A 57,671-nucleotide genomic window follows, 5' to 3' on the forward strand; every position below is an offset into this window, starting at 1 on the left:
GTCATTTGTTTAAACCCTTCAGGATCGTTTTTAATTGAGATGTGTGAATGACACTCATGGCTGAACAGATCAATAGTTTTTTTGGAGAGGTCGGCTCCGATGATGTGTTGAACTTTCATAGCTTTGCTTTTAGAAGTAAACAAATCAAGGTTGCCAAGCCTAAGACCTTTAATTAGTCTTTTAGGACTTAGAATTCTAACTAGGCCTTGACAACCGTGGAGAGGAGAGTGAGGACTAATACGCAAATAAGACCCTCGGTCTATTCCTTTGCAAAGTTCACCTCACTTTCCTTCCACAAAATTCTTAATCTTTCTTCTCTCTGCTATTCTATTATGTCTATGAACTAATATTAACCTAAAGGATCCTTTGCGAACATCTTTGCACTCTTTGCGTTACTGAGTATCGCAAAGTGCGCAGAGAGAGAAGCCACGCAAAGAATACGCAAAGGGATACTGATTAACCACAAATCCATAAACCTTTAACTGTCTCATCTTCTGTTTTTTTCAACTTATTAAGGAGTCAACTTTGTAAATTTACTTTAGACTTATCCCTCTTTATACTGCTAAATAAAGATCTTATGAGATCAATTCTGAATTGCCTGCTTCCATTCCTTGTACTAACTGTTTTGCCTGGTACAGGCATAGCCCAGGAAAATCATAATGCTCAACAGGATGAAAGAAAATGGTGGAAGGAAGCCGTCGTATACCAGGTCTATCCGAGGAGTTTTAAGGATAGTGATGGCGATGGGATAGGTGATCTGAAGGGCATCATTTCAAAGCTTGATTATATCAAAAGTCTTGGAGTGAATACGGTGTGGCTGAATCCTATTTATAGTTCTCCCAATGATGATAATGGATACGATGTAAGTGATTACCGCAACATCATGAAAGACTTTGGAACAATGGCAGACTTTGATGCCCTGCTGAAAGGAATGCATGACAGGGGTATAAAACTGGTAATGGACCTTGTGGTGAATCACAGCAGTGATGAACATGAATGGTTTAAACAAAGCCGGAGTTCCAGGAGCAATCCTTACCGTAATTATTACCATTGGTGGAATGCGGAAAACGGAAAGCCTCCCTACCGGTATAGCCTGTTCGATATCAACCATGATGCATGGATGTATGATTCGCTGACCAACGCCTATTACCTGCATTATTTTTCCAGGAAGCAGCCTGACCTTAACTGGGAAAACCCTAAACTGCGCAGCGAGGTATATAATATTATGAAGTTTTGGGCAGACAAGGGTATTGATGGTTTCCGCCTGGATGCTTTCCAGTTTGCAGCCAAGGACACAACATTCCCTGCATTTCCCAAAGGATTTGAAAAGAATTTCATTCTCTATTATGCCATGCAGGGCAACCTTCATGGCTACCTGCAGGAGATGCACCAAGAGGTATTAAGCAAGTATGATGTAATGAGTGTGGCAGAGGGCGCAGGTAATTCATTCGAAGATGCGCATAACCTTGTGGATGCTGATCGCCATGAATTGAATATGGCCTATGCCTTTGAAGGCGTCGACATAGCTAAGCCGCAAGGCTATAGCCTCCTGCATTTCAAAGAAGTCTTCAGCCGGTGGGATAGTGCCTTTGCCAATGCAGGGTGGCTGTCCATTTTCCTGGCCAACCATGACCAGGCAAGACTTGTAAGCCGCTTTGGTAATGATGATCCAAAATTCAGGGAAGGTTCTGCCAAAATGCTGGCAACTTTTATAATGACCATGAGAGGGACACCTTATTATTACAATGGTGATGAACTGGGGATGACCAATGCAAACTTTTCTTCCATAAATGATTACCGGGATATGCCTGTATTAAACGAGTACAAGCACCAGGAGAATATTGGTGGTGATATGGAAAAGTTTATGAAGTTCACAAAAGCTACCAGCCGTGATAACAGCCGTACTCCGTTTCAGTGGGATAATACAAAGAATGCAGGGTTTAGTGTAGGAACGCCCTGGATAAAAGTGAATCCGAATTATACCAGCATCAATGCAGCAGCACAGGAAAAAGATCCCAATAGCTGCCTGAACTATTTTAGAAGCTTATTGAAACTGCGCGCTGCAAATATTCCTGTGCTCGTATATGGGAAATATACCTTGCTGGATAAAAACAATCCGCATGTTTATGCTTATGTAAGAGAAAACTCAGGAGAAAAATTACTGGTACTACTAAACTTTTCTGCATCCAATGCCCAGGCTGTTCTTCCGCGGATGACAGGGAGACCAGAATTATTATTGTCAAACTATAAGCAGCCCCCACAGTTTGACAAGACTTATTCAAAGATTACTTTGAAAGCTTACGAGGCTGCTGTTTTCAAATTATAATGCTTTCGGATATTAAGTTGTATGCAACCTAACTGGTAACCATTGGCAGGTTTGGTTATTGCAATGGGAATACATGAATACAGTAATGCTTTTGCAAGCATGCATATTTAATGATCAACCTGCCAGTATATGCAACAGTTAAACCGGGAGAGAAATAAGCTGGTAACATCAATTGATAAATTACTGGATGGCCCAATGATCTTCCTTGGGTTTGTCTGGCTCATCTTGCTGGTAATAGAATTGGTTTGGGGATTGAATAAGTCAATGGAGTACCTCAGCCTTACTATATGGGTAGTATTTATTATTGACTTTGCTATAAAATTTTTCCTGGCTACGTCTAAAATTCATTTTCTTAAGCGTAATTGGCTAACCGCCATTTCTCTACTGATCCCGGCCTTAAGAATTTTTCGCATTTTCAGGATAGTCAGGTTATTAAGAGGTTTGCGGGGCATTCGGCTGGTGCGGATAGTTTCTTCGCTCAACAGGGGCATGAAGAGCCTGGGTGCTACCATGAAGAGAAGGGCCTTTGGCTATGTGGTGATACTTTCTATTGTGGTCACTTTTGCTGGTGCTGCAGGTATGTATGGAATGGAACATCCTAACCCGGGTTTTGAGAACTATGGTATGGCGCTGTGGTGGACAGCCATGCGGGTCATCACTGCGGGTAGTGATTTCTGGCCTGCCACGCCGGAGGGAAGAGGCCTGGCATTCCTGCTTTCACTTTTTGGTTATGCTATTTTTGGATATGTAACTGCAACACTTGCCACCTTTTTTATTGGAAGGGATGCTGAAGAAAAAGACACACCCATAGTTGGTGTGAAAGACATCAATCAATTAAGAAATGATATTGCCGAACTAACCAGTGTGGTCAGGGAACTGCAAAAAAAGTCATAGCAGGTATTGTTGTTTACCGTTAGTATAAACATCAATGCCAACACCTGCTATTAGCGTATATTATTGGTTTTTCTATGACATTTTTCTGCACTCCTGTGCGCACATCTTACATGCTTCAGCACATTCTTTACAATGTTCTGTATGGTGCTTACTACATTCTGCTGCACATTTGTCGCAAAGGTCCGCGCATATATTACACATATCTTTTGCTTTCTCACTGCCGAGGCTCATTAATTGTGCTGCTGCATAACAGGCAGCTGCACATTCCATATCCAATTGAATGCAACCTGCCATCATTTTTACATCTTGCTCCTGTGTGCAGGATGAAGCGCAATGGTTGCAGATAGCTGCACACCGCAGGCATGCTTCAATACAGGTCTTGTAAGTATGATATCCCTTCATTTCATTCGGTTTAAGTCTACTTAAGTAACAATAATCTTACCATTAGGTTTGCTCTGCCTGCTTTTATTTTCTGTATAATTGAAATGCGTTAATCTTGTGGATTGGTGAAAGCAACTGGTACAATACAATTGATAGTTGATGAGGTCAGGCACAGCGGAAAGGGGGTCAGGTTATTTTATTTCACTAATGAAAGCAGCAAGGCCATCCATTATAAAGCAGGGCAATACCTTACATTAATTTTGAGTGAGGATCAGTCAGAAATCCGAAGATCTTATTCATTGTGCTCCACGCCAGGTGTCGACCAGCGGTTATGCATTGGCGTGAAAAGAATAGATAATGGTACATTTTCACGTTACCTGTATGATGAAGTGAAGGCTGGGAACAATTTACTGACTGTTGGGCCAGGTGGTGTATTTGTATTGCCTGGTGATATCAAAAACTTCAAGCAAATATATTTTTTTGCGGCTGGTAGTGGCATCGTGCCTGTTTATTCATTACTGAAAGCCTGCCTCTATCAACATGCAGAACTCCAGGTAATACTTATTTATAGTAATAGCGCCCCTGAAACTGCCATGTTCCTGGAAGAATTACAACAATTGCAAAATGAGTTTCCGGGTCGATTGTTGATCGAGTTCCTGTTCAGCAACTCTCAAAACCTGCTGAAGGCAAGGCTTCACCCTGACCTGCTAAGAGGTATTGTACATGGTCATTCCAAAGAAAATGAATCCGCTTCTCTTTATTATATATGTGGACCGGAAGCGTACATGCGCCTGTGCATTTTTACTCTGCGAGCAATGGGTGTACCTGCTGCCCTCATAAAAAAGGAAATATTTCATACATATAAGACTGTACCGAAAATTGATCCACCGGATAAGGCAACACATGAAGTAACAATATTTGCAGGCCCTGTAATGCATAAGATCAGGGCGGAATACCCCTTTAGTATTTTGCAGTCGGCCCGCAAGGCTGGATTGTCATTGCCTTATAGTTGCGATGCCGGCCGTTGTGGTAATTGCCTGGCTAAATGCACAAGCGGAAAGGTGTGGATGTCTTATAATGAAGTATTGACAGACAGGGAATTAGCAGAAGGATATATCCTTACCTGTACCGGGCATGCTGTTGAGGGTGATGTTACCATCGTAATTTAGGGTTGGATACCAGGTGCCAGTGGCTCTATAAGATCCCACAGGTTGCCATACAGATCTTCAAATACCAACACCTTCCCATAAGGTTCTGTAAGAGGTCCCCTATGAATCTTTATATTTTGTTTCACCAGGTTCTCAAAATCCCTTTGCAAATTGTCTGTGTGCAGGAACAGGAAGACCCTACCGCCCGTTTGATTTCCGACCCTGCTTCTTTGTTCTTCATTGGCAGCCCTGGCAAGCAACAGCCTGCAGCCTGTTGAACCATTGGGTTGTACCACCACCCATCTTTTTGTTTCAGTTAGTGGCGTGTCTTCAACAAGGATAAAGTTTAGTTTCCGCGTGAAAAATTCAATGGCTTCATCATAATCATGTACCAGCAAAGAGAGTTGGGCAATTGATTGTTGCATAATATGAAGATACCGGGATAATTAACATAATAGGGGATGGGGCATCTATATAGCAGATCAGCTTACAACCAATTGTTGTTGGAGATGCCTTGCTGCCTCATTAAAAAAATTGGGAAGCAGGTGTGCATAGGTATACATTATCTTCTCAGGATCATTTAGTTGTTCAACCATGTTTTGCCATTTTTCAAAACCATAGTTTTCTACTACCGTTTTCTTTTTTTCTTCTGTTTGCAGGTACATGCTCATGCCTTCTGCATCAGCCTCGGGATGAAACTGGGTACCCACCATATACTCATTGAAGCGAACACCCATGATGGCCTGGGCATAGGGTACATGAGGGCGATATTTTTCAATGCAAAGTATTTCAGCCCCGATCATTTTAAGTTTATTGAAATCGGGTAGGGTAACCTGCCAGTCACGGCTATCAACAACGTAGAAAGGATCATTTAAACCTGCGAAAACGGGGTCCTTCTGGCCTTCCAGGGTAACATGTACCGGAAAAACTCCGAAGGCTGTTGACTTCCTTTTACTGATATCCCCAATGCCATAGTAGCGACTTACCAACTGGAAGGAATGACAAATAAAGAATACGAACTTTTTATTAGGATTAGCAGGATTGTTGTTCCATTGCTCTACTTGTTCCAGCCAGGTGAAATACCCTGTATCCCATGCCTGGCCTTCGCTTTCCATAGGGCTGCCAGGCCCACCACTTGAGATATACATATCATAGGAAAGATCGGGGAACTCCTGGTTCAGGCGCACTTCAAACTCATCAAAAACCACATTGCTGTTACTATATACTGCCCATTGTTTAATGATTTCTCTTAAACACCTCATCCCCTGGTTTGGATGCCCTTCATATAAATCCAAAATAGCGATCCTTATTGTGCTTCCTTTTTTCATGGGCGGCAAACTTAGTCATTTGAGTCTAAAGGAAGTGCAAATCCTTTGCCACAGGGCTTATCAACAAGTCAGCTTAAAAAACAAAGGTCTTTACCCATTTGGGGGAAAAGACCTTCTAAATTGATGAGAAACAAGAAACTATTTAATATAGCTTTTATGAAGTGCGTCATACATTTTGCCTGCAACGAAATTATTGCCAGCTGCATTTAAATGCACTCCATCAGTGGTAAGTATGCCTCTATCCTTGTTTTCGGGATTGTTGGTTTTAAGGTAGTCCATAAAATCTTTCCTTAAGTCTACCAGGGTGCAATTATTCTTTGCAGCAAGGTTCCTGATGATGGACGCGTACCTGTTCAGATCACCATCCATCTCATTGCTGCAATCTGATCTTTCACCAATAGCCGCCGGAGTAGTAAGTAATACGGTAATATTTCTTTCTTTGAACTTCCTGATGAGTGCTTCATAGAACTTTTCGAACTTATCAGGATCTGTCCCTGTTTGTGCCAGCTTTTTATGCCATACATCATTTACACCTACCCATATCACAACAGCATCTGGTTTCTTAGACAGTACATCATCTTCAAGCCTTAGGTACAGGTCATATACTTTGTTGCCTCCTATGCCTGCTCCAATTAATTCATAATTCTTATCCAGGTTCTTATCTTTGAACAGCTGCCCCAACCTGGTGATATAACCCTCGGGTTGCACACCCATTTCAGTGATTGAATCACCAAAGAACACGATCTTCTTTTTTGTTTGCATAGTAAAGCTGCAGATAATAATAGTAAGAGTAATTAAAAAAGCGAACTTCATTTTCATAGTATCTAATTTTTAGAATATACAGTTTCTCCACCAACCAGGGTGGCTAATACAGTAGTTGATAATACATCTTTGGCATTCACTCGCATAAGGTCTCTATCAAGAATGATAAGATCTGCCCATTTGCCTTTTTCCAATGAACCTTTTTCTTTTTCTTCAAAATTGGATCTTGCTGCCCAGATGGTCATGCCCTTAATGGCCTGCTGGCGTGTCAATGCATTTTCCATTTGAAAGCCTCCTTTGGGAAACTGGTTTGCATCTATACGAAATACAGCTGCATAAAATGTTTTAAAAGGAGAGATGTCCTCCACAGGGAAATCTGTTCCCAATGGGATCCAACCGTTCTCATTTAACAATTGCCTGAAGGCGTAAGCTCCTTTTACGCGGTCTGCACCCAATCGGTCTGCTGCCCAATACATATCTGAAGTGGCATGAGTGGGCTGAACGGAAGGAATGATATTGTATTGACCAAATAAATGAAAATCGGAAGGGTTTATTACCTGGGCATGTTCAATACGCCAGCGACGGTCATTCTTTCCTTTAAGATATTTTGCGTAAATATTCAATATTGTCCTGTTACCTGAATCGCCAATGGCATGTGTGCACATTTGAAACCCGTTCCGGGCAATGATATTGGCCACAGAATCAAAATGTTGCTGGCTGCTCAAAAGAAATCCTGACCAACCTGGTTTATCGCTATAAGGTTTTAATAAAGCGGCGCCCCTGGAACCTAATGCTCCATCGGCATATACTTTAAAAGCTCTTACGTTCAGTCTATCAGTCTTGATCTTACCATTTTTAAACAGGAAGTTGTAGTTTTTAGTATCATCACTGAGCATGGCGAAAATGCGCATCTTCAATTCCCTGCTCTTTTGAAGACTGTCAATTAAAAGTGCCAGCCCATAATCAATACCGCAATCATCAACTGTGGTAAGGCCTACAGCAAAACAATTTTGCTGGGCAGACAATAATGCTTGTTTTACATGCGCTAAGGAAGGAGTGGGGATCCTGGATGCTACCAGGTCTACAGCATTGTCAACCAGTATACCAGTTAATGCACCATTCTCCATTTCCACCTGTCCGCCAGAAAGCGTTTGGCCCGGTTGTATACCGGCCATGTCCAAAGCTTTTTTATTAACAATAGCGGCGTGGCCATCCACCCTGCTTAAAATAACAGGTCTATCCGGAAATAAAATATCCAGCTTTTCCTTTGTTGGAAATTCTTTTATGCTCCAGTCGTTCTGGTCCCAGCCACGGCCTATCAGCCAGCCTTCAGTATGTTCCTGCGCAAAAGCCTGCACTTTATTCAATATTTCTTCCCAGCTGGTCGTACCTACAAGGTTTGCCGTTTGTAGTCCCAGCCCATAGTTAAAAAAATGGGCATGGGCATCTATGAACCCTGGATAAATAAATTTCCCCTCCGCATCTTTTCTTTGTGTTGCATTGTATTTCTTCAATAGTTGGGCGGTTGCACCTGTTTCAACGATCTTGCCTTTATCAATAGCAATGGCAGATTGTATTGAAAAGTTTTTATCTACGGTATAAATAGTGGCATTGTAAATGAGCAGGTCTACTTTTTTCTTCTGTGCGAAGGATATGTTTATGGCAAAAACAGTAAGTATGAGCAGGCTATATTTCATACGCTAAAATACGGTGGTTTAGGGCGATCTACTTTGATGTCACATTCAACAATAACTACCTCCAGTTATTCAAGGAATTTTTGGGGATGTTTTTTATTGTGAGGTGTATTATCCTGGAAAGCTTTAGCAGCTTCTAAAATAGAAGCTTCATCATATAATTTCCCGATAAGGGTAATACTTAAAGGGAGCTCTTGTTTATTAAAACCCATGGGCATGCAAACTACAGGATTGCCGGTAAGATTGGTAATGGACAACTGGTTGCCTGCAAACGTAGGCACAATCACTACATCATATGGCTGCATGAATTCCTGGAACCTGGAGCAGAGGGTGGAACGATACCTGTTGGCATTGATGTATTCCACAGCAGGTATCAGTCGTGCCGACCTAAAGGAGTTGGGCCAGAAATCCTTATCCTGCCTTTCAATAAGTTCGTCCCTGTTACTGCGGGTTAATTCATCAAAGGCAGCTGCTGATTCTGCATTTAATATAATGCTTACCAGGTTAGCGGGATAAATGGTAGAATCAGGAAAGTTGACAGCCTGCACTTTAACGCCCATATTTTTATAAGCCTCCAACACCTTCCATTCAGGTGCATCCTTTGGCAACTTCTTAAAGTAGTTTTCTGCATAGGCTACTTTTAATTTTCTTATATCTCTTGAAGGATTGTAATTAAAAGCATGATCGATGGCACTTGCATCTTTCCCATCTGTGCCTTTCATATAGTAATAGACAATGGCATCATCTTCCGCGCTTCTGCAAATAGGCCCTGCCTTGTCAAGGCTCCAGCAGAGCACCATGGCGCCACTTCTGCTAACGGTGCCAAATGTAGGCCGAAGACCTGTAGCGCCGCAACGGGTGGAAGGAGATACAATTGAACCGAGTGTTTCAGTGCCGATGGTAAATGGTAACAATCCTGCTGCCACAGATGCTGCTGAACCTGCAGAGGAACCGCTTGATCCTTGCGCGAGGTTCCAAGGGTTTTTGGTTTCTCCGCCAAACCATTTGTTATTATAGGCAAGGGCACCTAATGATAGCTTGGCACAGAGAACCGCACCGGCTTCTTTCAGTTTTGTATATACATAGGAGTCTTCATCAATCACCTGGTCTTTATAAGGTGTCGTTCCCCAGGTAGTTTTGTAACCTTTCACTGCAAAGAGGTCCTTGATGCCATAGGGTATACCATGAAGCGGGCCCCTGTATTTGCCGCTTTGTATCTCCGCATCTGCCTGCCTTGCCTGTTGCAGGGCAAGTTCCTCTGTAAGCGTGATCACACTTTGTAGCGTGTCTCCCCATTTTTTCAGTCGGCTTATAAAGAATTTAGTGAGTTCCACGGAACTTATTTTCCTGGTTTTGATCAGTGATGCCAATTGAGTGACAGAATAAAAGGCAAGGTCGTTTCTGTTAGCAGGAAGAGCGACATTGGCAGGAATATTCCAGTTGACTTTCTGTTGGTTCATGGGCACTTTAACACCAGCAGGTGCAGGTTTGAATGCGAAAGGAAATGGAAGATCGTTTTTGGGCATGTCTTTATGCATAGCTGCATAAATGCTCTTGTAATAGACAATATTCTCCAGCATTGAATCTGCTTCAGCAGCAGTGAACTCCAGGTCGTATAAAGAACTTGTCTTTTGTAATATCAGGATCGAATCAGCTTTGTTTTGTGCTAAAGAATGAAGACTGCAAAAAAGAATAATAAATGCCGCGATATTTTTCATGTTCTGTTTTAAGGGAATTAAAGTAAGGCAAAAAAAGCTATCTTTTGTGTCAAAAATGTTCCAATGAGCAGATCGATTTTCATTTTTACAACACTTATGTTTTTAGCTGCCTGTGATATGAAGGTAAAGGTTGATGATGGCAGTGAAAAAAAGATCACAGTAGATAAATATTTCAATTACGGAGATACAGGAGTGTTAGCCGCCGGTATCCATATGATACCTGTTACTACACCGGTAGGAAATTTTAAAGTATGGACCAAACGCATAGGCAATAATTCCCGAATTAAGATCCTGTTATTACACGGAGGCCCTGCCATGACACATGAATATATGGAGTGCTTTGAAAGCTTCTTTCCTAAAGAGGGTTTTGAATTTTATGAATACGATCAATTAGGATCATACTATTCCGACCAGCCTACAGACAGCAGTTTATGGACCATACCGAGGTTTGTTGAAGAAGTGGAGCAGGTGCGAAAGGCAATAGGAGCGGATCAAAAGAATTTTTATGTATTGGGCAATTCATGGGGAGGCATATTGGCTATGGAGTATGCTTTAAAATACCAGTCCAATATGAAAGGGCTTATCGTTTCGAATATGGTGGCCAGCGCCCCTGAGTATGGAAAGTATGCTGAAAAAGTATTGGCTGCACAAATGAATCCTGGAGTATTGAGGGAGATACGGGACCTGGAAAAAAGAAAGGACTTTGACAATCCCCGCTATATGGAATTATTGCTGCCCAACTTTTACCATGAACATTTATGCCGGCTTAAAGAATGGCCAGATCCTGTTCAGCGCTCATTTAAGCATGTAAACCCCGTGATCTATACTATGATGCAGGGCCCATCAGAATTTGGTATAAGCGGCAGGTTGGCTCAATGGGATATTAAGTCTCAATTACAAAATATTAGTGTGCCTACCTTGATGATCGGAGCAAAATATGATACCATGGATCCAAAGGCCATGGAAGAACAAAGTAAGCTGGTTAAGAACGGTAGCTATCTGTATTGTCCCAATGGCAGTCATTTGGCTATGTGGGATGATCAGAAGGTATATATGGATGGGGTGATCAAATGGATCAAAAAGATAGACACTGGTAATTAAACTTCGGGTATGTGTATATGCTGTGACACAGCCGCCAGGATCTCCTTCATCAGGGGACTTAATTCATTAGACGAGGCATGTTGAAAAATAAAGTGGTTGGCGGAAGTGGAAATGATCTTATTGCCTGGAAGCTCCTGTAATAATTCCTCGTCAAAATTTAAAGTGTATTCAGTAAAGAATGGCGTTGTTCTGACAGTTACAATTGCATTGCGCATTGTGTTATTAAAACTAAAGTATATATTAAATACCCTGGCCATACCCGATTTGCCGAGATTGATGGAAGAGAAAATCAGTTACTTTGAAAGAGTAGTTATACACGTCCGGTCATATCTAAGTTACAAAAAGGTATTAGCATTTAAAATTTTATTCCAATAATTATTCAATATATCATAGCCCATACAGGAATTGTGAGTTGATGTATTCTGTCACTCTCACAAGGCTTTTTGTTTGTTCATAAATCGATAACTGCCTGTCCGCACCAGTGCCATTCTCAAGCATCTTATGCACATAGGAAAGTTTCTCACGGGAGCCCAGGTGGTCTACAACATCATCTACGAAGTCCAGCAATTCATAAATAAGTACACGTGTATTGATCTCTTCTTCTTTTCCAAAATCAATCAGGTAACCATCAATACCATACCTGCTTGCTCTCCATTTATTTTCATTGATCAGCGCCCTGGAATATTGAATAAAATTCATATTCTGGGAGCGGAGCTTATAGATCTTGGCACAAATAGCCTGGAAGAGGGCAGCAATGGCTATGGTCTCATTGACTGTCATAGGTACATCACATATCCGGAATTCCACTGTGTTGAAAAAAGGGTGAACCCTCAGATCCCACCAGATCTTTTTTGCATTGTCAATACAGTTGGTCTTCATCAGCAGCTTGACATAATTATCATAAGCTTCAATGCTTTCAAAAGGTTCAGGAATTCCTGTTCGGGGAAATTTATCAAAGACCTTGGTGCGAAAGGATTTATAGCCTGTCAACCTTCCTTCCCAGAAAGGAGAGTTGGTGCTCAGGGCATAGATATGCGGAAGGAAGTAGCGGGTGGAATTGGCAATGTGATTGGCCATTTCCCTTGTTTCCATGCCCACATGTACGTGTAGGCCAAATATCAGGTTGCTTCGTGCTGCTTCCTGCAATTCGTTTACAATTTCATTATACCTGATATGGTCAGTGATCAACTGGCTTTCCCAGTGACTAAAAGGATGTGTTCCTGAGGCACCTATCTGGTAGCCAAGGTTACCTGCTATTTCAGCTATTGTTTTTCGGAGTGTGGACACATCCTGGAAAGCCTCATCTACATCCCTGCAAATGTCAGTGCCTACTTCCACCACTGCCTGGTGCATTTCAGCCTTTACCTTGTCCTTAATGATCTTTTGTCCTTCATGAACAATCTTTTGCTCATGACTTTTTAATTCTTTGGTAACCGGGTCCAGTACCATGTATTCTTCCTCTACGCCAAGGGTGAAGTTCTTATAGTTGAGTAACATTCAATTAGTTCGTTTAGATGATCAGTTTTAGCTCCTGGAAAAGTATATTATTCTTAGTCAAATAAATTATATCAAGGGCACACCAGTAGCGCTCCTTTTGATATATTCTCCCCAGGTCAGGTTGCTTTGACCTTCTTTTTGTGCAACAGCTCTTTCAATAGCATAGTTAGCTGCTGTTTCTACCACCCACTCAAAGTTTTCTTCACCTACACCCGCCCTTTCTGCATCTGGTGCCGGGTTGCCAAAATCAATGGCGTAGGGAACACCATCTTTAACTGCCAGTTCCACTGTATTGAAATCGTAACCCAGGTAATGATTGATGCGCAACACGATATCTTCCATTAGCCTCAGTCTTTCAGGAGAAGGTGAAAATTCAGCCTGGTAGCGCAGGTGGTGAGGATTACGGGGCTCGTAAGGCATGATCCTGACATGCTTCCCGCCTATACAATAGCAGCGGTAGTATTCTTCAAATACAATTTCTTCCTGCAGCAGCATCACCAACTGTTCAGTCTCGCCATGCTTTTGATAAAACTCCTCTTTGTCATGCAGCTTGTATACGCTTTTCCATCCACCACCAGCATAGGGCTTCATATAAGCAGGAAAACCTACATAAGCGAATATCTCATCCCAGGCCAGGGGATACGCCAGGTTGGAAAAAGATTCGGGTTTGGTATCTGTTGGAAGATCGTAGGAGGGAAGGATCACGGTTTTAGGAACAGGTACTCCAATTTGCGTCATGAGGGAGTTATTGAAGTATTTATCATCTGCACTCCACCAGAAAGGGTTATTGATCACGGCAGTACCTGTTAGAGCCTCATTTTTTAAAATAGCCCGGTAGAAAGGTACATCCTGTGATATCCTGTCAATGATAACCGCGTAACCTGAATTTAATCCCTGGGCAGATTTGTCTATGCGTACCGGTTCAGCTACAATATTCTCAATTCCTTTGCTGTTCACTCTCTCAATAAATGCCATTGGAAAGCTGCGTTCCTGGCCAAACAGTATACCTATCTTTTTCATAAATGGTTGTTGGTGTTAAGGATCCAAAAAATTTAAAATACAATTTAATTCACTATAGTAAAAAAGAAAGTTGGGAACTGAATAGTTTATTCCACTAGTTTTTGTAAAACGCTATTTTTGAACGGATGCTAACAGAGGAATTATCTAATATATTGATTGAGCAACGTGCTATAGGTTCACAATACCTGAAACGTTATGTAATAATAGACCTTTACCTGCCTAAAAATATTTCCAATCCTGCCGAAATGAGCCTGCTGCTTATTAATGATGGCCAGGACCTGGAAGAAATGAAGTTCGCAGCTTTATATAACAGCCTTCTTGAATCAGACCAGGTGCAGCCCTTATTTTGTGTAGGCATCCACGCAGGGAAGCACCGTAAAATGGAATATGGTACTGCTGATATTCCTGACTTTGAAGGGAGGGGGGCAACCGCAAATGCCTACCAGCAATTTATCCTGGAGGAGCTAATCCCATTTATTCATATGGAATACGCCATTGAAAGTTTCAGGCAAAAAGGTTTTTGCGGTTTTTCGCTTGGGGGACTTTCCGCTATTGACATAGTATGGCACCATCCAGATGTATTTTCTGTTGCCGGTATATTTTCAGGTTCTTTATGGTGGCGCTCTACTGCTCTTGATGATAATTATAATGATGATACTGACCGTATCATGCATTTTAAGATCAGGGAGGGAGAATATTATCCCGGGCTGCGTTTTTATTTTACAACAGGTTCGCAGGACGAAACTGCCGACAGGAATAATAACGGTATAATAGATTCAATAGATGATACACTGGCTTTGATAGATGAATTACAAAAACATGGATACAATACGGAATATGATATCCGGTATCTTAACTATGAAGATGGTAAACATGATGTAGCTACCTGGGGAAAAGCAATGCCTGCATTCCTGTTATGGGGATGGAGTAAGGTGTAAACTAAAAAAAATAAAGTCCTGTTTTTCAACAGGACTTTATTTTTTATGAAGGCTTTATTATTAGAAGTTGACCCTCAAACCAATTTGGCTTATCCATCTTGCACTTAATCCAGGGATAGAGCTTGTGCTCAGACCCCATGGATCTCCTTTTTGAGGACTAAACCTGTATTGAGGAGTTAGATCAGTTGCAGATTTATAACCCGCAAACTGGATCAATGAATACTGGTCGAAATTTAAGAAGTATGTTCTTCCCCAATTCCTGTTCAGCATATTGGTAAAATTGGAAACATTATAACTTAATTGAACTGTATAAGTTTTGCTTCCCACTTTCAAGTTGAAATCCTGTTGCAATTGCAGATCTAAAATATGAGTGAACGGAAGCCTGTCTGCATTGCGCTCAGCAAACTGTCCCCTGTTCTTACTCAGGTATTTATTACCCTGGATATAAGATTCCAGCATTTGTTTTTGCTGATCTGCAGTATAGGTAACACCACCTGTAGTATTGTTCAGGAAGGTCATTGTCTGAACTTCTGAAGCAGTCGGGATATAAATCAGGTCTCCAAAAGCGGAAGGGCCATTATCGCCGATCATACTGTTAGAGTAGATGTAGCTGAATGGCGCACCTTGCTGGCCATTATAAACCAGGCTAACCGTGGTAGCTAGTTTATTGTTAGCGTAGCTGAACTTCTTGGAAATATATGCACTGATGCGATGTCCCAGGTCAAAGTCAGATGTGGAACGAACCACAAAGTTTCTACCATTTACTGTTTCCATAGTATTCCACTGGGAATTATTTTGGGAACTGGTAGTTTCATTGTTTACCACAGAATTTCCATATACATAATTGGCATTAAATGCCCATCCCTTACGGAAGGCCTTATCAATGCTGAAAGTAAAGTTGTAGGAATAACCTTTTTCTCCAGGATTGTTATACAACAGGTAGATACCAGTGTATGGGTTCTTGCCATTAGAACGTAATGGAATAGGTGTTGGGTTCCTGCTGAAAGAATAAACGTTTCTTGAACCTGGTCCTGCAGACTTCATGGTAGGAGGCATGATGTTCACATTCTGGTAATAGATCTCCTGCAGGTTTTTAGTATAAAGTCCTTCCACAGTGAATGTCCATCCATCTCCAAACCTTTTGTCAACGCCAAGGGATGTACGGAAGATCTGCGGAAGTTTGAAATCCTTCGAGATGATATCGATCTGTCCTTTTGCATTGTCAAGACTTATACCGAAATCTGAAGAATTGTATTGTCCATATGGATCAGGACGGAAAAAGTTTCCCGGAATGGATGCAATTTGAGTTGCGGTCGGATCAATACCACCGAGGCTGACACCATTATTATTATACACACCACCAGGCCATACCAATGGCATGCGCCCTGTGAATATGCCTAAACCACCACGTACGGTTATATTTTCATCAGGCAGGCGGTAAGTAAATCCTGCTCTTGGTGAAATTGACCAGGGTACATTACTGATCTGGCCAGAGCGGGCACCTTTAAGATCATAGTATTGAGAGATCTTTCCTAATGCTGAATCGTTCAGGAAATTGTCTGTAAGAGGATCGGTTAAGAATTTTGTCTTGTCTAAACGAATGCCAAAATTCAATGTCAACTGGTCATTTACTCTTAATTCGTCATTTACAAAGAAGGCAAGGTTCAGGTATTTGAACTTGGCTGCAGATGCAGTGGAGTTCTCATCTTTGTTGTCCAGCAAAGAGAAAGTTCTTTGGTAACGCGTAGGATCATTTCCGGCCATAAAGTCACTCAGTGAGGCATAAGTATATGTACCGAAGTTATCACGTATGAAAACGTTCTTGGCATCACTATACAGGTTGTCGGTACCAATATTGAACTGGTGTCTGCCAACTGTAAACTTGAAAGCATCATAGAACGTCCAGTTCTTTTGTGCTAAGAGGTTACCTGTAGAAAAGTTTTCCGTTCCAAATACATACCTGCCTGAACCATCGTTAACGGTGACCCTTGGAAATGGCTTTCCTATAGGGTTACGATTATCTATAACATTGGTATAGGTAACCAATGCACGGTTGGAAGAACCATTTTTCAGGTTGCTTTTCAACTCACCGGTAGCGGTATGTGAAGTGGTTGGGAATACATAACCATTATTATAAAAATTAATAGCAGTGGTGCTGCTGGCTGATGTATTATAACGTTCCCCGTCATTATACCTATAGCTTAAAGAAACCTTATTGCTTGAATTGGCATTCCAGTCAAGTTTGGCTGTAACACGGTTGGCATTCACTTTTTCGGGGTTGTCCAGGTAAGATCCTGGATCATAGCCATAGGTTGAACCCAGGAAGTTGATCAGCTTATTGATCGAGTCAACATTGCCATTACCCCTGTAAGTTGTAATGTCAAATGGTTGAGGCCTGATCTCTTTTTGAGTTTCACCTAAAAGGAAGAAGAATAACTTGTTTTTGATGATCGGACCACCGATCCTGAAACCATAAAGCTGGTTTTTGAAGTTCGCCAGTTTCGTTCTTTGCTCTTTTGGAACATCGCCCGGTGTTTTACCTGCCAGGTCCTGGTTCCTATAGTAGCCCCATGCAGATCCCTGGAAAGTGTTTGTTCCGGAACGTGTAGTGGCATTGATACCACCACCGGTAAATCCACCAATGGAAGCGTCATAAGGAGAAACCACCACCTGCATCTGGTCAATGGCATCAATAGAAATAGGATTGATATTAGCCTGGCCGCCATTTGTTCCTGAAGCCGCCAAACCGAAAACATCATTATTAATGGCACCATCTATATAAAAGGCATTGAAACGGTTGTTTTGACCAGCTATGGAAATACCAGCTCCGTCAGTTGTTACTTTGGCCTGTGGAGTATATTTCAAATAATCGTTCAGGTTGCGGTTTACTGTAGGTATGCCGCTGATTTTATCTCTTCCAATGGAAGTTTCAGTTCCCCCTCTGCCGCTGCTGGCTGCTCTCCTGGCTGCAATTACAACCTCAGTAAGATTACCTGTATTGTCTGCCAAAGCAACATTGAAGTTGGATTTTTGTCCAAGGGAAAGGTAAACATCATCTCTTTTTTCATCTGAAAACCCTACAAATGAAAAAGTAATTGTATATGGGCCTCCAGGCTGCATATTACTGATATTAAATACACCGCCGGTACGGGAAATAACACGATACACTGTTCCGGTAGGATTATGAACAGCAGTAATGGTGGCACCTACCAAAGGTTCGTTATTGGAACCCTTTACAATACCTCCGATACTACTATTAGTTTCCTGTGCAAATGTAAAATGCCCCATGGCTAGGGCACATACAAGCAGAGTCAAGATTCTCTTTAGCATATTAATTATTTGTTTTCGGGTGCAAAGAAAGGGAATTAACGAACAATAGTTATTGACAAATATTAACAATTTGTTACCCCAATAAGAGCCTCCAACCCGCTAAAATGCTGCATTTCCTTAAAATGACAAAACTCTGTTTATTAGCCCTGCATAGTTGCTACTTTTGTAAAAAAATCACATGCTGAACACGATAGAAAGCGCCATTGAAGATCTGAAAGGGGGGAAACTGGTTATTGTGGTGGATGATGAGGACAGGGAAAATGAAGGGGATTTTATCACGGCTTCCAGGAATGTAACTCCGGAAGTTATCAATTTCATGAGCAAATATGGAAGAGGGTTAATATGCGTTCCCATGCTTGAAGACCGCTGTAACGAGCTGGGACTTGAGTTAATGGTCAATAACAATACGGCCCTGCATGAAACTGCTTTTACAGTATCTGTCGATCTGCTAGGTCATGGCTGTACAACGGGTATTTCAGCCCACGACAGGGCTAAAACTGTTCAAGCTCTTATAGATCCGGCTACAAAGCCTGAAGATTTGGGCAAGCCTGGTCATATTTTTCCTTTGAGGGCAAAGAAAGGTGGTGTATTGAGAAGGGCAGGGCATACGGAGGCCACGGTTGACCTGGCAAGGCTGGCAGGATTTGAGCCATCCGGTGTATTGGTGGAGATCATGAATGATGATGGTTCCATGGCGCGTTTGCCTGAATTAATGGAAATAGCTAAAAAGTTTGACTTTAAGATCATCTCCATAAAAGACCTGATAGAATATCGCATCAAGCGGGATTCATTGATAGACGAGATAGTGCGGGTAGATATGCCCACACAATATGGCCATTTTAAACTGGTAGCCTTCCAGGAAAAGAACAGCAGTAATGAACACCTGGCATTGATCAAAGGATCCTGGCAGCCTGAAGAACCTGTAATGGTGCGTATGCACTCCTCCTGTTTTACAGGTGATATCCTTGCATCCCTGCGCTGCGATTGTGGTGAACAGCTTCACCAGGCCATGCAAATGGTGGAGGCTGAAGGCAAGGGAGCTATCATATATATGAACCAGGAAGGACGGGGCATTGGCCTGCTCAACAAACTGAAAGCTTACCGGCTGCAGGAACAAGGCATGGATACCGTGGAAGCTAATTTGCACCTGGGTTTTCAAACCGATCAGCGGGATTATGGTGTTGGTGCCCAGATTCTAAGGCACCTTGGAATTACCAAGCTTAGGTTGATATCCAATAACCCTAAAAAAAGAGTAGGGTTGATTGGTTATGGCCTGGAGATCGTAGAAAACCTGCCTATTAAAGTGGAACCGAACCCGCATAACCAGAAATACCTGCAGACAAAAAAAGATAAGATGGGGCATGAGATACTGTAATAACTGAACAAGTTAGTGAACGCCCCTGGAAATTATTGTTGTTGGGTGGAATCCTTTACCAGGTTATCATTTTAGGGCGGATTATTAGCGCTTTTTAATTTGCCCCTGCTTTTTTTCTTTTTCTTATTGGCGTTAAACACATCTCCAACCGTGTCAAATTCTTTTCCATAAGAGAGGCTGGCTCCATAGCGGCGTGTTTGCAGGTTTCCTGCCGTTGAAGTTGCAGTAAGAAAGTCTGCATTCTCCCGGTAAAAGAAAGTGGCCCTTACAGAACCTGATTTATTCAGAAGCAATTCAATTGTAACATCAGGGAACAATCGAATACTTTGCTGGAAGTCCGATTGAATAGGTACATCAAATGTACCCCCAACAGTAAAGTTCAGGCGGCCTTCAAAAAGTGATTTTCCAACGGTAACGTTTACATCTCCCTGGTTAATGCGTAGTAAGCCCCTCTGGTCAGGATTGATCAGATTCCTGTTATACAGGGAACCAGTAAAGTTCAATGTCAGTTTGTTTTGCTGCAGCACTTTACCCAGTAATTCATTGATACGGCGATTGACCTCTCCAAACAATAATCCCGAAATGGTACTAGATATGGCTTCTCCAAAAGGATTGGCATTGGCACGCTGGTCTTCAAATGGAGCAAAGCTGTTGAAAACGATCAGGTAGGTAACCTGTTTATTGAGTTCATTTGGGTTCTTTTCAATCTGTTGAATACCAAATGCAACCCCGGGATCACGGTAGATCAGGCTATTACTGGGGAACTCCAGCTTAAAATTGAAATTGGGTTGGAACAATTCTCCCGATAGGTTAGCAACTACGTTTACATCATCTCTAAATCCGGCCAGGCTCTTAGTTTGGCTACTAGATAATGAAAGAATGGTATTTGCCAGGGGCGCAAAGCTTACATTTTCGGCTGTATAAACAGCGTCAAGATTTATAGTTGCTTTATATGGATCTCCGCTCCACTCTATATAATTGTTAGCGCCTTTGCGCAATACAAATGGTTTTTTGAAAAAGGACTGAAACGTAAAAAGGTAATTCCCTTCATCGATGTTATAACGACCATTAATGGTCAATGGGTCTGTAGTACCAGAGTGAATGGTAAGAATGCCGGATCCCTTGCCTTTAATAATATCACCGGTCAGTTCATCCAATATTACTTCCATATTCACCATGGGATTGGCAGTTAGGGTAATATCATATTTCAGGTTGGAAGCAGAACCACTCAGGGCAGAAGGATTCATCTCGGTACCATATTTCTTTTCCACCATAAAGGCTGCCTGGCTGCTATGCCGTGAATTGGAAGGGGGAAGGGTAATGAATGAACTGTCAGTTTCAGAGGCTTTAACTTCTATGATCATCTGCATATCCTTCTGGGGGCCTACCAATACAAAGTTGCCTGAACCCATTGCCCTTCCATAGAATAGCTGGTTGTCATTGTAAGTAGTATTCAGCAATTCCATCTGCCTGGATTGCGTCTGCACCACCAGGTCAAAATACAGGTCACTAAAGGAATGGTGTGTAATATTTCCTTTGAGCACTGCCACATTGCCAAAACGGTCCCGTAACTTGATCCCATTCAAATCAATCTCGTTCTTTTTCAACTCTATCTCGGTATCATCAACTTTATACGTGACCTGTGTGAAGTTCACCTTGAAGCTGGCATCCTTCAGGCGGGCCTTAGCCAGGTAATCACGGTCGCTCCCCTCACCAACAATATCTACATCCCCCGTAATAAATCCCTGCAGGTCTGAAAATAGTAATCCAATAAAACGCTCGAGGTATTTTAACTGGAAGTTCCTGGGGTGAAGGGATATCCTATCCCTGAACGTATTGGCTGAATCTTTAAAATCCATTGCCAGGTCAAAATCAATATGATGGTCAGGGTCAATATTATTTCCCTTACCTGTCAGCATTCCTGTTTTGTTATTGTATAAGGCGGCTGCCTGGACCTGCCCAATAGAATCATTGTCAAATCGCAGTTCATCTGTATGAATGTTTGCCATTACATTGAACTTATTCTGCGGGTCTTCTACCACAATATCTCCATGTAATAATCCTTCCAACCTGTTATGAGGAGTGATAAAGGGAGAGATATCACCCAGGTTCAGGTTGCGCAGGCTGATGTGCAGATCATTCCAGTTTCCGATGGCTGAAGGCTGTGTACCTATCTGCACCTCCTGGTTGGATTCTTTTAATAGCAACTGTCCCTGTACAATAGTGTTCCTTCTGAAATTCAATTCACCCCCCTGTTCGATGGACCAGTTCTTTCCATTCAGTACAAATGAAGAGGGTTTAAACAGAACCGACAACCCATCACTGAAGGTTTTTATCTGTGCTGAAATATCTGCCTGGTTGATGGTCTGGTTGGCCAAGGTATTGACAGTTACTTCCGACACATCATTTTGTGCTTCGATAGTGAACCTTGTTTGGGGGAACATTAAGGTTTCACTAACCACTGCATTGTTTACCTGGCCTGTCAATGTCAGCTTTTGGAAGTTACCCGTTCCTTTCAATTGCACATCCGAGAAATTGAATTGGCGGTAAGCAAAAAAAGGAATGTCAGCATCTACATCCATTGTGTTGGCTGCTGTGTTCAAAGCTCCGGTTATATGACTGTTATTAAAGCCTGTCAGGCTTGTATCGATCAATTGTATGTAATCTTCCACAACACCTGTGGTAATATCAAATGTGAACGCCTGTGGTTTGATATTTTTTGGAGCCTTTATATAAGAGGGATAGTAACGGCTTAGGAAAACCGTGAAAGCAGCAGGGAGGCTGTTCAGATCAAAGTTGCCGGAAATGACTGCATCAAACTCATTGGAATTTAATCTGAGAGTTTTCACTCCATCGTTAAAATGGGAAGAAACAACCAGGGAATCAAAACTTAGCCTTTTACTATTATTCAATAGCGTGGCATTGGTGATCCTGGCATTTCCCAGTAAATTGGATAGGGAATTACCCTGCAGTTTCAGGTCAAATGCGCCACTAAGCTGCACATCCTGTTTGGATAGGTTTAATGCTTTTAAATTGATGTTGGTAATATTTGCCTTTGCGTCAAAAAGAGGAGTCTTACCGGACAGATCAATCAGGCCATCCAGGCTTAGATCGGCATTTGGATCCTTGATCACAAAATTCCCATTGAATTTGCGGTTGCTTAATACACCCTTTGCTATGATATTGTTATAGGTATACCCTCCGAATCCAAAGCGGCGAATATTGCCATCAACCTTCATGTCGAGGGTGTTCCAGTCAAAACCTGAACCATTAACTGTTCCATTAAAATCAACTATGCCTAGCTGGGAGCTGTTTAAAAACCGGCCCAGTTCAAATCCACTGGTAGCGATCTTTCCAGAATACACAGGATCTCCTTTGTGAGGAAATTTCATGTTCAGGTCAGTCGTCAGTGTTCCAAGCGCAGTATTGAGAGTGCCATAGGTGACGAAATTATTGATGAAACCTGTGTAGGAACCTGAAAAGCGCAGGTAGCCCAATGCACGCAGGTTAGGGGAGGTGATATTCCTTAAAGCAGGAATAAAATTAACTGCATCAGCATAGGTGGTTCTCAGGTCACTGGCCTCCACATTGATCAGTGTTTCATTAATATTAGGCAAGCCTACCAGGCTAATATTGCCATTGATATAGGTTTTATCTCCTGCCCACAATTCAAGGTCACGGCCATTCAGGGCGTCTACTGATCCTTGAACTTTTCCATTGATTCGTATAACGCGGTTCCAGTCTTTTACATCCGGTGCAAAAAAAGCGATATCATCACTGGCCAGGGATGCCTTGCTAAAATTGGCTTCCATGATCACATCATGCACAAAATTCTTCATCCCTTTTTTGAAGTTCATGGAAAAATAATTTCCAAGCACGCTCTTATTGGTTCGCAGGTCCAGGTTCTCAAAAACCATGGCTCCGGGCTCAAAGCGGGTATCTGCCTTTAATCTTCTTACAATAAGGCCGCTGCGTTCCCTTGCTGAAATGTCGACCCTTCCTCTTATAGTATCATTGGCCCAGCCTACATTTTTAAAACTCCCTGTAATGGTGCTGAAATCCATATGCTCTCCATCAAAAACACCTGGAGGCGCCAGCTTGCTTTCATTGTCAGATCTGAACCTGCCATTGGTAATGTTCACATTACTCAATAATAAAGTCCATTCAGGAGGAGAAGAACTCTTTTTACTGATAGTGTCTTTGTTGGGAGGCTTAAGCCCTTTATAGGAAAAGGTGGAAAAGTAAGGATCTACCAGGTCCAGTTTCGAAATATCGAGTGTTTTTCCTGTAAGTGAGATCTGCCTGGCATCCATGTCCAAAGACTTCACTTTGATCACCATATCATTTCCTGTCCATGCATCTTTCTGAACAAAAGAGACATTATCCAATTCCACTTTTTTCAGGTCAAATTGGATGCCTGAACTTTTTTTAGTACTGGTATCGGATGAAGCAAAATATTTTCCCAGGAAGTTGTAGTTCCAAACCGAGTCTTTCCTGTTGAAGTTCACTATAGCATTGGAAAGGCCAATGTATTGCAATTCTGCCTTATCCTTAAAAAAGAACCAGTCGGTAATAAGAACCTTAACCGTTCCGGCATACATCAGGGTGTCCTTGTTCTGGTCTTGTATGAAAACTCCCTGGAGGTCCATTTTGTCAAAAAAATGGAAACGAACATGGTTAATGCTGATATGTGTCTTTAGGTCGCGGGAAAGCTTTCGGGTAACCTGCCGGGTAAGCCAGTTTTGTCCCCAATCAGTTTGCAACAGGCCAATGACAAGGACCATCACTAATAAAATAGCGAGCAGGACCCGGCTGAATATTTTGGCAAACTTTCTCAGGGAAGAATTTTTAATAAGTGTAAAAGTAGCTAATCAGTAAGTTAAGACCAATTTGAACGCTTTTGGTTGTACCAAATAAATGTGAAATGATGATGAATGGCACTAATGAATATTTATTTATGACCTGTATCAGCAAATTTTTATGGACAGTAAATGAACTTCGTCCGTGCGCGGATGAAACCGGCTGACTGCCTTTTAACTTATATATGAATAATTCAATCGGCCTATCTTCGCAGCGCAAATAATTTTTCTCACACATAAATTTAAATCATCAATGAAAGTTACAGTTGTAGGCGCTGGAGCTGTTGGAGCTACCACGGCCGATAACATTGCCCGTAGAGAACTGTGTGAAGAGCTGGTGTTACTGGATATTAAGGAAGGTCTTGCCGAAGGAAAAGCTCTTGATATGACACAAACTGCTGCCTTGCTTGGTTTTGATACCAAGATCACCGGCAGCACCAGCGACTACTCAAAAACAAAAGGTTCTGATGTAGTTGTTATCACATCTGGCCTTCCACGCAAGCCAGGCATGACCCGTGAAGAGTTGATCGGTACCAATGCCAATATTGTAAAAGGTGTAACACAAAATATCTTACAATACTCACCAGATGCTATCATCGTTGTTATCAGCAATCCAATGGATACGATGACCTACCTGACCTTACAGTCTAGTGGTGTTGCTAAAAACAAGATCATAGGTATGGGTGGCATATTGGATAGTGCACGTTTTAAGTGTTATTTAAGCATGGCCCTGAATTGTTCTCCCAATGACCTGAATGCTATTGTAATCGGCGGTCATGGAGATACAACCATGATCCCACTGATCCGCTATGCTACCTGGAATAGCGTACCTGTAACTGAGTTTTTAAGTGCAGAGCAACAACAAAAAATAGTTGCAGATACCATGGTTGGTGGTGCTACACTTACCAAGCTGATCGGTACTTCTGCCTGGTATGCTCCAGGAGCTGCAGGTGCTGCATTGGTGGAAAGCATTGTAAGGGATGAGAAAAAGTTATTCTCCTGCTGCGTATCACTGGATGGTGAATATGGGCAAAAAGATATCTGTCTGGGTGTGCCTGTTGTTTTAGGCAAGAATGGATGGGAGAAGATCGTGGATTATAAATTGAATGGCGATGAGCAGGCTGCTTTTAATAAGAGCGCCGACGCTGTACGCAATATGAATGATGTATTGAAGATGCTTTAAATACCAATTCACAACCATTGGACCGTCACCAAAGAAATTTGGTGACGGTCTTTTTTTGCCCTGGCTGACATACAATTTTGTAACTGATTTCTCACGTTATTTTTTTAATAAACGATAAGCTTTTGATGATAGACCTTATTGTCTTCTGAAATGATCCTGATGATATACATACCTGCTTTTAATTGCAAAGCAGGAAGGGGTTCGATCATATTTTCCACCCACACTTCTTTGATCATTCGTCCATTCATGTCATATACCATTACGGTGTACTTGCCGGGTTCACCTGTTACCATCTTTATGGGCTGCATGGCCCTTGCAGGATTAGGGTAGATCAACACAGGATTCCCGGGCAGGTAATACACATTATCTACCGGACTTGTGATGGATTGCCCATTCGCCAGTTGAATGACCACCTGGTAGAAATTAGCTCCCTGGATCAGCAGGCTGTCTGTAAAATTCATTGTTAATGAAGTGGGAGCAGTAATTGTATGGATAGTCTGGAAGCCTGTGGGGGTTTTTTGCTGAAATAAAATGGCAGTGACATTATACAATGAACCCACTTCGACTGACAGGTATGCATGGCTGTTGTCAACCAGGTAAGTGTAAAAGGTGCGCAGGTAGCAATCCACACCTTGTGTGGTATAATTAAGCGTATAGCTGCGCAAGCCTCTTTTATTTCCCACAACAGGAGCCACGGCATAAAAAAGTGAAGGGTGAGCCGATTTATGAAATATTAACGATGTATCGGTGGTGAATTGTATCGGTTCCAAATATTTGTTTCCTAATGTATATACTTCATATTGCGAAACCGGAAGTTTATTCCAGGATAATAAAAAGGAATCAGGGCAATTAAAACCAACCTTTAATGTCAGTGGCCTGGAGATGACAAAACTATCAGTGATGAAACTGTGGTTGGTGGAAGGCATCACGAACATTAATTGTGCCTCTGACATAGTATCAGGAGCAGTCCATTTGTAATATTGCTGGCTGGCTGGAACAGTGGCAATAGGTTGCCATGAAATGCCGTCAGTTGTGTATTCAATGGCTCCTGTTTCTGTGCTGTTGCTTTGCCACCTGATGGTAGCTACATTGCCAGCATTTATAGCTACAGACCTGGTGGGGTAGGTCCATATAAAAGAGTTAACTGAATCTGCCTGCCAGGCAATAGCAAAATCCTGGCTTGCAGTCTTGAGTGAAGTCCCGGTTACTTCTAGGTTATAAAGTCCTGGTTGTGGATCATCAATGGTAATTTGTTCCACCACGTTGAGTGTATCTCTTTTCCTGGTAGCGGGCAGCAACAATGCGTTTTTATCTGCAGCACTATTCAGCACCCATGGTTCCCATTGAATTGAGTTATCCTGGTAGGTAAGTTTCAGGTCAAGGTCATTTACAAGCGCTTTAATCGCATTGGCTTCTGCTGCAGTATCGCTCCATGCAAGTGTGAGTTTTACCTGCTTTGTATTTGCCGGAATATTGATTTGAAAAGAGCGCTTTTCTCCCTGCGCTACTTTCCCTTGCACATATGCATTTTGAGTTATGGTGCGCAGGGCATTGTATGCATTCAGGCTGCCATAGCCGGAACTGAAATCGGGACCTTTAGCGCCGATATCATCAGCACTATTTAAAAGAACGGCTTTTACCAGGGCTGCTGCAGGAAGGGAATCGTGATGTGCTAATTTATAGGCCTGTTGTATCAATGCTGCGGTACCAGATGTTAAAGCAGCTGCGCCTGAACTTCCATCTTCACCATAGGCAACGAGTTCGGGCTTTATCCTGCCATCATAGGCAGGGCCTTTTGAACTTAATGGCATTACATTGTTGAAAGAATCCGTTGATCCCACCGTGATGATGTTTTTTGCCATTTTAAAACTCCCGGTAAGATTGGCAAAGCCTTCTATGCCCCAAAAGGCACCAGTGGTGGATGCAGCATTGCCTGAGTTGCCGGCAGAAAATACATGCAATAAAGCAGGGTTTTTATTTACGCTAATGTCATAAGCCCTGGTATCTGCACCATAATAGTTTTCAATGCCAGTGCCATATGAATGATTTTGTATTGAAATATTATACAGTTTATATACTTCATCATTATCAGGTAATAAGCTGGCAAAACTGGAAGAAGTAAGGTTAGCTGCAGGTGCAGCTCCAATGGCATATAAAGAAGAATTGGCGCCACCCGCCACGATGGTAGCCATGATTGAAGCGTGCGATGTCTGGGTGGGCGCACCTACACCGCTATTAAAATAACGGCCTTTCCAATCTATATCAAGCGAATCCAATTGCTGTTCTTTTATAGAAATATTAATGTTATTTCCATTGATGGCAGGATATTGATCATGAGCCAGCAGTATTTTATTCAGCGAAAGATCAAAAGCACCTGTGGTCAGTTCTTCTTTTGGCTTTCTCAGCAAATCTGCAAATTCAACCTTGTTAACTTCAAGAAAGGTTTTTAATCGATCCGTTGGGAGACGAAGAATGATTGTTCCGGAAGAAGGATGTAAGCCAAGAATACGTCCATTGGTATTGGTTCTTTTCAACACCTCACTACTTTTAATTGTACAAATTATATCTATACTATCACCCTGATTTGCAGATAGGGCTTGCGTGAGTGAAGGTGAAAGTTTAGAGATTAAACTTTCCCTTACCTGGGCATCAGACCAGAGAGAAATAATGAGGGAAACAATAATTAATACAGGCTTTTTCATATGTGCATCACAATATTACTGCCTTGGGGGTATTAAATTGATTTATAATCGGTTAGTGTTTATACTTAGTATGATTTCTATTTTAAACTAAACTGCAACAAGGTTGCCTTAATTTATTTTAACAGTTTTTAACAATTTGTAATTTAAGCCATCGATTGCTTTTACACACACTAAACCTTGAACATATGAAAAAGATGCTCATTCCTCTTGTAGCGGTCATTGTTATTGCCTGCTCTATAGTAGCCTGTAAGAAGGAAGCCAAACAAACCTCTCAAAACGAAGAAGTTTCCCAGGATGCATTATCAAAGATCAAGGCGCTGGGTTTTGGTACATCTGATGTTAGAAAAGTAGCAGAAGGTTACCTCGTAGAAGGTGATATTGTTTTAACCAATGAAAATTTGGATAATGTACCACCAATGGGAATTTTAAGGGTGGGTGAATCAGAACAGTATAGAACTACCAATTTAGTTACAAAACTTCCCAGGACAATTACTGTTACAACTACCGGACTGACACAACCATATATTGATGGTACCATTCAAACGGTGACCAGGTATAACAACTTAAATCTCCAGATCAAGTTTCAATATATCAGTTCCGGTACTGCCGATATAACAATTGTAGGCTTTAACCAGGGACCATCAGGTGGTTACATCACTTTGGGCTCTTCCGGCTTTCCAACAAAAAGAGGAAATCCATACGGACAGGTTAAAATGAATACCAATCAGTATGCATATGGAACTAATCCAGATCCTACCTATGTAGGTTCGGTTATACAACACGAAATAGGTCATTGTATAGGTTTCCGTCACACTGATTATATGGACAGAAGCTATAGCTGCGGTGGTGCTACTTCCAATGAAGGTGCCAGTAATGTAGGAGCTGTGCATATTCCAGGAACCCCAACAGGTCCTGATGCCAATTCATGGATGCTTGCCTGCTCCAATGGAAAGGATAGAACTTTTAATGCCAATGATAAAACAGCCCTGAACTATTTATATTAATTCTAATTTTTTCTTCACAATTAAACCAATCAAAAACACACACATGAAAAAAATCGTGATGCCCTTTGCAGTAGTTTGTATTACTGCCATGACATTTGTTGCGTGTAAGAAAGACGCCAAAACATCTGCAGAAACTGATGCCGTGCCTCAATCTGTACTGGCCAAGATCCAAAGCCAGGGTTTTAGTACGGATGCCGTAAAGAAAGTGGATAATGGTTACCTGGTGGAAGGTGATATTATTTTAACGGATGAAAACCTGAACAGTAAATCCACTTCTCCAACTTTATTGATCGCACAGGAAGAACAGTACCGGACTACAAATCTTGTCACGAGATTACCACGTACAGTAACAGTTTCAGTTACGAATTTACCTACAGTTTATGTCCTGGCTACTCAGGAAGCTATAGGCCGTTACAATGCTTTGCCCAATAAGCGATTAACATTCCAGTATATATCATCTGGTACTGGAGATATAGACATTTATGGATTTAATGAAGGTCCCTCAGGAGGTTATATAACTTTAGGAAGTTCAGGATTCCCTACTGCTGCAGGAGATCCCTTTAACCAAATTAAGATGAATCAGAATCAATATGCTTATGGCAGCAATCCAGACCAACACTATGTAGCTTCAGTTATACAGCATGAAATGGGCCATTGCATTGGGTTCCGTCATACTGATTATATGAATCGTGCCTATAGCTGTGGAGGCAGAAGATCAAATGAGGGTAGTGCAGGTGTAGGTGCAATTTTGATTCCTGGAACTCCATCTACTGCTAATGCAGAATCATTTATGTTAGCCTGTTCAAATGGCGGTAACCGCACTTTTAACGCGAATGATTTGATCGCAATGGATTATTTGTATTAAAAATTCAGTAATTTACCGTTTTACAATACGCACATGGGAAAAATAAACCGTCCGTACCCCGGACGGTTTTTTATTTGGATATCCTGAAGCACTGCCTTTTTAATTTGCCGGTGAAGTCAAATGGCGTAGTCGCTTTGGTAATGTCCCTGATAGAAGATGCATTAATACTTTTTTCTTCCAGTTGAAACCTTGTAAAATTGGTACTGAAAAACAAAATGCCTCCCTGGTTTAAAATACGCATGCAATTATTGATCAGTTCCACATGGTCTCTTTGAATATCAAGGAAGTCTTCCATTCGTTTACTGTTACTGAAAGTGGGAGGGTCCATCACTACAAGGTCAAAGCTTTTTGCAGGGAGTATTTTTAAATATTGTTTCACATCTGCATGAACAATCCCGTGCTTTTCATAGCCAGGGAAATTCAATTCCATGTTTCTTTTGGTCCATTCCAGGTAGGTTTTGGAAAGATCAACAGAAACCACAGAGGATGCATTACCTGCTGCTGCGTAAACTGAAAAGGAACCTGTATAACAAAACAGGTTCAATACCTTTTTCCCTGCAGATAATTCCTGCACCATACCCCTGGTGATTCGATGGTCAAGGAAAAGCCCTGTATCCAGGTAGTCACTCAGGTTGACTATAAAATTCAGTCCTCCCTCTTTGACTACGAATTCTGTCTTCCGGGTATCTACTTTCTGGTATTGGCCTAAACGGCTTTCTTTTCTTTGCCTGAGTTTCAGAAATATATCATCTGCCGAAACCTGTACTATTGCGGATATAATGTCTTTGCATTGTTCCCACCAGTGCTCATGTTCTTCTTCTGATAGCTCGTGCCTTCTTTTATATTCAGAAACATATACATGGTCTTCGTAGATCTCGATCAGTAATGGAAATTCAGGCAGGTCGTGATCATACACCCTGTAGCAGCCGATACCCTGCCGCTTTGCCTGTTTGCTTAGGTGCCGATAAACTTTTTCCAGCCGGTTTTTAAACATTAAATATTTGCCAAAAGGTTGTTGCATTGCTAAATATTTTAGAACTTCGATGCCCTCCAATTCCCAAAAATACTCTAAGGCGATGTATGCGATAGTAGATATTGAAACAACAGGTGGTTATGCGGCGGCAAACGGCATTATTGAGATCTCTATAAAGATCTTTGATGGCGCTGTTATTACGGAGGAATTTGAAACGCTTATCAACCCGGACCAGGTCATTCCTAAATATATCCAGGCTTTTACAGGCATTACCAATGAAATGGTGCAGGATGCTCCAAGGTTTGAAGAGGTAGCGGAAAGAGTATTTACTTGCTTGCAGGGAAATATTTTTGTGGCGCATAATGTCAATTTTGATTATTCTTTCATTAAAAGCCATCTTGATTTCTATGGCTATACTTTCACAGCTAAGAAATTATGTACTGTAAGACTTGCCCGGCAGATATTTCCCGGGTTTCCATCATACAGCCTGGGAAATCTTTGTCATTCACTTGGGATTGAATTGGTGAACCGACATAGGGCCGGGGGTGATGCTTCAGCAACTGTGGTATTGTTTCAAAAATTGCTGGCTAATGACATTAAGGACCATATAAAGACAAGCCTGGGGCGCGATTCCAAAGAGCAGGTATTACCACCCAATGTGCCTAAGTCTGATTTTGATATCCTGCCAAAGACGCCCGGCGTTTATTATTTCCATGATCAGAAGGGAAAAGTAATTTATGTAGGTAAAGCCAAAAACATTCGCACAAGGGTCAACAGCCATTTTAGCAATAATTCTGATAGCAGGCAAAAGCAGAACTTTTTGCGAAACACCTATTCGATAAGTTTTCAATCTACAGCTACAGAATTGATGGCAGCCATCCTGGAATCTACAGAAATAAAAAGATTGTGGCCTGTTTTCAATACTTCTCAAAAAAGACAGGAAGAAGTGTATGGCATATTTGTTTATGAAGATCAGAATGGATATATGCGCCTTGCCATTGAAAAACGGCGTAAGAATGCAAACCCCGTGTGTACTTTCCATTTCAAGGTGGATGGTCATGGTGTGTTAAGAAAACTGATGAAAGAGTTTTCACTCTGCCCGAAATTGTGCTTTATGCAAACTTCTAATGACCAATGTGTGGGAATTGTGGAAGATCATTGTTTTGGTGCTTGCGAGAAAACTGAACCTTTTGATGCATACAATCAAAGAGTATTAAAAGCCATAGCGTCCTTGACGCAACGACCATCGTATGTGGTGCTTGATAAGGGATTATCTGACCAGGAATTATCCTGCATTATGGTGGTGCAGGGAAGCTTTTTTGGAATGGGTTATTTGCCTAAGAATATCACAGATATAAACCGGAAGGTAATAGAAGAATATATCCAGCCCTATAAAGAAAATAGTTTTATACGTAACCTTCTTAATTCCTTCTATTCCAACAACCCTGATAATGTACGATTACTAACTGACCATTCCTGATTTCATTACTCATGTGGATTTGACGCAGATCAATAAATGCAGATTACCTAAAGTTATCAACGGGTATATGGCCTGTTTTACCGGGTATTAACAATGTTTTTCCCACACGGAAAATATTTTCGCGCCTTAAACAATCATTCTATGTCAAACACCATTTTTTCACGCCTGAAGGCGACTTTAGGTATTTCACTATTTGCAGTTATTCTACTGACACAATCCTGCAAGAAGGCAGACGTTCAAAAAGATGAACCTACTGTAAGTGCGGAACGTATTGAAACACTAAGATCTTCTGTAGCTGCTTCCACAGGTGCTCCATTGAGCGCTGTGCAATACAACGCCGCAAACAAAAGCTTCATTGTAGCAAGTGATGCAATGATATCATTGGAAGATGCATTGAAACGTTTTCCTGAGACCACAGATGTTAAACCATCTTCGGCCGGTTCTGATCAACGTGTGTACACCTATACGGTTTCCCGCACCAATGCTTCAAATATTGCATTCTATGTGGATGGAACTGTTCCTTCAGCCTGGATATCAGCACTGGACCAGGCCATCGCTAACTGGAACAGTACCAACAGCCTTGTATTTATGAAGCGTGAGACCTCAGGAACTACCACAACCGCAACTGGTGGAAATGGTAAAGGCAAGAAGGGAGGTACCACTACGACTACTACCACAACCCCTACCTATAATGTGCTGGTAACAACAACCTATGATGCCAACACCAGCATGATTGCGCAGGCCTATTATCCTGAGTATACCGGCACGGCAGGTAAGCAGGTAACTATCAATACATATTATAATTCATTAAGTACAGCTCAAAAGATCTTTGCTATGACACACGAGTTGGGTCATACAATTGGATTGACACATACTGACCAGACTTATGGTAACCTCATACCGGGTACACCTGAAGTGGATGCCAATTCAGTAATGAATTCTTTTGTATTGTCATGGGTAGGATTTACACCCTATGACATCACAGCAGTGACCACAGTTTATCCTAAATAATTATCCCTTGAAAAATCAAAAGCTACCTGGCGCCAGGTAGCTTTTTTTATATCCATTCAAATGTTTCGGCTACGGGCATTTTACTGAATACTTCAGTGACCTGTACGGGTGGAGACATTAACTTACGTTCTGAAACATTCATCCATGCTCCATCTACAGTGAGTACGGCGCAAAGAGTCTCACCGTTTTTTAAAACCTGGTGCTGAATGCTCCACCTGGAATAGTCTTTACGTGATCGAATCAACTTAAGATTCATAGTAACAACATCACCCAGCTTGATCTCTTTTCTGAAAATGCATTCTTCTCTGAATAGAATAGGACCAAATTGCAGTTGTTGCATCACTTCGGCTGTAAGCCCATATTCATTCAAAAATTCCACCCTGCAGAAAGCTCCCCAATCATAATATACTGAATGGCGTAAATGAAAATTTGGGTCAAGGTCTGACCAGCGTATCTGAATCTCCCTGTTAAACTCGCTCATGAATTACATATTTTTTTTCAATGAATAAAATCCAATTGCAGCAAATAAACAAAGCATAAGATTGAAAATCCATAATATGCTGAATCCTGCCTTTGAAGCAATTTGTGAGGCGATAGTAGGTGCAAGAACCATGGCAAACGAAAATGTCATGGTATATAAGGCTGCATATTGGCCCCTGGTACGGGCACTGCTGCGATTGACCCAAAAGTTATTCATAAAAGGAAAGAGCAACATCTCTCCAAATGTGACTATGATCATACCAGTCAATGTTATGGAAATAGCATAGGAAATATTAAGAAGGACGAAAGACACACCAATCAGTATGGCACCCAAGGTCATGTATAAAACTGCATTGCGCCTGTTTTCCAATTTATAAACCAACACCATTTCTACAAGTGCTATAATTAAGCCATTCATGGCCAGGATCCATCCTATCTGTGCTTCATTTAAATGTAATTGCTCTTTATAATACACAGGGAGAATACTGAAAAGCTGGAAAAAGCAGATCCCTACAAGAAAAATGCAGAACATTCCTTTAAGGAATATCTTATCCTTATAAGCGCTATTAACAGGAGTGTTATCATGAGAATGATCTTTATGTGAATGACTATTTCTTATAGGAAGAAATACGAAGTATAAAAGAATTGAAGCGAGTATACAGGTTATACCATCGGCCCAGAATAGAAGAGAATAGTTGATAGAAGCCAGTATGCCTCCAATTGCAGGTCCAACAGCCCAACCAAGGTTGATGGCAAGCCTGTTGAGGGAGTAACACCTGGTGCGGTTAGATTCATTGCTGTAGGCTGCAATGGCGGCAGAATTAGCAGGTCTGAAAGCCTCTCCTATACTAGCCATGATAAAAATGAAAATGGCAAACTGGACCAATGTCTTCATTTGACCCAACCCGATGAAAAGAACACCATTCAAAAACAGGCTTGTTACCTGTACATAAAAATGGCCAAACCTGTCGGTCAGAATACCACCCAGGTAGCCACCCAGTATAGCTCCTGATCCAAAGGCTGCCATAACATAACCTGCCTGGGCCAGGGTAAAGCCATTATGGGTTAAATAAACCGTTAAAAAAGGAATGACCATAGTGCCACTCCTGTTAATGAAGATGACCAGGGCAAGCCACCACATTGGCTTTGATAATCCACTGTAAGCATTCCTGTATAATTGTATGGAGGCCTGGAGCATTTGCTAAATTAATTTATCATTTACATCCATTGACTTCCATTCCTTTATTTTTGTCGCTTAACAACAGAAACATGAAAAAATATTTCGTTGCTGCTTTTGCCCTGGGCACCCTGGCTGTACATGCGCAAAAGACAACCCCTAAAAAGACTACTCCAGTAAAAACGACTAAATCAACTGCGGTTTTAAAGAGCCTGAATGATTCTGTCAGCTACGCAATAGGAATGAGTGTTGCGAATTTTTATTCTCAACAAGGTATCAAGAACCTTAATACAACGCTGGTGTCAAAAGCAATCAATGATGTATTTGGAAAGAAGAATTCTTTGCTAACAGAAGAAGAAGCACAATTAGCTGTGATGCGGTTTCTAAATCCCAATGTTTTCAAGACAATTGAAGCTGGTGAAAAATTCCTTGCACAGAATAAAAGCAAGCCAGGTGTGAAAACAACAGCCTCGGGTTTGCAATATGAAGTAATAAAGGAGGGTAATGGGAAAAAACCAGTAGCTACTGATACAGTCGAAGTGAATTATGCCGGTACACTGATCGATGGAACAGAATTCGATAACTCTTATAAAAGAGGATCATCTATTTCATTCCCGTTAAATGGTGTGATCAGGGGATGGACGGAGGCATTACAATTAATGCCGGTAGGATCAAAATATAAACTGTACATACCCTATAAACTAGCTTATGGTATGAATGATATGGGCCATATTCCCGGTGGATCAGTTTTAATCTTTGAAGTGGAATTGCTCAATATAAAAGGTAAATAACCAGACGCATTTATAAAAAGTAAGGGATGATCTTTAGATCATCCCTTTTTTTTGAGCTAACCGACCTTAAACTATCGCTTCTTTATAATTAATTCTATTTATTCTCCGGACAAAAGGCACGGGCAGTTATAATAAACAATAATAGGGTAGGATGGTGTAAAAATTAGGCTATTGTAAGAAATGGAATGAGTGGAAGTATTACCATCAAAGGTTAAAACACTTTGATGGTAATAACCAGTTTTATTTATTGAACAATGAATTTATCAACTGTGCTTTCTCCGCTAACTTTATCCATTACTCTTGCCATGTATTGACCGCGGGGTAAACCGGAAACCTGCTGGTTGCCTCTCACTGCAGTGAATTGTTTTACAATCCGGCCGGCATTATCAATGATGTGTATATCGTAAGATGAAGTAGCATCAGCGAGGATGATAGATACATTGCCATTGGAGGCGGCAGGATTGGGGTATACCAATGCATTTCCTGCCTGGTTAAGATTGCTCAATGACCTTACATCACTGTATTTGGATCTGCCATCTATGTCAACCTGCTGGATCCTGTATTGTACCACACCTTTGAAATTGAACACATCATTCACTGAATAATTCAGATCACTGCTGCTGTTGCCATTTTCAGCTTTTGAGGCAACGAACATTACGTTTGTCCATTGACCATTATAGAACCGCTGAATATAGAATCCTTTATTGTTGATCTCAGTTGACGTTGTCCATTTCAAAGTATTGGCAGCATTAGCCCTGGATGCTGTGAATGATTTGAAGCTGACAGGGAGGATGCTCGAACAAACATTTTTATTAATACTTGCAATGCTGTATGGTGTACCATTAGCAGGTGTATATGTTGCTACGATCCAATAATGAGTTGAAGCCTCTGCTGGATTATTATAGCCAGTAAAATTAGTTGCGTTAAGTGCATTGAAAGGAGTGCTGGATGAAATTGAAATACTTTGTGGCCCACCTATTGTAACTGGAATATCTAAAGTTGGGTCATAAACTGGTTGCCCTGACGAAGTAAAAGTGTTATCATCCTTGCGGATTTCATATGTTACGCTAATAGCATTGGCTGTATCTGTTAAAATATCAAAAGATAAGGCGCTTGTTTGGGAAGAATTAGGACATCTTTTAAGAGGACCATTAATAGATAACCTGGGGTCACCTATATTTAAACTTCTTCCAGGGAACGAACAGGATGTTTTAGTATTAGATCCAAGAGAACTGGCTTGCGTAGACCAAACATCTGCTTTTATTTGAGGAACTGTGCAAGTGGGAAGATCTAAAGTTACTTTAGTAAATGAATAAGTAAATGTTGTATTGGCACCACTACCTGAACTGGTAACAGATGGTACATTTGCTGTAGCCATTTTAACAGGTGGAGTAGGGTCAAAAGGGTAGCTGGTAATAATCTGGGGAGGCGAAGTGGAATTATTCACACCAAGCGTGCCTATTGTATTTGATAAAAAAGTTGCTGAAGGTGCAGATCCATTGGAATAATTCCAGGGTGTAGCAGGGTAACTATTTACATCCCAAAAATGGACCCAAATGCCCTTGTTTCCATTATTCAGTTGTGCCACAATAACCATATCAAATACGGCCTGGCAACTTCCATTTGGCTTCGTAACTTTTTGAAAATTAGATGTAGTAATGTTGATAATTGTACACTGTGCATTTGATTTGTTCAGGAATGCGCAGGCAATTAATAAAAAGGAGAGTAAATACCTTTTCATAATCATTAGGGTTTAAGATTAAAAATAGCTTAATAGCGGTGCTCAATGCGATTGCGATTGGCAGTTCCAGGAAATGGAGTTGGCGATTATGAATAGGATGGGAGGATCATAAGCAGTTGCCTGCAATGGTTAGTTAAGCTTTGGATATAGTGGTATTTTCCCGAGGATTCTCAGATTAAAGGCTTTGCATTAAATTGTTGAGGACTTGGGTACGGCTTTTCGAGGGATGGAAGGGATTGTGCTTGTGAGTGTAAAAATAGAAACAATATTGAAAAAGTCAAATCTTATTAGAAATTTTTTTATTTGTCCCTATTGTACAATGAGTTTTTCACTTGTTAATGTCCCCGTTTGATGATCAATTACTCTTACAATATAATTGCCTCGTTTCAGGTCATTGATCTGTTGCGTGTTATTATTTACAGACAACCATTGTTGTACTAATTGACCATTAAGATCTATCACTTGTATGTCTCTAAGTGAATTGAGCTTTCCCAGGGAAACCGTTACCCTTCCATCCACAGAAGGATTTGGATAAAGGACCACTTCTTTATTTTCAAATAAATCAATTCTACGTGGCGCACTATAAAATGATCGCCCATTGATGTCAATTTGTTTTAACCTATATTCTGCATTATCACCTAAGAAACTTTTGTCACCATATAAATAATTGAGCACCTGGTCATTATTTCCTGATGGCGCCATCGAAGCAACAAATGCGATTGTAGTCCATGGTTTATTTTCTATTCTTCTTTCTATTTCAAAACCACGAAGGTTTTGTTCTTTTGATGTTTGCCAGGCTATCTGCACAGTAGCTGTATTCTTGTGTATTTGAAATTCTCTGAAATATCCATATTCATTTCTTTCATACGGCGACCTGTTAAAAATATTTGGATAGGTTGATTGAAGTGTATTGAAACGAACGTTGACCTGGTTGCCACAGGAATTGGTAAAATTTAATGTTGGGATGTTCCGTAAATGCGAAGGAATATTCTTATTTCCATCGAGCGAAAAGGATGCATCCACCAAAGTATTACTATACATTAATAAAACCAGGTGATCTATTGAATTATTCTCCTGGTTATTCACAGTTTGTAGGTTGGTATAAGCGGAGTTATAATTATTTACATAGGCATCTTCATTTACATTTAGGAAATAGTTACTGACCCTGCCACTGGATTGTAACCCCTGGTAACTATAATTATATAGATTTATTCCTTTTCCATTTGAAGTAGGTTGCCCTGAAATAGTCAAAACAGCATTGGGTGCAATTGATTCATCAGGTAGATTAATTACTGAGAAACCCTTTTCCAATGGGTTATTAAAATAGCTTACTATACTATAACACCCTAACGACAACGGTATAGTATTGTTATTGGTTAATTCAAAATATGCGTTACCATTCTGAGGAGTAAAAGCCTTTGTTAGTATTAATTGTGCATAAAGGAATTGGGAGCCAAATGTGATCGCTAAAAGAAATAAAATCTTTTTCATAATCTACTGTTTTATACGCACTGTTTCCAAAAATCACTATGTTATTCTTTATAGCTTCTTTCAGTAGAGAAGATGGCGATAATAGAAAATCAAAAAGAGTTCCAATTATGAAGCATACTGTTCAATATGCTTATGAGCCAATTTTAAAGCCTTATGAAATTGTTCTTTCTCAGTAAGATTAGTATTATCTAGAACAATAGCATCCTCTGCCTGGTGTAAAGGACTTACTTCCCGGTGAGAATCTATATAATCTCTCAGTTCAAGGTTATTTTTCACCTCTTCAATAGTAATGTTGGGATTTTTCTCATACAGCTCCTGGAATCGTCTTTCTACCCTTACTGCATTATCTGCTGTCATAAAGATCTTGAGCTCTGCATCAGGAAATACTACGGTTCCAATATCCCGTCCATCCATTACTATACCCCGGTTCTTTCCCATTTTTTGTTGTTGTTTAACAGCATATTCTCTTACTTCTTTAATGGCAGCTACATCACTAACTTTTTCAGCTACCACCATGTCCCTGATGACATACTCAACATTCTCTTCATTCAGGTATATCTCGGATCTTTCACTTTTAGGATTATAAATAAACTCTAGGGATATATCCTTCAAGGCATTATGCACTTCTTTTTTATCTGTCCAGTCAATATGATTGCGTAAAAAGTATAAGGTAATGGCTCTGTACATGGCACCGCTGTCAACATAGAGATAATTTAAAGCTTTAGCTAATTGCTTTGCTAAGGTGCTTTTTCCACACGAAGACCAACCATCTATAGTAATTATAATCTTTTTCATATCAACCAATGCAAAAATGCATGCAATAAATCAGACAACAAAAAAAGCTCTTATCCTAGGATATTTTCTTCCTATAATTTATAACCTAATGGTGATAAATATAAAATACACAAGAGTCATAAAAAGAAATCCCGCCAATGGCGGGATTTACTATCGTTAAATTGAATCTATTATGCTTTGGATTCTTCTGTAATTCCTTTTTTCAAAGAAAAGGTAAGTTTGCCATTTTCTTTATCAAGGTCGGCTTCAAGCACATCGCCAGGTTTGATATTCATATTCAATATCTCTTCTGCCAGAGGATCTTCCAGGTATTTCTGTATGGCCCTGTGTAAAGGTCTCGCTCCAAACTGTTGGTCATAACCTTTATCTGCTATAAAACCCTTTGCTGCTTCAGTTAACTCCAGGCTAAATCCAAGATTAGTCAATCGTTTCATTACCCCTTTCATCAGGATATCAATGATCTCAAAGATGTGGTCCTTAGTCAAAGAATTGAAAATGATCACATCATCTATCCTGTTCAGGAATTCAGGAGAGAATGTTCTTTTCAGAGCTTTCTCAATTACTGCCTTATTGGCTTCATCCTGGTTTTGAACCCTTGATGCAGTAGCAAATCCAACACCTTCACCAAAATCCTTTAACTGGCGAACACCAATATTAGAGGTCATGATAATTAATGTGTTCTTAAAGTCAACTTTTCTTCCAAGTCCATCAGTTAACTGACCGTCATCCAGAACCTGTAACAATATATTGTAGATGTCAGGATGGGCTTTTTCAATCTCATCCAATAGTATGACACTATAAGGTTTACGGCGAACACGTTCTGTTAGCTGACCACCTTCTTCATATCCAACATATCCCGGAGGTGCACCAATTAACCTTGAAACGGTGAATTTCTCCATGTACTCACTCATATCAATTCTTATCAGGGCATCTTCTGAATCAAACATATGGCGTGCTAAAGCTCTGGCCAATTCTGTTTTACCTACACCTGTAGGTCCCAGGAATATAAAGGTACCAATTGGCTTCTTAGGGTCTTTCAATCCTACACGGTTACGTTGAATGGCCTTTACCACTTTGCTGATGGCTTCATCCTGGCCAACAACCATGGCCTTCATTTCATCAGCCATCTTGCGCAGCTTTTGCGTTTCAGCTTCCACCATACGTTTAACTGGTATACCCGTCATCATACTGATCACTTCTGCGATCTCTTCTTCACCAATAGGGTAGCGCTTATGCTTGCTTTCTTCCTCCCATTGAGCTTTGGCCTTATCCAATTCTTCTCCAAGACGCTTTTCTGTATCTCTTAAAGCAGCTGCCTCTTCAAATTTCTGGCTTTTGACTACCCGGTTCTTTTCGACTTTAATATCTTCTATTTTCTTTTCCAGGTCAAGGATATTTTGTGGCACGTTAATGTTCTTTAAGTGAACACGTGCACCTACCTCGTCCATTACGTCAATAGCTTTATCTGGTAATAAACGATCTGTAATATACCTGTCACTTAGTTTAACGCAGGCATCAATAGCTTCCTGGTCATAATTAACATTGTGGTAATCTTCGTATTTAGATTTAATGTTATTAAGGATCAGGATGGTATCATCCACACTAGGCGGATCGATCATTACCTTCTGAAAACGACGGTCAAGAGCCCCATCTTTTTCGATATACATTCTATACTCATCCAGTGTAGAAGCACCAATGCATTGGAGTTCACCACGTGCAAGAGCAGGTTTGAATATATTTGAGGCATCAAGGGAACCTGAAGCTCCACCGGCACCCACAATTGTATGAATCTCATCAATGAAAAGAATTACGTCACGGTTCTTTTCCAATTCATTCATGATAGCCTTCATTCTTTCTTCAAATTGACCCCTGTATTTTGTACCAGCTACGAGTGCAGCCAGGTCAAGAGAAATGACTCTTTTGTCAAAAAGTACACGGGAGACCTTGCGCTGAACAATTCTCAAGGCTAAGCCTTCCACAATGGCAGTTTTACCCACGCCGGGTTCGCCTATCAATATGGGATTATTCTTTTTGCGCCTGGAAAGGATCTGGGAAACTCTTTCTATCTCTTTTTCACGTCCAACAATAGGATCCAGGGTTCCTGTTTCAGCCAGTTTGGTAATATCTCTACCAAAATTGTCCAATACAGGTGTTTTACTTTTAGTGGCCCCAGCCTGGCGGGATTTTGACTGAGAGTATTTCTTTTCTTCGTCAAAATCATCGTCATTTTCTTCCTGGTATTCTGCGCGGGGGTCATTTGATTTCATAACCCCAAGTTCCTGTCTGAATAGATCGTAATCCACGTCAAATTGATTTAAGATTTGAGTTGCTATATTTTCTTTGTTCTTTAAGATGGAAAGCATTAAATGTTCGGTTTCCACTGTAGGACTTTTTAATGCTTTAGCTTCCAGAACTGTTACTCTGATCACTTTTTCTGCTTGTTTTGTCAGAGGTAAGCTATTTATGTTAGCAATGTTTTTACCTGTTTTATCCTTTACAGCTAATTCTATTTCCTTGCGTAATTCGTATAGGTCAACGTTAAAACTTTTTAATATTCTAACTGCTGTATTATCACCTTCCCGAATTAATCCAAGCAATAAATGTTCCGTACCTATAAAATCATTACCTAACCTTAATGCTTCCTCCCTGCTGAACGAAATGATCTCTTTTACTTGTGAGGAAAAATTATTATCCATTTTAATAGTTGTGCTTTATACAATAATAAAAAATATTTTTGAGCAGGGTAAGACGGAAATGTTAAGTCTTTCCGGCTAATATGTATGGAAGTCAAAACTGATACCAAAGAGAAATTTCATGTCATCCGTGTTGAAACTTTAAACTTTACTGCTATAATGGCAGCAGAGTTGAACCGCCAATTACTAGAACTACTTAAAGATAATACAAAGAATGTGGTTGTCAACCTTCAAGGAATTGCCAATATGGAAGAAGAGGCTGCGGAATCTCTTGTCAGGCTTCAGCAGAAGTTTTATGAAGAAGGTGCCTCTTTTGTGATTTGTAACCTTCAAAAGAATGTAGAGTCCTTTCTGGATGAAAAGGAGCTTCTGGAAATCATGAATGTTACCCCTACCGAAAGTGAAGCATATGATATTGTGCAAATGGAGGAAATTGAAAGAGAACTATTGAATGGCGATGACTTTGATCAATAAAGTCATAGATCTTAAACTAATCCAGGTCCTTTATCCATATGCTTACAAGAGAATTGTCTTCCTATATCACTCAAATGGTAGTGCCTGGATGGGATAACACAAAGAAGGTTAATTTTCAGCCAATTAGTGGAGGAAGTATAAACCAGGCCTTTAGGATAAATTTTGATAAAGGTTCCTACTTCTGTAAGGTAAATTCTGCTACGAAATTTCCCCAATTATTTGAAAAGGAATGCCAGGGCTTACTTCAAATTAATAAGCAGGGAGGAATTAAGGTGCCGCAGATCATACATTGCTTTGAATTCCTGGAATACCAGGTGCTAATATTGGAGTGGATATCCACCGGCAATAAAGACAAGGATTTTTGGGAAAGATTTGGTAAGCAAATGGCTGCTCTTCATCATATAAGCAATGAATATTTTGGGTTCCTGGATAATAATTATATGGGTAGCGTGACACAATCAAATGAACCCTCCTTAGACTGGAATAATTTCTTTTATCGAAGTCGCTTACAACCCATCATTTCTAAATGTTTCAATGCTAATTTACTTACCCAAAAGCACGTTCTTCATTTTGAGCGTTTATTAATTAAATTACCTGAAGTATTTGGTGAAGGCCAGCTACCGGCTTTAGTTCATGGAGATCTTTGGAGCGGAAATTTCATGTGTAATAAAGATTCAGAGCCCGTATTGATTGATCCCGCCATAAGTTATGCTCATCCATCTGTAGATCTTGGAATGTCAACATTATTTGGTGGATTCAACCAGAGATTTTATGACAGTTACCAATATTATAATCCCTTACCATTAAATTATAAGGAACAGTGGGAAGTTGCCAACTTATACCCGTTACTGATACATTTATTCCTGTTTGGAAGCGGCTATTTAGGTCAAATAGAACAAACTTTATACAAGTATTGATTATTCTGATTATTTTGACCCCCTATCTTTAAATAATGTTGTCTGTTACGATTTTAGGGAATAATTCCGCTGTGCCCGCATTCAACCGTCATCCTACCAGCCAGGTTGTTTCTCATGATGGGAATAATTACCTGGTAGATTGTGGTGAGGGGACCCAGATACAAATGATAAAATATAAGATCCGCAGAGGAAAGATTTCTCACATTTTCATATCTCATTTACATGGCGATCATTATTTTGGATTAGTTGGTCTACTCAACACTTTTGGATTGCTTTCACATAAGCAGGATCTCCATGTTTATGGACCGGCCCCATTGCAACAGATCATTGAACTACAAATGGGGGTGGCAGAGACAATTCTTCCTTATAAACTTTATTTTCATACACTCACCAAAGGAGAAGAACTAGTGAATGATGAAAAGATAAGGATCAGTTGTTTCCCTACAACACACCGGATTGAGTGTTATGGGTTTTTATTTGAAGAAAAGGAAGGGAAAAGAAAATTATTAATTGAAAAGGTTAGGAAATTAAATATTCCCGTAAGCTTTTATACCAGCCTTCAAAATGGTCTGGATTATATTACCCCAAGGGGGCAAAGGATCAACAATGATGAAGTGACATCTGCACCGGAGAGAGGAAAGAAATATGCTTTTTGTGCCGACACTAAATATGATGAGAATATCATTCCGTACATAAATGGTGCGGACCTAGTTTATCATGAAACGACTTACCTGGACAATATGCGGGATAAAGCCTTAGAACGGTTTCATGCCACTACCAAACAAGCTGCAGAAATAGCCAGAAAAGCAAATGTGAGGAAATTACTTATTGGCCATTTTAGTTCTAAGTATAGCACCTTAGAGCAATTTGAACAAGAAGCAAGGGAAATCTTTGCTAATACAGAATTGGCTATAGAAGGCAACACCTATGAGGCCCACTAGGGAATATATCCTGATTTATTTGGAATTGGTAAGCCACTTATAAAATAAAGGAAATTCTGCCCGCCAGGTGGCTTCGTTATGCTTTCCCTGCGCTCTTATAACTGTTTTCATTTTCGCTTTTGAATATTTATGCATTTGCTCAAATACAGACAGCATATCAGGAACCATTGAATCACTTTCCTGCTGGCCGGCGAAAAAGTAAATCTTTCCTTTTATCTTTTTTGCCTTCTTAGGGTCAATATTCTTTAGTTGTGGAGTTATCCAGAAGGCAGGAGAAAAAACTCCCGCACCACCAAATTTCTTAGGGTACTTAATCAACGCATAAAAGGAGATCAAACCACCCATTGAACTTCCTGCAATGTAGTTATGAGATGCACACTTCCTCGTTCTGTAATGCTTATTGATATATGGCTGTAAGGTATTTACAAGGAAATCCAGGTACGCATCACCTTCTCCTTTCCCATATTTTTCCATGTCGTAAGGTGAATATTCATTGATCCGGTAGACAGGGTCATTGTCAACGCCCACTACAATCATTTCCTGTGATTTGTTTTTAAGTGTATCTAACGCCTCATCCACACCCCATTCTCCAAATCCGGAGGATGCTTCATCAAAAACATTCTGCCCATCCTGCATATACAGAACCGGGTATTTTTTTCTTGAAGAAGAGTAGGAAGCCGGCAGGTAAATCCAGATCCTGCGCGTGCGGTTTAATTGAGGGATATAAGACGCCGAATCAATTATATGTACATTCTTACTAGTAGTATGTTCTCTTGGTTTTTTAGGAAAATGATCAGACCAATGTTCAATACTTATATTCAATATTGTATCCCTGTCAACCAGGATCTTCCTGTTTTCAGAGGGAAATGCATGGTTGCCAGATTCAACTTTATCCCATGATCCTTTAGTTATCTTAAATTCATAACTCCCGTTTTGCAATTCAATAGAAATGGTGGGGTGCCCGGAGTTTGTTTTAAATCTGTATTTCTCATTGCCTGGATTCCAGCCATTAAAAGACCCGGCAAGATATATTTCCTCTGAACCTTGGTGATAGGGGGGCAAATTGCTAATAATAAATGTTACTTTATGCTGTCCCCATAACTGAAAGCACGAGAGTAACAAAACCAGGCTTACAGTGATCCTTATTTTCTTCATTCAATCATTTCAGCTTTGGAAGATAATCACGGATCTGATTGTGAATGACAGGGCTTAGGGGAACAAGTGGAAGGCGTAAATAGTTTTCAATAATTCCCATTTCTGAAAGTACTGCTTTCACACCTGCCGGATTATTTTCAGCAAACAGCAGTTCGTAGCCCTTTAATAATTTATTATTTAAAACCCTGGCTGTTGTAAAGTCATCCTGAAGTGCAGCTTCAACCAGAGCTGACATATCTTTTGCAAAGCAATTGGCAGCGACACTTATAAGGCCACGCATACCACAGGCAATCTGGGCGAGGGCAAGGTTATCATCTCCACTTACAACCAAAAACTCCTGGGGTTTATCGCGCAATATTTGCAAACATTGGTTCATATTCCCGCTGGCTTCTTTGATGCCATGAATATTATCTACTTCATTGGCCAGGCGGATTGTAGTTTCAGCAGTAATATTACTTCCCGTTCTTCCTGGCACATTGTAAAGAAGTATTGGTTTTGGAGAGGCGGCTGCTATTTCTTTATAGTGTTGAAATATTCCTTCCTGGGAAGGCTTGTTATAATAAGGGCTCGCAGAAAGTACTGCAATAGCTTTTTCAAGCGGATAGGTTTCCAGATCGTTTATTACAGACCTGGTATCATTGCCTCCTATTCCCACCACTACTGGTACACGCTCAGAAACTTTAGCATAGGTAAAATGAACGATCTCAATCTTTTCTTCCCTGGTTAATGTAGGTGTTTCACCGGTTGTACCTAGGGTAACCACATAATTCACCCCCTCTGTTATTACATAATCGATCAGTTTTTGCAAACTGTCAAAATCAACAGAGCCATCTTTTTTAAATGGTGTTACCAGTGCTACACCAGTTCCTTTTAATAGATCCCTTACTGACATATTCTTCGAAGTAATTTAATTGAATGATTAGTTAGTTTTTCCTTGTAATTGTGCAGGAGCGTTTTCGGAAACTTCTTGCCAGAAACCCATCTTCCCAAATTTTTCTATACGCTGATTGATCCGTTCTTCCGGAGGAATAGGTTTTAGTTCCTGTAACACTTTTACCAGGTACTCTTTTAAGATTTGAGCAGCTTCCATGTAATCCCAGTGAGCGCCACCTGCAGGTTCCGGGATAATACCGTCTACTAATCCAAATTCCTTCATATTATTAGCTGTAAGCTTCAATTGTTCGGCAGCTAATTCCTTTTTATCCCAGCTGCGCCAGAGAATAGAACTGCAGCTTTCCGGTGAGATAACTGTATACCAGGTATTCTCCATCATATAAACCCGGTCCCCAACACCAATACCTAAAGCTCCGCCTGAGGCTCCCTCACCAATGATAACACAGATCACAGGAACTTTTAAACGTATCATTTCGTAAATATTCCTGGCAATGGCTTCACCCTGGCCGCGTTCTTCAGCTTCAAGGCCCGGATAAGCACCAGGGGTATCGATCAGGGTAATAATTGGTTTATTAAATTTTTCAGCCAACCTCATTAAGCGCAAAGCCTTTCTGTAACCTTCAGGATTAGCCATTCCAAAATTTCTTAATTGCCTTGTCTTGGTATTGATGCCTTTTTGTTGTCCAATGACCATAACTGTTTCACCTTCCAACATAGCAAATCCACCTATCATAGCCTTGTCATCTTTCACATTTCTGTCACCAAACAATTCCACAAAGTTTGTGGTCATATTTTGTATATACTTCATTGTGTAAGGCCTGTCTGGATGCCTGCTTAACTGTACTTTTTGCCAGGCTGTAAGATTTTGAGTTACTTCTTTTCTACGTTCCAGTATTTGTTGATCCAGTTTGCTGATCATTTCTGAGTAGTCGATCTTTTTATGCTCAGATGCATGTTTCAACTTCTCTATCTCATCAATCAGGTCTTTTATAGGTTTCTCAAAATCAAGAAATTGTCTATTAGCGTTTGAAGGCATAAGTAAAAAGATTGGCGCTAAAATTAAGTAGGAATAAGGAAATTAAACAGGAAAATAAACCGGTGTGGCTGGAAGGTAAATTGCCAAACAGCAGGAGCACAGGGAAAATAACAGGATTAATTGGTTTGATCTTTAAATGCTTCTATGATTTTTTCTATATCCATAGACCCTTCAAATACTTTGAGTAATTCTCCTTTTTTATCATAAAGGGCATGGAACGGAAGATTATGAAAAGCATAAAAACCAGGTAATAATAAATATATGTCCTTACCAACTACAATATTTGCTTGCTCTTTTAATTTATAGTTTTCAACAAATTCATTCATTTGCCATAATGGATGAAATGTCACCATTAGGATTTCAACATCTTTAAGCTGTGCTTTATGGGCCAATATTTCTTCCGTTTCATGCTGGCAATGACTGCACTCCGGGCTAAAAATCATAACCAGAACAGGTTTTTTTGAAGGGACATCCTTTTTAGTATATATAGTAGTGCTGTCACCTAACAACACCTGTAAAGGCGGTAATGAAGAAAATCTTTTATAAGGTGGAGTTATGGAGTCCTGTTGTGCAAAACCAGGTATTGTCAAACACAGGAGTAACAAATTAAAAATCCAGTTTTTCATACCAGGGGTTATTAAAATTGAAGTTGCAAACATATAGCATATATCAAAGAAACTTTCCAATCCTGATATTTGTGCGGGTTGTTTCTTCAGAAATTCCATATGTTACAGCAATAGCGATCTTATCAAAAGGGGAAAGTATAATACCACCACCATAGCCGTAATGCCATTTCGAGGAGCTTTCTCCTGGTTGCCAGACCCGTCCCTCATCAAAAAAAGCTACCAGGCCCATTTTCCCACTAAACCAATAGCCTTTTACTTCAGGTAGCCACCGAAGTTCGTTTTGATCATAAAAAACTGACCTGCCATAAAAACGATATCGCCAAAAGCCCCGGAGGGTATAATAACCACCAAGCGTATTGTATTGATATGTATTAGGGTTTCCCGAAAGGGTGGAAGCCCCGGTTTTAATAGCTATTGAAAATGGTTTAAATAAAGGAAGATAAATATTTAACGCTGTACCTACTTTTAATATAGATTGATCTTGCTGACTAAGATTTTTTGTATAAGAGCCCCTAATTGTAAAGATTCCACCTTTTGTTGGAATGACCTTATTATTAGTCTTACTATAAGCATAACTTAATTGGCTTCCTGCAAAATGATTGTAATTGAATTCGGATGAATTAACAAAACCCAGGTCTTTCGATGTAAAATGGTTTTTATCATCTATAACCTTTATACCATTATAAAAAAAGTCAAGGCGTACATTATGATGAATAAGAAACGTTTGGTCAATTCCAAAGCTTGCGTAAATATTTCTTAATCGAAAATAATGGTAAGATATTTCATTGGACCGTGGAACGGATTCATTGCCGATGCCAAAATAATTGAACCTGCGAACTTCATCATATCCTGCGTTCAGGTTAAAGTTCCATCTTCCTATTAACTCTGTAAAAATGCCATTGTAATAGGGGTGAAGTGATTTTTCCACCAGGGAATAATTTAATCCAATGCTATGTTTGGCGCTAAAGCTGCCATCTCTTGCTTTATTCTTTGTAAAACTATAATCTGCCCCAATGTAAAATCTGTAATAATTATTATAAAAAAAACTAGGTTTTAATCCCCTTGAGTTGTATTTAAAAATATCATACCTGTATGCATTAACAGAGGGAAACCGGGAAAGATGGACTTTTGTTTCTGCCGATGTAACAATTTTATTTCCCGGGTTATCATAGAATTTTGTTTTGTGCCCCCATCCTTCCACATAGGAAATATCCAGCATTGAATCATTTTCGGGCCCACCTCTGACGGTGATCTTGATACCCTTTTTGGCTACTCCCATAACCTGGAAAATATCGTTTCCTCCAACTCCATACAATCGGATCTCGTGTGTCTCTTTATTTAAAAATGTTCTTGAATAGATGGGTGCTTTGGTTTGTTCGCCATCCTTATTTATACGGTAAATATTTACAGATGTTGAGTCATCATTGAGCCTGGTGACTTTGAATAATTCAGATTCTTTAGTTCCTGGTATCTCAATATTCCTGGATAGAAAAGTATAGTATTCTTTTGCATACTTAGAAAGGTGATCTCTCCTTGTTTTGATCTTCCGGGATATTTCTTCTCCCGAAATGTCAAAGATCTCCTTTGGCATTTGCCTCAAAGCATTATCAATTACGGAATCTGTCAATTCTTTTTGTAATGCTGATGAGGCATCCAGCCAGGATACCATGGAAAGGCCGTTAGTAAATCTCTTATCTATTTCATAAGCCGGATAATTGTACCATTTTATGTTTTTTATTTCACCTTCAAAAGTTTGTAATTCCTTGAATTTTCCAAGTTTGACGATAAGATTAAGTAATACGCCTTCAAATTTGGCAAAAGTTTGATCACGGTCTTTTGGAACGGGACGATAAACTTTATAGGTTCCACTATCAAATTTAGCCCACCTCCAGTTGTCTTCATGCCTGCCCCAGTCGCCAATAAGCATATCAAACAGCCTTGTTTTTACATAAGCTTCCTGGTCCATGATATGATCATTTTCTTCCAGTACTTTCTGCATCATTTTTTCTGTACTTACTATGTCTTCGGGCTCACCAAAGTTTTTCTGGCTAACCTGTGTTTCATCTGGTCGTTCTTCAAGCAGGCAAAGCATGTTAGCAAATACGTCATTGTATTCACCCAATCTTTCATGATGTGGAACAATGTAATAATGTGGATTAGTATGATATATCCCAGCGGCATTTGCAAGAGATGGAACTGTTAAAGCTGCATACGGGTGATTGGTTGCAATTTGATCATTAGCCAGTTTTTCTACAAAAGTTCCCTGCACAATCTGTGGGAGGGCGCCCAGGTAGGTTTTATTCACACTTCTTAGAACCCAATTTTTCCCATATGCATCTACCAGTCTTAAAGATTTGGTTTGACGACCGCCACCTTCTTTAACTGGCGTTAATCCTCCATACGCAGAATCCAGGTTTAGGATAGGAACAGTAATAATGGTGGTCCATTCCTTACGGTAATCCTTCCCCCACAACCATTGATGAAATGAACTTCTTTTATATTCGGCTCCGGCCACAACTTTTTTGAAATAAGGTGATATGGAATCAACCAGGGTAGTGTACTGGGTAAAGCCCTTTGTGTTGAATAATACCAGGGCAAGAAAAAAAGAATAGGTAAACAGTTTAGAGTTTTTACACTCTGGAAAGCGCAAGGTCGACATTTAAAAACAGGTCTTTAACACTTTGGGGTTAAAAAATGGTGCCAATTGATGTGTTATCGTTATAGAGTCTAATTTCCTTACTTTTGCGACCTCTAAAGTTTTAAATCATAATCTATTTATGGCATCTACAGCAGATATCAGCAGGGGTTTAATCATTAAACTTGAAGGCAGTCTTTATAAGGTGGTTGAATTTGGTGAAAATAAAACTGCCCGTGCAGCCGCGAAAGTGTGGGCTAAACTAACAGGTGTGGACAATAATCGCAGTATTGAAAAGACCTGGAATAGTGGAGATACCATTTACCCCGTGCGTGTTGAAAGGAAAGAGTATCAGTATCTGTATAAGGATGATACAGGTTATAATTTTATGGATAATGAAACCTTTGAGCAGGTAGCCGTTGCAGAGAACCTGATTGATGCGCCCCAGTTCCTGAGAGATGGTGACGCTGTTTCTGTATTATTCAATACGGAAACCGAAACGCCGATGAGTGTGGAACTTCCTGAAAAAGTTGTAGTAAGGGTCACTTACAGTGAACCAGGTTTAAGAGGGGATACTGCCACAAGGACGCTAAAGCCAGCAACTGTGGAAACCGGGGCTACTGTAATGGTTCCCTTATTTGTAAACGAAGGTGAATTGATCCGCGTTAACACCAAAAGCGGTGAATATGTTGAGCGGGTGAAGGAATAATCCATGTTGGGATAGTTGGAGAATACTGGAATTAAGTATATATCTTTTATAATTAGAAGAAAAGTCCTGGCAAACACAGGGCTTTTCCATTTAAAAATATAATAATAACTCCTTGCAAATCAAAACAACAGGATACAAGGGGTGATTTAAATTGTAATATTCCTATCAAAAGACATTATCATTCAGATATCCTATCTTAGCCGCCTGTTTTAACCAAAATCAAATTAAATTGAAACAAATGGATTTCAAGCAAATTCAGGAGTTGATCAATATGGTCAACGATTCGAATATTGGTGAAGTAACGATTGAACAGAAAGAATTCAAAATAACCATCCGGCAAAAGGAAGAGCAAATAACACAATTGGTGACTGCTTCTTCTTCTATGAATTACCCTTCTTTACCCCAGCAAAATCAACCATTGCACCTGGGTAATTCAAATCCTGCACCTACTTCGGCTCCACAGGCTCCGGCTTCAACAAGTAACCCGGCAAATACAGTAACAATAAAAAGTCCTATGATAGGAACTTTTTATCGCCGTCCTTCTCCTGATAAACCAATTTTTGTAGAAATTGGCGATGAAGTGACTCCTGGTAAAGTGGTTTGCATTATAGAAGCTATGAAGCTTTTTAACGAGATCGAAAGCGAGGTAAAGGGTAAAATAGTAAAAATATTGGTCGATGATGCGTCTCCTGTAGAATATGACCAGCCACTATTCCTGGTAGAACCCAGCTAAATTTAGAAATCTGACATTATAAGAAATAATATACCGTCAAATTCTAAATTTCCAAATCAAATACATAAAGCGTGTTTAAAAAAATACTAATTGCCAATCGGGGAGAAATTGCTCTTCGTGTGATCCGTACGTGTAGAGAGATGGGCATCAAAACAGTTGCCGTTTATTCCACTGCTGACAGGGACAGTTTACATGTAAAATTTGCAGACGAAGCTGTTTGTATTGGGAAACCCCAAAGCAGTGATTCTTATTTAAATATACCCCATATTATGGCAGCGGTAGAGATCACCAATGCCGATGCTGTTCACCCGGGTTATGGCTTCCTGGCTGAAAATGCCAAGTTTTCCCAGATATGTTCTGATCATGGAATTAAGTTTATTGGGCCAACGGCAGATATGATAAATAAAATGGGAGATAAGATCAGTGCCAAGGAAACAATGATAAAGGCCGGAGTGCCTGTTATTCCCGGTAGTGATGGGTTATTATCCAGTTTGGAAGAAGCAATGAGTCTCGCGAAAGAGATGGGGTATCCTGTTATATTAAAAGCTACTGCAGGTGGTGGTGGTAAGGGTATGCGTATTGTTTGGGAAGGTAGTGAAATGGAAAGGGCCTACAATACAGCTAAAGCTGAAGCCGGCGCTGCTTTCAAAAATGACGGCATATATATGGAGAAGTTCGTGGAAGAACCACGACATATAGAGATACAGGTGGCAGGTGACAGGTATGGTACTATCTGTCATTTAAGTGAAAGAGACTGCTCCATTCAACGTCGTCACCAAAAATTGGTAGAAGAATCTCCTTCTCCTTTTATGACACCTGAACTCCGTTTTCAAATGGGAGAAGCAGCCAAGAAAGCGGCAAGTGCCATTAATTACGAAAGTGTTGGTACCATAGAGTTCCTGGTTGATAAGCACCGTAATTTCTATTTCATGGAAATGAACACCCGTATCCAGGTAGAGCATTGCGTTACTGAAGAGGTAATAAACTATGATCTTATAAAAGAGCAGATAAAAATAGCAATGGGTGAAAGAATTTCCGGTAGGGATTACGAACCTCAATTGCATGCTATAGAATGTCGGATTAATGCAGAAGATCCATATAATGACTTTAGGCCTTCGCCCGGAAAAATTACCGTATTACATCAACCCGGGGGTCACGGAGTACGTGTAGATAGCCATGTTTATGCTGGTTATGTTATTCCGCCATATTACGATTCAATGATAGGAAAATTGATAACGGTTGCCAGGACAAGGGAAGAGGCAATTGATACTATGTACCGTGCCTTAAGTGAATATGTGATTGAAGGCATCAAAACCACTATTCCTTTTCATTTGCAATTGATGCAGGATGAAAGATTCCGATCAGGGGATTTTAATACTAAATTCCTTGAAGGATTTAAACTACAATAACATAAATAAAAAACCGGCTTATGCCGGTTTTTTATTACAATATATTTTAAGCATTAATCTTTATACTTTCCTTTCCCACCATTCTTATGCGGATTTCCTCTGCCTTTTTCCCATCCTAAATGTTTTCCGTTATCATGACGGCCTTCATACCGGTCATCATTATCATCGTTATCATATTTCTTACCTTTTTTCCGGGAATAATTGCCATTCTGACCATTGATTTCGCGGATGCGCCTTGCACGATCATTCTCCAGTTGACGAATAGCCCTGTCTTTTTCTGCCTGTGTCAGGTAAGGATTATTCCTGATAGACTGGATCTTGGAATCATATTCGCGGTTTACCTGGTCTATCTGGGCCTGGCGTGAACCGGAAGGGTAGTTGCCGGGATAAGTATTTGGATAATTCCCACCATTATTACCACCGCCCAGGATCACATCTCTTGGATTAGAAGTGTTGGGCGTATTCTTGGAGGTATTTTTTGGTTGTCCTAAAATAACACGGCGGGCTTCATCCCTGGAAGTCTGTGCATTGACAGAGATTATGGCACCAACAGCAATTAAAAGGGTAAGCAATTTTTTCATAGTTCGTTATTTATGATACAATATGACTTGAAAAAAAGTGCCAGGTCAAACCTGGTTCGACAAGAATTTGTTAAAGAAGGGAGAATTTATCCGTAGGAAGAGACTAATAAAATATAACTCCTTTAATATCAGACTATTAAATGTGCGATGAACATTTTGTTTCAGTTCATAATGTTGACTTTATTACCAGTCAATCTAAAAGCGAAGTAAGGAATTCGCAAAAATAAAATCAGTAAGCTCAGCTGGGGCATTAACCTCAGTTATATTGACTTGTTGGGCTTTCTTATGAATTACCCCATATTTTGTAAATTGGTTTTTATCACAGGCCTTTGAACTTATACCGCTAAATACCATGAAAAGGCAAACTCCTATTAATAATAATAGTGACCTTGTAACAACTTGTTTCATAAAACTTGTTTACAGTTATCAATGATATGATTCAAAGTTTCCTTCATTAGGATAAGATCCTTATCTGAAATGCCCTGGAGTGCTATCTCCCTGTTTTTTTCCACTACATGAATTATTTTAGTCATCAATTTCGTTCCCACAGGGGTGATTTCTAAAGTAAACCTGCGCCTGTCTGAACTATGGACATCTCTCTTTAATAATTCTTTTTTGATCAGCAGGTCAATGATCCTCGTGACACTGGCGGTATCTTTAAACACTTTCCCTGCTATTTCCAGTTGCGTTATGCCTGGTTTTTCATAGATCGCATTTAAAACCAGCCACTGATCAATTGTTATATCAAATCCCTGTTCAAAGAACCGTTTTTGAGCAAATTGCCTGTAGGTCTTTATAGTTTTATCCAAAGAGTAAAAGATAACCCGGTCCAGTCTTTCCATAATTCAACGTAAAGATAATAAGATTTATCAATTATTGATATGTCAACTAAATTAATTTAACAAATCAGGTATTATAATTGTTAACTTTTACTATCAGCTCCAAAATGAGATTACCAGATTTTACTTCACCTATAGGTTTTCTAAGCACCACACTTATATTATTTCTCATTATTATAGGTAGATATTTCCTGGTAGCTGGAATGTTTTATACTATTTTTTACCGTTGGTATCCTTATAAGTGGAATGCAAGAAAGATCAATCATAAAAAATACAAAAACGGGCAATTCAGGAAAGAAGTAACATGGAGTTGCATTACTGCATTAATATTTTCTTTATCTGGATCTGTAACCCTTATACTATGGCAGAAAGGATTTACTAAGGTCTATCTAAATTGGAATGATTACCCGGTATGGTGGATCCCTTTAAGTTTAGTTCTTTCTCTTATAGTTCATGAAACTTATTATTATTGGGTGCATAGATGGATGCACCTTCCAAAGGTCTTTAAGGTCGTTCATAAGGTCCATCATGAAAGTAATATTACTTCTCCCTGGACAGCCTTTTCATTTCATCCTTTGGAGGGTTTACTCCAGGCAATATTTCTACCGGCCCTGGTAATGTTTGTACCATTACACCTGTATGTATTGATCTTTCAATTAACCATTATGACACTCAGCAGTGTTATCAATCATCTTGATATAGAGATATACCCCGCCAATTTTTATAAACATCCAATTGGAAAATGGTTAATTGGAGCTTCTCACCATTCCTTGCATCATCGGCAGTTCAAGTATAACTATGGGCTTTATTTTACTTTTTGGGATAAATGGAAGAGAACTGAAAGTCCATCTTATGTACCTCTCTTTGAAGAAAAAACAAAGGTTAACCAGCATGCGGCAATTACTAAGACTAATGTTGATATTGAAAGTGCCCACTAATTAAAAATCATTCTTTTTTTACCAGTCCATTGACCAGGCTTTTCCATTGAATTTTGGAAAACCCTGTAATAGCTCCTGTTGCAATTGCTGTATTTCTTATTTTATCTATTGTAGTTTCTGTATTTGTATTAGGCTTCTCATTTCTGCCATAAACGCCTGCAATCACCTGTTTTCCTTCTTGCCGTACCATAAAGGTTGATGTTGTATCATCACTAAAAAAATGCGCTACATCTTCCTTTTCATTCAGTGGACTTGTGGCAGGCCGTACACGCATAGCAGTCCATTGCGTTTTTTCATCCTGGTCTTTTTCAATAGCCTCAATTTGTACCCAATCAAAACCTTGCCCTGACACAGAACCAGGTCCGGGAATATCAATTTTTAAATGATCACCTTTCTGTGGATCCCTTTTCACTTCCTTTCCTGATTTATCAGTAAGTTGAAATGATGCCGTTGCCTTGCCGGCATACTGTTGCCAGTTATTGATATCCATAAGTCTTTTACATACCGTTACATAAAATGCTTTAGCTTCCTTTTCAGTATCTAATTCTTCTGCACTTTCCGTGTTTGTCTGAGTACCCGAATCCTGGGAAGGTATAATGTTCTCTTGCTGGCTCATGTTATACTTTTAATTTTCCTTCTGCACCATCAGCTAACTTTTTTCCAGCCACAACAGAAGCAGCCATTTTCAAAAATGCTATCATCTTACCTGTTTCTGAGTCCCAATAATAAATATTGGTAGGAACCACTTTTAATAATGCCAGGTTTGGATCATCAGCTCCCTTTGGAAACCAGGCTTTCACTATAGTCTTCCATTTATCTTTAATCAGCTTTTTATCAGTAATTACATTTGCCTTGCCACATACATCTACATAACTTTCTTTTCCAGGATGTGCGTATACCAGGTGTACGTTTTTTTCCTGGCTCACCTCTTCTACTTTAATGGACCTGATATCTGTGTAGAACCACAACGTCCCATTATCCTCAACCTCTATTGTTGCCATTGGCCTTGTATGATCATCGTTTTGGT

Annotated in this window: 48 protein-coding genes (1 of these 48 running past the window's edge); 19 read left to right on the forward strand and 29 right to left on the reverse strand. The window is 40.2% G+C overall.

The window, feature by feature from the left end; translation table 11 throughout:
* Nucleotides 1-577 precede the first annotated feature (577 nt).
* Nucleotides 578-2,326, forward strand: a complete 1,749-nt coding sequence (locus tag BUA53_RS18095; protein ID WP_084080244.1) for a glycoside hydrolase family 13 protein — start codon at nucleotides 578-580, stop codon at nucleotides 2,324-2,326.
* A 129-nt stretch (nucleotides 2,327-2,455) separates the two neighbouring features.
* A complete protein-coding gene (locus BUA53_RS18100; protein ID WP_072836807.1) occupies nucleotides 2,456-3,220 on the forward strand; it encodes an ion transporter in 765 nt (254 codons plus the stop codon).
* A 72-nt stretch (nucleotides 3,221-3,292) separates the two neighbouring features.
* Here the strand turns inward: BUA53_RS18100 and BUA53_RS18105 are convergent, their stop codons facing one another.
* Nucleotides 3,293-3,622: a four-helix bundle copper-binding protein gene (locus BUA53_RS18105; RefSeq protein ID WP_072836808.1), complete on the reverse strand. Its 330-nt coding sequence runs from the start codon at nucleotides 3,620-3,622 to the stop codon at nucleotides 3,293-3,295.
* Between the two features lie 104 nt (nucleotides 3,623-3,726).
* Here BUA53_RS18105 and BUA53_RS18110 point away from each other — a divergent pair, with 104 nt between their 5' ends.
* A complete protein-coding gene (locus BUA53_RS18110; protein WP_245793215.1) occupies nucleotides 3,727-4,770 on the forward strand; it encodes a ferredoxin--NADP reductase in 1,044 nt (347 codons plus the stop codon).
* On the opposite strand, the gene BUA53_RS18115 is transcribed toward BUA53_RS18110, so the two are convergent.
* The 5 genes from BUA53_RS18115 to BUA53_RS18135 form a co-directional block, all read right to left on the reverse strand.
* Nucleotides 4,767-5,174: a VOC family protein gene (locus tag BUA53_RS18115; protein ID WP_072836810.1), complete on the reverse strand. Its 408-nt coding sequence runs from the start codon at nucleotides 5,172-5,174 to the stop codon at nucleotides 4,767-4,769. The genes BUA53_RS18110 and BUA53_RS18115 overlap by 4 nt on opposite strands.
* A 57-nt stretch (nucleotides 5,175-5,231) precedes the next feature.
* Nucleotides 5,232-6,077, reverse strand: coding sequence for a type 1 glutamine amidotransferase (locus BUA53_RS18120; RefSeq protein WP_072836811.1), 846 nt, complete (start codon nucleotides 6,075-6,077; stop codon nucleotides 5,232-5,234).
* 138 nt (nucleotides 6,078-6,215) lie between these two features.
* The gene (locus BUA53_RS18125; RefSeq protein WP_072836812.1) at nucleotides 6,216-6,896 is read right to left on the reverse strand and encodes an SGNH/GDSL hydrolase family protein; all 681 of its coding nucleotides are present in this window, start codon (nucleotides 6,894-6,896) and stop codon (nucleotides 6,216-6,218) included.
* A gap of 5 nt (nucleotides 6,897-6,901) precedes the next feature.
* Nucleotides 6,902-8,536, reverse strand: a complete 1,635-nt coding sequence (locus BUA53_RS18130; RefSeq protein ID WP_072836813.1) for an amidohydrolase — start codon at nucleotides 8,534-8,536, stop codon at nucleotides 6,902-6,904.
* A gap of 65 nt (nucleotides 8,537-8,601) precedes the next feature.
* Nucleotides 8,602-10,251, reverse strand: a complete 1,650-nt coding sequence (locus BUA53_RS18135; RefSeq protein WP_072836814.1) for an amidase — start codon at nucleotides 10,249-10,251, stop codon at nucleotides 8,602-8,604.
* A 63-nt stretch (nucleotides 10,252-10,314) separates the two neighbouring features.
* Here BUA53_RS18135 and BUA53_RS18140 point away from each other — a divergent pair, with 63 nt between their 5' ends.
* Nucleotides 10,315-11,352, forward strand: coding sequence for a proline iminopeptidase-family hydrolase (locus BUA53_RS18140; protein ID WP_072836815.1), 1,038 nt, complete (start codon nucleotides 10,315-10,317; stop codon nucleotides 11,350-11,352).
* Here the strand turns inward: BUA53_RS18140 and BUA53_RS18145 are convergent.
* The 3 genes from BUA53_RS18145 to BUA53_RS18155 all read right to left on the reverse strand — a co-directional run bounded on the left by BUA53_RS18145 (nucleotide 11,349) and on the right by BUA53_RS18155 (nucleotide 13,869).
* Nucleotides 11,349-11,609, reverse strand: coding sequence for a hypothetical protein (locus BUA53_RS18145; protein ID WP_072836816.1), 261 nt, complete (start codon nucleotides 11,607-11,609; stop codon nucleotides 11,349-11,351). The two genes, BUA53_RS18140 and BUA53_RS18145, sit on opposite strands and share 4 nt — an antisense overlap.
* A 130-nt stretch (nucleotides 11,610-11,739) precedes the next feature.
* Nucleotides 11,740-12,849 carry a carboxylate-amine ligase gene (locus BUA53_RS18150; RefSeq protein WP_072836817.1) on the reverse strand — a complete coding sequence of 370 codons (1,110 nt, stop codon included), beginning with the start codon at nucleotides 12,847-12,849 and terminating at the stop codon, nucleotides 11,740-11,742.
* A 66-nt stretch (nucleotides 12,850-12,915) separates the two neighbouring features.
* Nucleotides 12,916-13,869, reverse strand: a complete 954-nt coding sequence (locus BUA53_RS18155) for an ATP-grasp domain-containing protein (RefSeq protein WP_072836818.1) — start codon at nucleotides 13,867-13,869, stop codon at nucleotides 12,916-12,918.
* Between the two features lie 125 nt (nucleotides 13,870-13,994).
* Here BUA53_RS18155 and BUA53_RS18160 point away from each other — a divergent pair, with 125 nt between their 5' ends.
* Nucleotides 13,995-14,807 (forward strand): alpha/beta hydrolase, encoded by an 813-nt coding sequence (locus BUA53_RS18160; RefSeq protein WP_072836819.1) that lies wholly within the window; start codon nucleotides 13,995-13,997, stop codon nucleotides 14,805-14,807.
* Nucleotides 14,808-14,867: 60 nt separating this feature from the next.
* Here BUA53_RS18160 and BUA53_RS18165 read toward each other — a convergent pair whose 3' ends face one another.
* Nucleotides 14,868-18,137: a TonB-dependent receptor gene (locus tag BUA53_RS18165; RefSeq protein WP_072836820.1), complete on the reverse strand. Its 3,270-nt coding sequence runs from the start codon at nucleotides 18,135-18,137 to the stop codon at nucleotides 14,868-14,870.
* A gap of 178 nt (nucleotides 18,138-18,315) precedes the next feature.
* On the opposite strand from BUA53_RS18165, the gene BUA53_RS18170 reads away from it, so the two are divergent.
* Entirely contained in the window at nucleotides 18,316-19,512 is a 1,197-nt protein-coding gene (locus BUA53_RS18170) for a bifunctional 3,4-dihydroxy-2-butanone-4-phosphate synthase/GTP cyclohydrolase II (protein ID WP_072836821.1), read from the forward strand.
* Between the two features lie 71 nt (nucleotides 19,513-19,583).
* On the opposite strand, the gene BUA53_RS18175 is transcribed toward BUA53_RS18170, so the two are convergent.
* Complete coding sequence (locus BUA53_RS18175; RefSeq protein ID WP_072836822.1) at nucleotides 19,584-24,296, reverse strand: translocation/assembly module TamB domain-containing protein; 4,713 nt, start codon at nucleotides 24,294-24,296, stop codon at nucleotides 19,584-19,586.
* A 328-nt stretch (nucleotides 24,297-24,624) separates the two neighbouring features.
* On the opposite strand from BUA53_RS18175, the gene mdh reads away from it, so the two are divergent.
* A complete protein-coding gene (mdh, locus tag BUA53_RS18180) occupies nucleotides 24,625-25,554 on the forward strand; it encodes a malate dehydrogenase (protein ID WP_072836823.1) in 930 nt (309 codons plus the stop codon).
* Nucleotides 25,555-25,658: 104 nt separating this feature from the next.
* Here the strand turns inward: mdh and BUA53_RS18185 are convergent, their stop codons facing one another.
* Nucleotides 25,659-28,256 (reverse strand): S8 family serine peptidase, encoded by a 2,598-nt coding sequence (locus BUA53_RS18185; protein ID WP_072836824.1) that lies wholly within the window; start codon nucleotides 28,254-28,256, stop codon nucleotides 25,659-25,661.
* A gap of 185 nt (nucleotides 28,257-28,441) precedes the next feature.
* Between BUA53_RS18185 and BUA53_RS18190 the strand changes: the two genes are divergently transcribed.
* Together BUA53_RS18190 and BUA53_RS18195 are read left to right on the forward strand one after the other, a co-directional pair.
* Nucleotides 28,442-29,260, forward strand: a complete 819-nt coding sequence (locus tag BUA53_RS18190) for a M57 family metalloprotease (protein ID WP_072836825.1) — start codon at nucleotides 28,442-28,444, stop codon at nucleotides 29,258-29,260.
* Nucleotides 29,261-29,303: 43 nt separating this feature from the next.
* The gene (locus BUA53_RS18195; RefSeq protein WP_072836826.1) at nucleotides 29,304-30,125 is read left to right on the forward strand and encodes a M57 family metalloprotease; all 822 of its coding nucleotides are present in this window, start codon (nucleotides 29,304-29,306) and stop codon (nucleotides 30,123-30,125) included.
* Nucleotides 30,126-30,195: 70 nt separating this feature from the next.
* Here the strand turns inward: BUA53_RS18195 and BUA53_RS18200 are convergent, their stop codons facing one another.
* Entirely contained in the window at nucleotides 30,196-31,146 is a 951-nt protein-coding gene (locus BUA53_RS18200) for a class I SAM-dependent methyltransferase (RefSeq protein WP_072836827.1), read from the reverse strand.
* A 55-nt stretch (nucleotides 31,147-31,201) separates the two neighbouring features.
* Between BUA53_RS18200 and BUA53_RS18205 the strand changes: the two genes are divergently transcribed.
* Both BUA53_RS18205 and BUA53_RS18210 read left to right on the forward strand, forming a co-directional pair.
* Complete coding sequence (locus tag BUA53_RS18205; RefSeq protein ID WP_072836828.1) at nucleotides 31,202-32,578, forward strand: exonuclease domain-containing protein; 1,377 nt, start codon at nucleotides 31,202-31,204, stop codon at nucleotides 32,576-32,578.
* A 141-nt stretch (nucleotides 32,579-32,719) separates the two neighbouring features.
* On the forward strand, nucleotides 32,720-33,589 hold the full coding sequence (locus BUA53_RS18210) for a M57 family metalloprotease (RefSeq protein WP_072836829.1): 870 nt from the start codon (nucleotides 32,720-32,722) through the stop codon (nucleotides 33,587-33,589).
* A 46-nt stretch (nucleotides 33,590-33,635) separates the two neighbouring features.
* Here the strand turns inward: BUA53_RS18210 and BUA53_RS18215 are convergent, their stop codons facing one another.
* Nucleotides 33,636-34,070 (reverse strand): acyl-CoA thioesterase, encoded by a 435-nt coding sequence (locus BUA53_RS18215; RefSeq protein WP_072836830.1) that lies wholly within the window; start codon nucleotides 34,068-34,070, stop codon nucleotides 33,636-33,638.
* A 3-nt stretch (nucleotides 34,071-34,073) separates the two neighbouring features.
* Nucleotides 34,074-35,267 (reverse strand): MDR family MFS transporter, encoded by a 1,194-nt coding sequence (locus tag BUA53_RS18220; protein WP_072836831.1) that lies wholly within the window; start codon nucleotides 35,265-35,267, stop codon nucleotides 34,074-34,076.
* Between the two features lie 71 nt (nucleotides 35,268-35,338).
* Here BUA53_RS18220 and BUA53_RS18225 point away from each other — a divergent pair, with 71 nt between their 5' ends.
* On the forward strand, nucleotides 35,339-36,037 hold the full coding sequence (locus BUA53_RS18225) for a BamJ family beta-barrel-assembly machinery protein (protein WP_072836832.1): 699 nt from the start codon (nucleotides 35,339-35,341) through the stop codon (nucleotides 36,035-36,037).
* Between the two features lie 244 nt (nucleotides 36,038-36,281).
* Here the strand turns inward: BUA53_RS18225 and BUA53_RS18230 are convergent, their stop codons facing one another.
* The 4 genes from BUA53_RS18230 to BUA53_RS18245 form a co-directional block, all read right to left on the reverse strand.
* Complete coding sequence (locus BUA53_RS18230; RefSeq protein ID WP_072836833.1) at nucleotides 36,282-37,778, reverse strand: T9SS type A sorting domain-containing protein; 1,497 nt, start codon at nucleotides 37,776-37,778, stop codon at nucleotides 36,282-36,284.
* A gap of 309 nt (nucleotides 37,779-38,087) precedes the next feature.
* Nucleotides 38,088-39,269 carry a T9SS type A sorting domain-containing protein gene (locus tag BUA53_RS18235; RefSeq protein ID WP_072836834.1) on the reverse strand — a complete coding sequence of 394 codons (1,182 nt, stop codon included), beginning with the start codon at nucleotides 39,267-39,269 and terminating at the stop codon, nucleotides 38,088-38,090.
* A 105-nt stretch (nucleotides 39,270-39,374) separates the two neighbouring features.
* The gene (gene cmk / locus BUA53_RS18240) at nucleotides 39,375-40,064 is read right to left on the reverse strand and encodes a (d)CMP kinase (protein ID WP_072836835.1); all 690 of its coding nucleotides are present in this window, start codon (nucleotides 40,062-40,064) and stop codon (nucleotides 39,375-39,377) included.
* A 170-nt stretch (nucleotides 40,065-40,234) separates the two neighbouring features.
* Nucleotides 40,235-42,760 carry an ATP-dependent Clp protease ATP-binding subunit gene (locus tag BUA53_RS18245; RefSeq protein ID WP_072836836.1) on the reverse strand — a complete coding sequence of 842 codons (2,526 nt, stop codon included), beginning with the start codon at nucleotides 42,758-42,760 and terminating at the stop codon, nucleotides 40,235-40,237.
* An 84-nt stretch (nucleotides 42,761-42,844) separates the two neighbouring features.
* On the opposite strand from BUA53_RS18245, the gene BUA53_RS18250 reads away from it, so the two are divergent.
* Genes BUA53_RS18250 through BUA53_RS18260 form a run of 3 tightly spaced genes read left to right on the forward strand, consistent with a single transcriptional unit; the run spans nucleotide 42,845 to nucleotide 45,089 of the window.
* Nucleotides 42,845-43,231, forward strand: a complete 387-nt coding sequence (locus BUA53_RS18250) for an STAS domain-containing protein (protein ID WP_072836837.1) — start codon at nucleotides 42,845-42,847, stop codon at nucleotides 43,229-43,231.
* A gap of 38 nt (nucleotides 43,232-43,269) precedes the next feature.
* Entirely contained in the window at nucleotides 43,270-44,148 is an 879-nt protein-coding gene (locus tag BUA53_RS18255; protein ID WP_084080260.1) for a fructosamine kinase family protein, read from the forward strand.
* 35 nt (nucleotides 44,149-44,183) lie between these two features.
* Nucleotides 44,184-45,089 (forward strand): ribonuclease Z, encoded by a 906-nt coding sequence (locus BUA53_RS18260; protein ID WP_072836838.1) that lies wholly within the window; start codon nucleotides 44,184-44,186, stop codon nucleotides 45,087-45,089.
* A 15-nt stretch (nucleotides 45,090-45,104) separates the two neighbouring features.
* Here BUA53_RS18260 and BUA53_RS18265 read toward each other — a convergent pair whose 3' ends face one another.
* The 5 genes from BUA53_RS18265 to BUA53_RS18285 form a co-directional block, all read right to left on the reverse strand.
* A complete protein-coding gene (locus BUA53_RS18265) occupies nucleotides 45,105-46,244 on the reverse strand; it encodes an alpha/beta hydrolase (RefSeq protein WP_072836839.1) in 1,140 nt (379 codons plus the stop codon).
* A 4-nt stretch (nucleotides 46,245-46,248) separates the two neighbouring features.
* The gene (dapA, locus tag BUA53_RS18270; protein ID WP_072836840.1) at nucleotides 46,249-47,136 is read right to left on the reverse strand and encodes a 4-hydroxy-tetrahydrodipicolinate synthase; all 888 of its coding nucleotides are present in this window, start codon (nucleotides 47,134-47,136) and stop codon (nucleotides 46,249-46,251) included.
* A 27-nt stretch (nucleotides 47,137-47,163) separates the two neighbouring features.
* Complete coding sequence (locus tag BUA53_RS18275; RefSeq protein ID WP_072836841.1) at nucleotides 47,164-48,174, reverse strand: acetyl-CoA carboxylase carboxyltransferase subunit alpha; 1,011 nt, start codon at nucleotides 48,172-48,174, stop codon at nucleotides 47,164-47,166.
* A 116-nt stretch (nucleotides 48,175-48,290) separates the two neighbouring features.
* A complete protein-coding gene (locus tag BUA53_RS18280; protein ID WP_072836871.1) occupies nucleotides 48,291-48,800 on the reverse strand; it encodes a TlpA family protein disulfide reductase in 510 nt (169 codons plus the stop codon).
* 43 nt (nucleotides 48,801-48,843) lie between these two features.
* The gene (locus BUA53_RS18285; RefSeq protein ID WP_072836842.1) at nucleotides 48,844-51,459 is read right to left on the reverse strand and encodes a BamA/TamA family outer membrane protein; all 2,616 of its coding nucleotides are present in this window, start codon (nucleotides 51,457-51,459) and stop codon (nucleotides 48,844-48,846) included.
* A gap of 118 nt (nucleotides 51,460-51,577) precedes the next feature.
* Here BUA53_RS18285 and efp point away from each other — a divergent pair, with 118 nt between their 5' ends.
* The 3 genes from efp to accC all read left to right on the forward strand — a co-directional run bounded on the left by efp (nucleotide 51,578) and on the right by accC (nucleotide 54,286).
* On the forward strand, nucleotides 51,578-52,144 hold the full coding sequence (gene efp / locus BUA53_RS18290) for an elongation factor P (RefSeq protein WP_072836843.1): 567 nt from the start codon (nucleotides 51,578-51,580) through the stop codon (nucleotides 52,142-52,144).
* A gap of 238 nt (nucleotides 52,145-52,382) precedes the next feature.
* The gene (gene accB, locus BUA53_RS18295; RefSeq protein WP_072836844.1) at nucleotides 52,383-52,877 is read left to right on the forward strand and encodes an acetyl-CoA carboxylase biotin carboxyl carrier protein; all 495 of its coding nucleotides are present in this window, start codon (nucleotides 52,383-52,385) and stop codon (nucleotides 52,875-52,877) included.
* 71 nt (nucleotides 52,878-52,948) lie between these two features.
* Nucleotides 52,949-54,286, forward strand: coding sequence for an acetyl-CoA carboxylase biotin carboxylase subunit (gene accC / locus BUA53_RS18300; RefSeq protein ID WP_072836845.1), 1,338 nt, complete (start codon nucleotides 52,949-52,951; stop codon nucleotides 54,284-54,286).
* Nucleotides 54,287-54,339: 53 nt separating this feature from the next.
* On the opposite strand, the gene BUA53_RS18305 is transcribed toward accC, so the two are convergent.
* From BUA53_RS18305 to BUA53_RS18315, 3 genes are all read right to left on the reverse strand, one after another.
* Nucleotides 54,340-54,867 carry a DUF1542 domain-containing protein gene (locus BUA53_RS18305; protein ID WP_072836846.1) on the reverse strand — a complete coding sequence of 176 codons (528 nt, stop codon included), beginning with the start codon at nucleotides 54,865-54,867 and terminating at the stop codon, nucleotides 54,340-54,342.
* Nucleotides 54,868-55,062: 195 nt separating this feature from the next.
* Nucleotides 55,063-55,275 carry a hypothetical protein gene (locus BUA53_RS18310; protein ID WP_072836847.1) on the reverse strand — a complete coding sequence of 71 codons (213 nt, stop codon included), beginning with the start codon at nucleotides 55,273-55,275 and terminating at the stop codon, nucleotides 55,063-55,065.
* Nucleotides 55,272-55,709 (reverse strand): MarR family winged helix-turn-helix transcriptional regulator, encoded by a 438-nt coding sequence (locus BUA53_RS18315; RefSeq protein WP_072836848.1) that lies wholly within the window; start codon nucleotides 55,707-55,709, stop codon nucleotides 55,272-55,274. Before BUA53_RS18315 ends, BUA53_RS18310 begins: the two co-directional genes overlap by 4 nt.
* A 104-nt stretch (nucleotides 55,710-55,813) precedes the next feature.
* Here BUA53_RS18315 and BUA53_RS18320 point away from each other — a divergent pair, with 104 nt between their 5' ends.
* Nucleotides 55,814-56,644, forward strand: coding sequence for a sterol desaturase family protein (locus tag BUA53_RS18320; RefSeq protein ID WP_072836849.1), 831 nt, complete (start codon nucleotides 55,814-55,816; stop codon nucleotides 56,642-56,644).
* 7 nt (nucleotides 56,645-56,651) lie between these two features.
* Here the strand turns inward: BUA53_RS18320 and BUA53_RS18325 are convergent, their stop codons facing one another.
* Both BUA53_RS18325 and BUA53_RS18330 read right to left on the reverse strand, forming a co-directional pair.
* The gene (locus BUA53_RS18325; RefSeq protein WP_072836850.1) at nucleotides 56,652-57,260 is read right to left on the reverse strand and encodes a hypothetical protein; all 609 of its coding nucleotides are present in this window, start codon (nucleotides 57,258-57,260) and stop codon (nucleotides 56,652-56,654) included.
* A gap of 1 nt (nucleotide 57,261) precedes the next feature.
* Nucleotides 57,262-57,671: the 3' portion of a pyridoxamine 5'-phosphate oxidase family protein gene (locus BUA53_RS18330; RefSeq protein WP_072836851.1), read on the reverse strand. The gene runs 88 nt beyond the window's last position; the window shows 410 of its 498 coding nt (coding positions 89-498); its start codon lies beyond the right edge, outside the window — the gene reads right to left on this strand; it ends in the stop codon at nucleotides 57,262-57,264.

The sequence above is a fragment of the Flavisolibacter ginsengisoli DSM 18119 genome (genome assembly GCF_900129295.1).
In the GTDB taxonomy this organism is placed as follows: Bacteria; Bacteroidota; Bacteroidia; order Chitinophagales; family Chitinophagaceae; genus Flavisolibacter; species Flavisolibacter ginsengisoli.

Excerpts from the sequence above, each read along its gene's own strand:
- BUA53_RS18095 (WP_084080244.1), top strand. The coding sequence starts at position 578 with ATGAGATCAATTCTGAATTGCCTGCTTCCATTCCTTGTACTAACTGTT.
- BUA53_RS18100 (WP_072836807.1), top strand. The coding sequence starts at position 2,456 with ATGCAACAGTTAAACCGGGAGAGAAATAAGCTGGTAACATCAATTGAT.
- BUA53_RS18105 (WP_072836808.1), bottom strand. The coding sequence starts at position 3,622 with ATGAAGGGATATCATACTTACAAGACCTGTATTGAAGCATGCCTGCGG.
- BUA53_RS18115 (WP_072836810.1), bottom strand. The coding sequence starts at position 5,174 with ATGCAACAATCAATTGCCCAACTCTCTTTGCTGGTACATGATTATGAT.
- BUA53_RS18120 (WP_072836811.1), bottom strand. The coding sequence starts at position 6,077 with ATGAAAAAAGGAAGCACAATAAGGATCGCTATTTTGGATTTATATGAA.
- BUA53_RS18125 (WP_072836812.1), bottom strand. The coding sequence starts at position 6,896 with ATGAAAATGAAGTTCGCTTTTTTAATTACTCTTACTATTATTATCTGC.
- BUA53_RS18130 (WP_072836813.1), bottom strand. The coding sequence starts at position 8,536 with ATGAAATATAGCCTGCTCATACTTACTGTTTTTGCCATAAACATATCC.
- BUA53_RS18135 (WP_072836814.1), bottom strand. The coding sequence starts at position 10,251 with ATGAAAAATATCGCGGCATTTATTATTCTTTTTTGCAGTCTTCATTCT.
- BUA53_RS18140 (WP_072836815.1), top strand. The coding sequence starts at position 10,315 with ATGAGCAGATCGATTTTCATTTTTACAACACTTATGTTTTTAGCTGCC.
- BUA53_RS18145 (WP_072836816.1), bottom strand. The coding sequence starts at position 11,609 with ATGGCCAGGGTATTTAATATATACTTTAGTTTTAATAACACAATGCGC.
- BUA53_RS18150 (WP_072836817.1), bottom strand. The coding sequence starts at position 12,849 with ATGTTACTCAACTATAAGAACTTCACCCTTGGCGTAGAGGAAGAATAC.
- BUA53_RS18155 (WP_072836818.1), bottom strand. The coding sequence starts at position 13,869 with ATGAAAAAGATAGGTATACTGTTTGGCCAGGAACGCAGCTTTCCAATG.
- BUA53_RS18160 (WP_072836819.1), top strand. The coding sequence starts at position 13,995 with ATGCTAACAGAGGAATTATCTAATATATTGATTGAGCAACGTGCTATA.
- BUA53_RS18165 (WP_072836820.1), bottom strand. The coding sequence starts at position 18,137 with ATGCTAAAGAGAATCTTGACTCTGCTTGTATGTGCCCTAGCCATGGGG.
- BUA53_RS18170 (WP_072836821.1), top strand. The coding sequence starts at position 18,316 with ATGCTGAACACGATAGAAAGCGCCATTGAAGATCTGAAAGGGGGGAAA.
- BUA53_RS18175 (WP_072836822.1), bottom strand. The coding sequence starts at position 24,296 with ATGGTCCTTGTCATTGGCCTGTTGCAAACTGATTGGGGACAAAACTGG.
- mdh (WP_072836823.1), top strand. The coding sequence starts at position 24,625 with ATGAAAGTTACAGTTGTAGGCGCTGGAGCTGTTGGAGCTACCACGGCC.
- BUA53_RS18185 (WP_072836824.1), bottom strand. The coding sequence starts at position 28,256 with ATGAAAAAGCCTGTATTAATTATTGTTTCCCTCATTATTTCTCTCTGG.
- BUA53_RS18190 (WP_072836825.1), top strand. The coding sequence starts at position 28,442 with ATGAAAAAGATGCTCATTCCTCTTGTAGCGGTCATTGTTATTGCCTGC.
- BUA53_RS18195 (WP_072836826.1), top strand. The coding sequence starts at position 29,304 with ATGAAAAAAATCGTGATGCCCTTTGCAGTAGTTTGTATTACTGCCATG.
- BUA53_RS18200 (WP_072836827.1), bottom strand. The coding sequence starts at position 31,146 with ATGCAACAACCTTTTGGCAAATATTTAATGTTTAAAAACCGGCTGGAA.
- BUA53_RS18205 (WP_072836828.1), top strand. The coding sequence starts at position 31,202 with ATGTATGCGATAGTAGATATTGAAACAACAGGTGGTTATGCGGCGGCA.
- BUA53_RS18210 (WP_072836829.1), top strand. The coding sequence starts at position 32,720 with ATGTCAAACACCATTTTTTCACGCCTGAAGGCGACTTTAGGTATTTCA.
- BUA53_RS18215 (WP_072836830.1), bottom strand. The coding sequence starts at position 34,070 with ATGAGCGAGTTTAACAGGGAGATTCAGATACGCTGGTCAGACCTTGAC.
- BUA53_RS18220 (WP_072836831.1), bottom strand. The coding sequence starts at position 35,267 with ATGCTCCAGGCCTCCATACAATTATACAGGAATGCTTACAGTGGATTA.
- BUA53_RS18225 (WP_072836832.1), top strand. The coding sequence starts at position 35,339 with ATGAAAAAATATTTCGTTGCTGCTTTTGCCCTGGGCACCCTGGCTGTA.
- BUA53_RS18230 (WP_072836833.1), bottom strand. The coding sequence starts at position 37,778 with ATGAAAAGGTATTTACTCTCCTTTTTATTAATTGCCTGCGCATTCCTG.
- BUA53_RS18235 (WP_072836834.1), bottom strand. The coding sequence starts at position 39,269 with ATGAAAAAGATTTTATTTCTTTTAGCGATCACATTTGGCTCCCAATTC.
- cmk (WP_072836835.1), bottom strand. The coding sequence starts at position 40,064 with ATGAAAAAGATTATAATTACTATAGATGGTTGGTCTTCGTGTGGAAAA.
- BUA53_RS18245 (WP_072836836.1), bottom strand. The coding sequence starts at position 42,760 with ATGGATAATAATTTTTCCTCACAAGTAAAAGAGATCATTTCGTTCAGC.
- BUA53_RS18250 (WP_072836837.1), top strand. The coding sequence starts at position 42,845 with ATGGAAGTCAAAACTGATACCAAAGAGAAATTTCATGTCATCCGTGTT.
- BUA53_RS18255 (WP_084080260.1), top strand. The coding sequence starts at position 43,270 with ATGCTTACAAGAGAATTGTCTTCCTATATCACTCAAATGGTAGTGCCT.
- BUA53_RS18260 (WP_072836838.1), top strand. The coding sequence starts at position 44,184 with ATGTTGTCTGTTACGATTTTAGGGAATAATTCCGCTGTGCCCGCATTC.
- BUA53_RS18265 (WP_072836839.1), bottom strand. The coding sequence starts at position 46,244 with ATGAAGAAAATAAGGATCACTGTAAGCCTGGTTTTGTTACTCTCGTGC.
- dapA (WP_072836840.1), bottom strand. The coding sequence starts at position 47,136 with ATGTCAGTAAGGGATCTATTAAAAGGAACTGGTGTAGCACTGGTAACA.
- BUA53_RS18275 (WP_072836841.1), bottom strand. The coding sequence starts at position 48,174 with ATGCCTTCAAACGCTAATAGACAATTTCTTGATTTTGAGAAACCTATA.
- BUA53_RS18280 (WP_072836871.1), bottom strand. The coding sequence starts at position 48,800 with ATGAAAAACTGGATTTTTAATTTGTTACTCCTGTGTTTGACAATACCT.
- BUA53_RS18285 (WP_072836842.1), bottom strand. The coding sequence starts at position 51,459 with ATGTCGACCTTGCGCTTTCCAGAGTGTAAAAACTCTAAACTGTTTACC.
- efp (WP_072836843.1), top strand. The coding sequence starts at position 51,578 with ATGGCATCTACAGCAGATATCAGCAGGGGTTTAATCATTAAACTTGAA.
- accB (WP_072836844.1), top strand. The coding sequence starts at position 52,383 with ATGGATTTCAAGCAAATTCAGGAGTTGATCAATATGGTCAACGATTCG.
- BUA53_RS18305 (WP_072836846.1), bottom strand. The coding sequence starts at position 54,867 with ATGAAAAAATTGCTTACCCTTTTAATTGCTGTTGGTGCCATAATCTCT.
- BUA53_RS18310 (WP_072836847.1), bottom strand. The coding sequence starts at position 55,275 with ATGAAACAAGTTGTTACAAGGTCACTATTATTATTAATAGGAGTTTGC.
- BUA53_RS18315 (WP_072836848.1), bottom strand. The coding sequence starts at position 55,709 with ATGGAAAGACTGGACCGGGTTATCTTTTACTCTTTGGATAAAACTATA.
- BUA53_RS18320 (WP_072836849.1), top strand. The coding sequence starts at position 55,814 with ATGAGATTACCAGATTTTACTTCACCTATAGGTTTTCTAAGCACCACA.
- BUA53_RS18325 (WP_072836850.1), bottom strand. The coding sequence starts at position 57,260 with ATGAGCCAGCAAGAGAACATTATACCTTCCCAGGATTCGGGTACTCAG.